Here is a 40,691-nt window from a genome sequence, read left to right on the forward strand (position 1 = left end):
ACCCACAGGAAACGCGGCCGATGCGCCGCATCCGGCACACGAATCAGCGCGCCATGCGGACCTTCCACCTTGACATGCACGCCGTCGGGCAACGCATCGAAGATGCCGGAGAGCGCCGCGCGCACATCGCCCGCAAAGCCGACTGCCGCGAGTTCCGGCGTCGCGTCACTCAACCTCGCTTTTGCGCGCAGCACGAACATGGACAGACGCTTTTGCACGGGCGCCTGGACATCGTGCGAGATCAAGAGACGCACGGTATCGGCTGAACGCCACATGAGAAACGAACCCAGCAGGCGTCCCTTCGGCGAGCAATAGCCCGCGAGGCGCGCCGTGGATGCGTCGAGATGCTGGACGTCGTTGGTGACCTGGTTGTGCAGGAACGAAGCGGCATCCTCGCCCTTGATGTCGATCACGCCGAACTGCGTGAGCGGCACGAAAACGCCCGCTGTCTTCACGGCTTCGAAGTCGTCGGCGGGAATGGCGCTTGGAGCGGAACCGGGGGAAAGCTGGGTTTGGGAATTCATGGCGTCAAGTGCGGTCAATCCTGTCAGTCGGTCCGGCCGGTCAAACTGACCGGGGCGCAGGCGGGCAAGTTATTATATTGGTCTTATTCCTAGTGTGTCTGGCATGTCCCTTTTCAAGAAATGCGTCGTGGCGGTGGTGATCGTCGCGGTGCTCGCGGCGGCGCTCGCAGGTGGCGTTTATTACTGGGCCAATCGGCCAATGAACCTCACGCCCGCCGAACTCGACGTCACCATCAAGCCTCACAGCAGCTTGCGCAGCGTCAGCGCCCAGTTGATTCGCGGCGGCGTGCCGGTCGAATCGGAGCTTTTCGTGTTGATGACGCGCGTGCTCGGGCTTTCGTCGCAGCTCAAATCCGGCAATTACGCGTTCAAAAGCGGCGTGACACCGTATGAAGTGCTGCAAAAGATCGCGCGCGGCGACGTCAACGAGTACGTGGCCACCGTCATCGAGGGCTGGACGTTGCAAAAAATGCGCGCCGAACTCGACGCCAACCCCGCGCTCGCGCACGACACCGCCGGCATGTCCGACACGGACCTCTTGCGTGCAATCGGCGCGCCCGAGGTGGACAAGGCATCGGCGGAAGGACTGTTTTTCCCGGATACCTATCTTTTCGACAAAGGCACGAGCGACCTCACGGTCTACAAGCGCGCGTACCGGATCATGCAGCAGCGGCTCACCGAAGCCTGGAACACGCGCTCGCCGAATTTGCCTTACAAGACGCCTTACGAGGCGCTCGTCATGGCGTCGATCGTCGAGAAGGAGACGGGGCGCGCAACCGACCGGCCGCTCGTGGCGGCGGTGTTCGCCAACCGGCTGCGGATCGGCATGCCGCTACAGACCGACCCGACCGTCATCTACGGCCTCGGTCCGGCTTACGGCGGGCATCTGAAGAAAAAGGATCTGCAGACCGACACTCCGTACAATACCTACACGCGCATGGGTCTGCCGCCCACGCCGATCGCGCTGCCCGGCGTGGCCGCGCTCACCGCGACGCTCAATCCCGCCGCGAGCAATGCGCTCTATTTCGTGTCGCGCGGCGACGGCAGCAGCATCTTTTCCGACAACCTGGGCGACCACAACAAGGCCGTCGACAAATACATCCGGGGTCAGTGAATGGCGCGGGGCAAGTTCATTACATTCGAGGGTATCGACGGAGCGGGCAAGACCACGCATCTGGAGTGGTTTCGCGAGCGGCTCGCCGAAAAACTCGCCGCGCACGCGCGCTCGGTCGTGATGACGCGCGAGCCGGGCGGCACACCGCTCGGCGAAACGTTGCGCGGCATTCTGCTGAATCAGCCAATGGACCTCGAAACCGAGGCGCTCCTCATGTTCGCCGCGCGCCGCGAGCATCTCGCGCAGGTCATCGAACCGGCGCTCGCGCATGGCGACTGGGTGCTGTCGGACCGTTTTTCGGATGCCACCTTTGCTTATCAGGGCGGTGGACGCGGTCTGCCGCGCGACAAGCTGGAAGCCCTGGAACGCTGGGTGCAGGGCGGTTTTCAGCCGGACCTTACCGTTCTGTTCGACATTCCGACGGAGACCGCGAGCGAACGCCGTTCGGCCGCGCGCGCGCCGGACAAGTTCGAGAGCGAATCGGAGGCATTTTTTAAGCGCACGCGCGCCGAATATCTGCGGCGCGCGGCCGAATCGCCGCAGCGGTTTTTCATCGTCGATTCGAGCCGGCCCATCGACGATATCCGCACGCAGCTCGAAGATGTCATCGCGAGCCTTTGATCCACGCTCAAGCAACGCCTAACCCACTGAACCGCCGATGATTTATCCCTGGCAAGCCAACGACTGGCAGCGTCTCCAGCAGCTACGCGCGAACTGGCCGCATGCGCTTTTGCTGCATGGCGAAGCGGGCATCGGCAAGCTGCAATTCGCGCAGCATCTGGCGAAGGGGCTGCTGTGCGAAACGCATCTGCCGAGCGGCGAGCCGTGCGGCACGTGTTCCGCTTGCCTGTGGTTCTCGCAGGGCAATCATCCCGACTACCGCGCGGTGTTGCCCGAGGCGCTTGCGGGGCTTGCGGCGGCAGGCGCGGATTCTTCCGTGGATACATCCGCCGAGAAAGCCGAGAAAGCCGATGGCGACGAAGGCAAGAAGAGCCGCGCGCCGAGCAAGGAAATCAAGATCGAACAGGTACGCGCGCTGCTCGACTTCTGCAGTCTCGGATCGCATCGCGGCGGCTTGCGTGTCGCGCTGCTGTATCCCGCCGAAGCGCTCAATGTCGCGGCGGCCAACGCGCTCTTGAAAACGCTGGAAGAACCGCCTTCGGGCGTCGTGTTTCTGCTGGTGTCGGCGCGTATCGACCGCTTGTTGCCAACCATCATCAGCCGCTGCCGACAGTGGCCGATGAGCGTGCCGCCCTTCGACGAAGCGCGCGCGTGGCTTGCGTCACGAGGTATCGACGATGCCGCCGGGCTTCTCGCGCAAGCGGGCGGCGCGCCGCTCAACGCGCTTGCGCTCGCGAGCGACGAGAACCGCGCGCTGCGCGATTTCACGTTGGCGCAACTTGCGGCCGGCCCGAACTGCGACGCCTTCGCGTGCGGCGAAAACCTGCAGAAACTGCCGGTGCCGCTGGTGCTCGGCTGGCTGCAACGCTGGCTTTACGACGTGCTCGCCGAGCGCACGGCAGGCCGTCCGCGCTATTTTCCGGGCGCGGCCAAGGCGCTCGCGCGATGCGCCGCCAGCGCCGACCCGGCTGCGCTTTCGCGCTACATGAAAACCGTCACGCGGCAACGCGCCGTGGAGAATCATCCGTTGAACGCGCGTCTCGTGTTCGAGGAACTCTTCATGGGCTATCGCGGCATCTTCGCCTGAACCTGAACGCAATCACGCCATGAGTCTTCAATATCGAGACGCCACGCTGGACGATCTGCCCGCCATCGTCGCCATCTACAATTCGACGGTCGCCTCGCGCCTCGTCACGGCCGACCTCGATCCGGTTCCGGTCGAAAGCCGCCTTGCCTGGTTTCACGCGCACGGACCGGACAAGCGTCCGCTGTGGGTCGTGGAAGAGGGCGGCGAAGTCATCGCGTGGCTGAGTTTCTCCGATTTCTACGGCCGTCCGGCCTACGCGCGCACGGTCGAAGTGAGCATTTATCTCGACGAACGCGCGCGCGGCAAGGGGCTCGGCAAGCAGTTGTTGCACGAGGCGCTGGAGCGCGCGCCGACGCTTGATGTGGATACCGTGCTCGGCTTCGTCTTCGGACATAACGAGCCGAGCATGAAGCTCTTCGGCAGCTTCGGTTTCGAGTCGTGGGGCACGCTGCCGCGCGTCGCGGTTCTGGACGGCGTCGAGCGCGATCTCGTCATTCTCGGCTTGCGGCTTGGCGCGAGAGCAAAGGAGTAGCGGATGTTCGTCGATTCCCACTGTCACATCAATTTCGAAGGCCTCGCCGACCGGCTGCCCGAAGTGCTCGACAAGATGCGCGAGCAGAAGGTCACGCACGCGCTTTGCGTGTCGGTGGATCTGGAGACGCTGCCATCGGTGCTTGATATCGCCGAGCGGCACGAGCACATCTTCGCATCGGTTGGCGTGCATCCGGACCACGAAGACGCAACGGAACCGAGCGTCGCGCAACTAGTGGAACTGGCGCGGCATCCCAAAGTCTGCGCAATCGGCGAGACCGGGCTCGACTATTACCGGCTGGAAGGCCGCAGCATCGCCGACATGGAATGGCAGCGCGAGCGCTTTCGCAACCACATTCGCGCGGCGCACGAGACCGGCAAGCCGCTCATCATCCATACGCGTTCGTCGGCGGAAGACACGCTGCGTATCATGGAAGAAGAACGCGCGAGCGTGCCGGGCGGCGTGATGCATTGCTTCACCGAGACGTGGGAAGTGGCGCAAGCCGCGCTCGCGCAGAACTTTCATATTTCGCTTTCGGGCATCGTCACGTTCAAGAAGGCCGAGGACGTGCACGACGTGGCGCGGCGCGTGCCGCTCGAACGTCTGCTGATCGAAACCGACTCGCCATATCTCGCGCCGGTGCCGTATCGCGGCAAGCCGAATGAACCAGCTTACGTGAGCTATGTCGGACGTCACATCGCGCAGTTGCGCGAAGAGACGGACGAAGCAGTCGCGAAAGCCACCACCGACAACTTCTTCCGGCTGTTCAAGATCCCGCCGCGCGCGCAGGCCGTCTGACCGGCACGCTCGGCGAGAACCACTGTTTCAAGGGTAATCCAAAGGTTCACTATGAATAAATCCCCGATGTTTTCCTCGCGTGAAGCGGGACAAAGCAAGCGCACGAGCACACGTTCGAGCACGCGGCAAATGTTGGTCGGCGTGCTGCTCGCCGCGTGCGCGTTCGCGCAACCCGCGTTGGCCGAGTCCGTGGACGCGCTCATCAAGGACGTCAAGTTCGACGACATCTCCTCGGTCAAGAAGGCGCTTTCGCAGGGCGCGGACCCGAATACCGTCGACAACACGGGCGCACCGCTCATCGTGATCGCCGCGCGCGAGAAGTCGGACAAGGTAGGCCAGGCGCTTGCCGACAATCCCAAGATCGATCTGGAGAAGCAGGACCCGGCCGGTGAAAACGCGATGATGCTCGCCGCGCTCAACGGCGACGCGACTTTCGTGAATCTCCTGATCGCCAAGGATGCCGAAGTGAACAAGAAGGGCTGGTCGCCGCTGCACTACGCGGCAACCAACGGTCATGACGATATCGTGAAGATTCTGCTCGACCATGCGGCCTATATCGATGCCGGCGCGCCGAACGGCACGACGCCGCTCATGATGGCCGCGCGCGGCGGGCATCTGTCCACCTGCAAGCTTTTGCTCGACGAAGGCGCGGACTTGCGCGTGAAGAACCAGCTTGGCATGACGGCTGTGGACTTCGCGAAGAAGTACAACGAGAAGGACGTCGCGGAAGGCCTGCAGGCACGCCTCGACGCCATGCCGGCGGCCTCGACCGGCGCCGCAAGCAGCACAAACAGTGCAAAATAACGTAACCACGGGGAGCGGGCGGCCAGGCGCGGCCGCCGCGCCCCTTCGAGCCGCCGCTCCACATAAAAGGAAGACCATGCTGCGGAAATTCGTCTTCGCCTGTGTTCTCGCCACGCCCGTCAGCGCGTTCGCATTCACTGGCAGCGATTTGAATCAACTTTGCACCAAGACCGACCCGAACTCCCGTACTGCCTGCGCGGCCTATATCGAAGGCGCCGCGGACGGCGTGTATAACACCATCGAGGCAATTGGCGGAACCTCCGGCCCGCAAGTCGGCCAATACTTTTGCCTGCCCGCCGAAGTCAAGCCGCAACAACTGACCGATGCAGTACGCAAGTACATCGCGGACAATCCCGACAAGTCCGGCTTCAATGCGACGACCATGGTGTCGCTCGGACTTGGCAAGGCGTTTCCCTGCAAGGCGGAACGTTGATCGCAAGGCTGCGAGGCGGGCAGCGAATTTGCTTGATGCTCGACGCCGCCCGCCGCTGCATTTGAAGACGTAGAAGCCGACCTGGACGCCGACTAAAGACGCACCCCGGCAGCACGAACCGCGCACGATGCGTCCGACATGGCGCATAGTGGCGAGGCTCGTGCACGCGGCCGCCGTATCCACCTTCCTGCGAGGCTGATCCCGCGACGCTCATGCTTTCTTTCGACCGCTTTCTCGATCTGGCCGAGCGCCCGCTCGGCACCTGGCCCGGCGCGCTGTGCGCCGCCGCCATCGCACTGATCGTCGCCATCGGGGTGCATCGGATCGGTGCGCGCGTCTTGACGCGCGTCGCGCGGCCGTATCCGCTGATGAGCACGGTGTTGCGCTACATCGACGCGCCCGCGCTCGTCCTCGTCATCATGCTCGCGTTCGGCTTCGTGATCTTCGAGGCGCCGGACACGCTGCCGCTCATCGGCGTTTTGCGCGATATCGAAACCGTCGCGTTGATCGGTGCGCTCACGTTCCTCGCCGCGCGTTCGGCGAGCGCGGTGGGCGAGGCGATCGTGCAGGCGCATCCGCTCGATACCGACGACAATCTCAACGCGCGCCGCATCCACACGCAGGCGCGCGTGCTGGCGCGCTCGGTCATGGTGGTGATCGTGATCATCGGTTTTGGCGGGGCGCTCATGGCGTTTCCGAGCGTGCGGCAGATCGGCGCGAGCTTGCTGGCTTCCGCCGGCGTGGCGGGTTTGGTCGCGGGTATCGCCGCACGGCCCGTGCTCGGCAATCTGATCGCCGGCTTGCAGATCGCGCTGTCCCAACCCATTCGTCTCGATGACGTCGTCGTGATTCAGGGCGAGTGGGGCCGCGTCGAAGAGATCACGGGTACCTATGTGTCGATCCGCATCTGGGACCAGCGGCGGCTGATCGTGCCGTTGCAATGGTTCATCGAGAATCCGTTCACCAACTGGACGCGCAATAGCTCGCAGATCATCGGCACGGTGTTTCTTTTCGTCGATTACCGCATGCCGATCGCGCCGCTGCGCGCGGAACTCGAACGCATTCTGGCGAGCGCGCCGGAGTGGGACGGCCGCGTGCAAGTGCTGCAAGTCACCGATGCCACCGAGCACGCCATGCAATTGCGCGCGCTCGTCAGTTCCTTCGACTCCGCGCTCAATTGGGATTTGCGCTGCCGGGTGCGCGAAGGCTTGCTGAATTTCGTGCAGGCGGCGTATCCGCAGTATCTGCCACGCGCACGGGCCGATCTCTCCACCGACAGCAAGCACGTAGACTTCGCGCCGCCGCTGGAACGCGCCAACACGGCATCGCCCACCACCGCGAATACCGCGGCGGACCCGGTCGCGAGCCGGGGCGAGCGCACGGGTCCCGATCCGCGCGCGAACTCGGCGGCATCGACCGCGCCGGTGGATGCGCTGAAGCGATAGAAGCGACAGAAATCTCAAGCGAAGCACCGCAACCGAATCATCGTAGTCAGCAAACGAAAAAGGAATACTCATGAGCCGTCTCGTCGTCGTATCCAACCGGGTCGCTACCCCGACCGAAACCAAGGGCTCTGCGGGCGGCCTCGCCGTCGGCGTGTTCGGCGCGCTGAAAGACAGCGGCGGCGTGTGGTTCGGCTGGAGCGGGGACGTGGTGAGCGAGACCGTCGCGAACCAGGGGCCGACGCTACAGCAGGACGGCGCGGTGACGTTCGCCACCGTCGGCCTGCCGAAGAAGGACTACGACCAGTACTACCGCGGCTTTTCCAACGCCATGCTGTGGCCGGTTTTCCACTATCGCAACGATCTCGCCGTCTACGATCGTGACGAATACGCGGGGTATCGGCGCGTGAATTCGTGGCTCGCGCACAAACTCATCAAGCTGCTCGAACCGGAAGACGTGATCTGGGTGCACGACTATCACCTGATTCCGTTCGCCGAGGCGTTGCGCAGCGCGGGCGTGACGAATCGCATCGGCTTCTTTTTGCATATCCCGTTTCCGTCGCCGCAAATTCTCTTGAACATTCCGCCTCACGAGGAGCTCGTCAAGTCGCTGTGCTGCTATGACGTCGTGGGCTTTCAGACCGAGGGCGATCAGACCGCGTTCCACGATTACATCGTGCGGCACGCGCACGGCACGGCGACGCCCGACGGACATGTCGAAGCGTTCGGTCGCAAGCTCACGACGGGCGTCTACCGCATCGGCGTGTTTCCGGACGAGATCGCCGAACAGGCCGAGCGCGGCGAAGCGCGTCAGGATGTCATGGACCTCAAGCAGAGTCTGGAAGGGCGCAAGCTCATCATGAGCGTCGATCGGCTCGATTATTCGAAAGGGCTCGTCGAGCGCTTTCGCGCGTTTGAGCATTTTCTGGAGAAGTCGCCGGAATGGCGCGGCAACGTCACGCTCGTGCAGATTGCGCCGCCTACGCGTTCGGACGTGGAGACGTATCAACAGATCCGCCAGAATCTGGAATACGAAGCAGGGCGCATCAACGGGCGCTATTCCGGCCTCGATTACACGCCTATCCGGTATCTGAATCAGCGTTACGACCGGTGGAAGCTGATGTCGCTGTTTCGCGAATCGCAAGTCGGGCTCGTCACGCCCTTGCGCGACGGTATGAATCTCGTCGCCAAGGAATATATCGCCGCGCAGAATCCCGACGATCCGGGCGTGCTCGTGCTATCGCAATTCGCCGGCGCGGCCGCGGAAATGACAGGCGCGGTGATGGTGAATCCGCATGACATCGTCGGCACCAGCGACGCCATCTCGCGCGCGCTCGCCATGCCGCTCGCGGAGCGCCGCCAGCGCTATGAAACCAACATGACTTCGCTGCGCAAATACGATCTGGGCGTCTGGCGGGACAATTTCCTTGCCGATCTTCGTGGCAAACCGCGCAAGAAGCCCGCACCGGCCGTGAAAAAGAACCCGTAACCGCCATCGGAAACGATTGTTTCGGACCTGTAACAGAGCGATGAAAGTGAAATAGGCGGCGGTGCTAACGCATGAGCCATCGATAATGACATCACGTGCCAAACCAGCGCGCAAAACGAGCGCGCCGTCGCCTAGGGCAAACCTCGTTATCCAGACCTTACGGCCTACTGTCATACTCGACACACGTTCAGGCGACTTGCCCGAACGTTTAGGGAACTTGGCGCGACCTTTTCGCATGACGCGAGAACGAGCACTGCAGCGCTGACGCCGGCCGGCACGAAGTTCACGGCCGACAGGGAGACGAGAACGATGAGAATTGCCCAGATTGCCCCGTTGACGGAATCGGTGCCGCCCAAGTTGTACGGCGGAACGGAGCGCGTCGTCTCGTATCTGACCGAGGCGCTCGTCGAGCTCGGTCACGAAGTCACGCTTTTCGCCACCGGCGACTCGCAAACGAAGGCGAATCTCGAAGCCGTCTGGCCGCGCGCGTTGCGTCTGGACCCGGCCATTCGCGACCGCATCGCGCCGCACATGCTGCTGCTGGAAATGGTGCGCCGCCGCGCGGAAGATTTCGATGTCCTGCATTTCCACATGGACTACTACTCGTTCTCGCTGTTCAAGCGCCAGGACACGCCGTTTCTCACGACCATGCATGGCCGGCTCGATCTGCCCGAGCAGCAGCCGGTTTTCGATACTTTCAACACCGCGCCGGTGGTGTCCATCTCCGATGCGCAGCGTCATCCGCTGCCGCAGGCGAAGTGGGTGACGACGGTTTATCACGCGTTGCCGGAAAAGCTCTACGAACCGCAACCGGTCAAGCAAGAATATCTCGCATTTCTCGGGCGCATTTCGCCGGAGAAACGCGTGGATACGGCCATTCGCATTGCCGGGCGTTGTGGCTTGAAGATCAAGATCGCCGCCAAGGTGGACGCGGCGGACCACGAATACTTCGAACGTGAGATCGCGCCGCTTTTCAAGTTGCCGTACGTGGAATATATCGGCGAGATCAACGACAATCAGAAGGCCGAGTTCTTATCGGGCGCACATGCCTTGCTTTTTCCGATCGACTGGCCGGAGCCATTCGGTCTGGCGATGATCGAGTCGATGGCGTGCGGCACGCCTGTCATCGCGTTCAATCGCGGCGCCGTGCCAGAAGTGGTGGACGAGGGCGTCTCGGGGTTCATCGTCGAAGACGAGATCGGTGCGGTCGCCGCCGTGAATCGGCTGCATACGCTGTCGCGCGAAGGCGTGCGCAAGCGTTTCGAGGAGCGCTTCACCGCGCACCGGATGGCGCGACAGTATATCGATGCGTATCAGTCCGTCGTGCGCGCGCAGAAGCGCTCGCGCTTCAAGCTGATCGATCGCGCGACGACTTAAGTCCGCAACTCGAAAGCACAAAAAAACCGCTGTGGGCCGCGACCATCAGGTCGCGACACACAGCGGTCATGCTTTGTCGACGCCAAAAGCAGCAAAACGCGCGGCCAGGCCGCGCGAGCACGCTTTTACATCTTCAGGCGCGTCACCTTCGTGCCTGCCAGCGATACGTCGGCCATCAAGCCGGCGTTGGTCAGCACGAACGCCTCGACCGGGCTGGTGGCTGTGTTCGTATCCACCGCGCCGTTTGCGCCCATCTTCACGAGTGCCACGGATGCATCCGCGCCGGCAGACCAGCCGTCCGAATTGCGGAATTTGTCGAGCGCGTCTTGCGTCATGAACAGGAAGATCAGCGACTTCGACTGCGCGCCTGCCTGCAAGCCGAACGAGCCGGAGGTCGTGCTGTAGTAGCCGACAGTGCCGCCGCCCACGCGCAGTGACCCCTTGCCGTATTGCGCGCCGACGATGAAGCCAGCCTGAATGACGGACGGGAACACCAGAATGCCGCGCGACTTGGCGACCAGTTCGCGCGAACCGGCGACGGTCGAATAGAGGCGCTGGATTGCGCTGTCGACGTCCGCGTCGATGGAGCGGCGGTCGTCAGCGGTGCCTGCGGCCTTTTCCTGACCCGTGTTGGAATTGGTCGTACATCCCGCCAGCGTGAGGCCGCCAAGTGCCAGCACAGCCGTCGACTTGAGCATGAAGTTTCGTCTTTGCATCGTTGTTCTCCATCGTGGAATTTGGGAAACCCCATTAGATCGGGAGGGTGAGGTTCGCCAAGTTATAGCACAGCACTGTGCAACCACCAGACCCCGCCGGATGACCCGAAAAATTGCTTCGAACCAACCCGCGCGCAGTGCCGCCGCTCCCTTCGGTAACTTTGACTTGGCAAGCTTACTCCCAATCTGTCACTGATATCGTTGTTGCGTAGCTACACGACTAAAACCTTCGTCATGCGATACAGCGCAACGCTCACCCGGAAACCGCTCGATTGGAAAGACCTGACAGCGCGTTTTCGCCCGAACCGTTTCCGTATGGCTTGCATTTATTTCACCGCACGGCCGTCGATGTTACGCCGCGGCCGCTGTCACCAGTAGCAACGACCGTTCCCGACCCGGCTTCAAGGGTGACTTGTCGTTTTTACTTTGGACGCGGGCGCGGCTGCCGAAGCGTTTTGCTCGCCTGGCGTGCGCCGTAGCAGTCGTCGAATGATGCCGATTACCATGCCGAGCACGAACAAAAATGCAGCAGGAACGACCCAGTAGCCGACGAACGCGTGCCAGAGATAACCCGCGAGCGTGGATTTGCGATGATCGTATTCGTCGAGCGCTTCCTGATGCTTGCCCGCATTAGCGCTGAGGATGTCGGCGGGACAGCCGGCGGCCCGCGCTTCGTCGGGCGCGCCATGACAGCGGGCCGCGGCGCCCGATGCGCGTTGGGCATCGGTCAGTTCCCACGTGGATAGCGACTTTTGCAGATCGACCGTGTTGTAGGCCATTTCGTCGCGTACTTCGTTGACCGCGACGATCATCACCGGCACGAGCCAGAAGGTGATCGTGACGAGCCACCGCCTGAACCAGCGGTTCTTGTGTCTCCATGCCATCTATTGCCTCCGTGCGAGGCATGACGCCCCGCTAGACGAGCGGCGGCCGATGGCGTGTTTCTTCGAATATTGGGGGGCCGCCTTCGCGCCATCTTAGGAGAAAAAGACGACGGTGCGAATCATTTGCTTGGGTGCAGTGCAATATCCCCAGGCAGCAAGTGGCGAAGGATGGGCGCCGCGCGATGGCGCGCGGCGCATTACGCAATGCCGGCAATCAGCCTTTGTTGCTGAGGCAGCTCTTCATGAACGCCTTGCGGTCGTCGCCCTTCTTGCCGGATGCCTGACCATTGCACGCGGTCATCTTCTCTTGCTGGGTCATGGGCGCGGCGGCGGGCGCCGACGACGACAGACAACTCTTCATGAACGCCTTGCGCTCATCGCCTTTCTTGTCGGCTGCCTGCTTGTTGCAGTCGGTCATCTTCGATTGCTGGCTGTTGGCGGCGAACGCCGGGCTCGCGCTGATCGTGAGGCTGGAAACAGCGATGACTGCTGCAAGGGCGGTGGCTCGAATGATCATGTGACGCTCCCTGATTTGAATGAAGTTTGTTCTTTGGACGACGAATGCCGGATGCGCTCCTGACAAGCACGCGCCATCCGCCCGTGCATTATGGCAAACCGAATATCACTGATGTGTGGCATCGGGTGAAATCGGGAGACGAGAGGGAATACGCCTTGCAAACGGCTTTCGCGATAAGGCAAAAGAGCGCGCGTATGCAGCTCGCTGTAAGACCGGCATGTTCATGGACGCCTCGAGAGTTTTTAGTGCAGCATTCAGAAAAGGCGGCTGTCCTACCCACGGCCGCCACCAACGACAAGGAGCACGCGCATGTCCACTCCGCTATCCGATCACTACAAGGGTTTCGAAATCAAGGTGCAGGCTTTGCGGCGCGCGAAGGAGCGTGACGAACCCGACGACGGTCCGCGCCATTTCGATATCGTCACGACGATATCCCGCAGCGCGCACGGCGACAGCGGCCGCACCGCGATGTTCGGCGTGCCCGATCAGGAACCTTTCGAAAGCCCGATCGACGCGGTGCGCGCGGGCATCGACTACGCGCGCAAGATCATCGACAACGAGATCGAAGGCGAGTCGGTGGAAGACCTTTGAAACCCTTGACCGCAAGCACATTGCATCCGCCAACGGCCGCGGCTGGCGGCTTTCTTCTTGCGAATGCGGTCGAGCCATCATTTCGGCGCATGTTCAAAGCGCCCACTACACGTTAGCCCGATTGACCCGACGCCGCTTCGCAACGAGAATCGACGGCGGGCAAACGTTGAACAGCGTTCAAAGCAGCGACTGGACATTCGCGTTTGCCAACGCTCGTCAGGCTATGAGATTGACCAGAATCAGTTTCGCCCAGACAACTCAAAACGAAAGTACTGGAGGAGATCCATGAATCGAAACATCCGCCGCCGCGTGCTGTCGGCCGCCGTCGCGCTGATCGCGTGCTCCGCGCTGCCGTTCGCATCGTCGTCCGTCTTTGCGCAGACGCCGGCCAAGCCGAAGGTCGCGCTCGTCATGAAGTCGCTCGCCAACGAGTTCTTCCTGACCATGGAAAACGGCGCGAAGGATTATCAGCAACACAACTCCGGCCAGTTCGATCTCATCACCAACGGCATCAAGGACGAAACCGATACCGCCGCGCAGATTCGCATCGTCGAGCAGATGATCGTCTCCAAGGTCGACGCGCTCATCATCGCGCCGGCGGATTCGAAGGCGCTCGTGCCGGTGATCAAGAAGGCGGCGGATGCGGGCATCATCGTCGTCAATATCGACAACCGGCTGGACCCGGACGTGTTGAAGTCGAAGAATCTGAACGTGCCGTTCGTCGGCCCGGACAACCGCAAGGGCGCGAAGAAGGTCGGCGACTATCTGGCCAAGCATCTGAAGAAGGGCGATGAAGTGGCGATCGTCGAAGGCGTGACCACGACGACCAACTCGCAGGCGCGCAGCGCCGGCTTCAAGGACGCGATGGAAGGTGGCGGCATGAAGGTCGTCGCGCTGCAGTCGGGCGACTGGGAAATCGACAAGGGCAACGCGGTCGCCTCGCAGATCCTGAACGCGAACCCGAACGTGAAGGCGCTCCTGTGCGATAACGACAACATGGCGATCGGCGCGGTGTCGGCGGTGCGCGCAGCGGGCAAGGCGGGCAAGGTGCAGGTGGTCGGCTTCGACAACATCACGGCCATCAAGCCGATGTTGAAGGACGGCCGTGTGCTCGCCACCGCCGATCAATACGCCGCAAAACAGGCGGTGTTCGGGATCGACGTGGCGCTGAAGGCGATTTCCGGCAAGAAAAAGCAGTCGGAGCTGTCGACGGTCGTGGAAACGCCGGTCGAACTGATCACGAAGTAGGCATGACATGACGAGCTGCTGCCTGTCGTCGCACGCGGCGATGCAGCACTCAGCTCCGCCCGCCGGAACACGGAGCGGGCGCAAACCTTCACTTCGGCATGAATGCGCGAGCTTCGGTCCATTCAAGTTTCGCGGCTTTCATGCCGATAAAGCACGAACGAGCGCGTTTGAACGTCGACGTAGGCTCTTGCCTGCGCGACGCTTTGCGCCAAGCCGTCGGGCCCCAAGCGGAACACACAGCGAGGATGCGTAGCCAATTTCATGGCGCCCCTTTCGAGGAGCGAACGACGTGAACGATGCCAGCGTGCTGACAGTCAGCGGCGTCGGCAAGACCTATGTCGAGCCGGTGCTCGCGGACGTCACGCTCGACCTCGTGCCGGGCGAAGCGCTCGCGCTGACGGGCGAGAACGGCGCGGGCAAGAGCACCTTGTCGAAGATCATCGGCGGCCTGGTGAACCCCACGGCCGGCACGATGACGCTCGCCGGCAAGCCGTACACGCCGCAAAGCCGCACCGAGGCCGAAGCGCTCGGCGTGCGCATGGTCATGCAGGAGCTGAATCTGCTTTCGACTTTGTCGATTGCGGAAAACCTGTTCCTCAACCGCCTGCCGAAAAAAGGCGGCTTCGGCTGGATCGACCGCAAGAAGCTCGCTGAAGATGCGCGCCACGCAATGGCGCAAGTCGGGCTCGACGCCATCGACCCGGACACGCTCGTGGGTGCGCTCGGCATCGGGCATCAGCAAATGGTGGAGATCGCGCGCAACCTGATCGGCGATTGCCGCGTGCTGATCCTCGATGAACCGACCGCCATGCTCACCGCGCGCGAAGTCGATTTGCTGTTCGAGCAGATCGACCGCCTGAAAGCGCGCGGCGTCGCGCTCGTGTACATCTCGCACCGGCTAGAGGAATTGCGCCGCGTTGCCGAGCGCGCGGCCGTGCTGCGCGACGGGCGTCTCGTGCATCTCGGACCAATGGCCGAACTGTCGAGCGATCGGCTCGTCACGCTGATGGTCGGACGTGAACTCGGCGAGCGTATCGACCTGGGCGAGAGAAGAATCGGCGGCGTGGCGCTGAAGGTCGCCGGCATGACGCGCGGCAGCGTGGTGCGCGACGTCTCCTTCGAAGTGAAGGCGGGCGAGATTTTTGGGGTGAGCGGGCTGATCGGCGCGGGCCGCACCGAGCTCATGCGCCTGATTTACGGCGCGGATCGCGCGGATTCCGGCACGGTCTCGATTGCGCACGGCGGGCAGGCGTTGCGGCCCGTTGCCGTGAATTCGCCGTCGGATGCGGTGAAGCACGGCATCGCGCTCATCACGGAGGACCGCAAGGGCGAGGGCCTGCTGCTTGGCTTGCCTATCGCCGCGAACGTTTCACTGGGTAATCTCGACGCGGTGTCGCGTCACGGCGTGATCGACACGAAGCGCGAAGCCGCGCTCGCGCAGACGCAGATCGACGCCATGCGTATCCGCACATCCGGGCCGGCGCAGGCCGTCTCGGAACTGTCGGGCGGCAATCAGCAGAAAGTGGTGATCGGCCGCTGGCTCGCCCGCGACTGCACCGTGCTCCTGTTCGACGAACCGACGCGCGGCATCGACGTGGGCGCGAAGTTCGATATCTACGGGCTCATGGGCGCACTGGCGCGCGAAGGACGCGCGCTCGTGGTCGTGTCGAGCGATCTGCGCGAACTCATGCTGATTTGCGACCGTATCGGCGTGATGTCGGCGGGACGGATGACGGGCGTGTTCGAGCGCGCCAACTGGACGCAGGATGCGCTGCTTGCCGCAGCCTTCGCGGGCTATGCGAAACGCGAAGCCATGCTGCACGAGCCGCTCGCGCCGGACGCGAAGCCGCCCGAACAAGACCAAAAAGTGGAGCACTGAATGACCGGTCAGACTCAAGCCAATCTGCCAGCCGATGCGCCGAAGAGTCCGAAGGGCATCGGCACGCGGCTTGGGTTTTCGAATTACCTCGGTCTCGTCGGCGCGCTCGCCGCGATGATCGCGCTGTTTTCGGTGTTGAGTTCGCACTTCCTCACCTACGAGACGTTCAGCACCATCGCCAACCAGATTCCGGATTTGGTCGTGATGTCGGTCGGCATGACCTTCGTGCTGATCATCGCGGGAATCGACTTGTCGGTGGGGTCGGTCCTGGCGCTCGGCGCATCGGTCGTGAGCGTCGCCGCGTTGAAGTGGCATTGGCCCGCGTTGCCGTCCGCGCTGATGGGCATGGCCGCCGCCGCGCTGACGGGCACGCTGACCGGGCTCGTGACGGTGGCGTGGCGCATTCCGTCGTTCATCGTGTCGCTCGGCGTGCTGGAAGCGGCGCGCGGCGTCGCCTACCAGATGACCAATTCGCGAACCGCGTATATCGGCGACGCCTTCGATTTTCTGTCGAATCCGATCGCTTTCGGCATCTCGCCGTCGTTCGTGATCGCGGTTGCCGTGATGATAATTGCGCACCTGGTCTTGACTCGGACGGTTTTTGGCCGATATCTCGTAGGAATAGGCACGAACGAGGAAGCCGTGCGGCTTGCGGGCGTAAATCCGCGTCCTTACAAGGTAATCGTTTTCGCGTTGATGGGCGCGCTCTCCGGGCTCGCCGCGCTATTTCAGATTTCGCGCCTCGAAGCCGCCGACCCTAACGGCGGCGCGGGGCTGGAGTTGCAGGTGATCGCGGCGGTGGTGATCGGCGGAACGAGTCTGATGGGCGGGCGCGGCTCGGTCATCAGCACGTTCTTCGGGGTCTTGATCATTTCCGTGCTGGCGGCGGGGCTCGCGCAGATCGGCGCGAACGAACCGACCAAGCGCATCATCACCGGGGCGGTGATCGTGGTGGCGGTCGTGCTCGACACGTATCGCAGCCGGCGTAAGCGGGCTTGACGGGGAGCGCCAGGCGAATTCGACCAAGGAGCAAAGGGTAAGGCAGTACGGCGCGCACGGGGCGCGCCGGGATGACAGGCAGCATGCAGCAAAGACCAGGGCGATCGGGGAAGCGGCAGCATTACGCCGTAGCTGACGGGAACAGCGAAACCAAAAAGCGCACGCGAGGCCAGTGCGCACCGAACGCCTATTTCAAATAAGAGAGCAGCAGCACAAAGATAGCGAAGGACGATGTATGGCGACGATAAAAGACGTGGCAGCCATTGCCGGGGTGTCGTTTACGACGGTGTCCCATGTGGTCAACAATTCGAGGCCGGTATCGGCCGATGTCAGGGCGAAGGTAGAACGGGCAATTCGTGAACTCGATTACGTGCCCTCGGCCGTCGCGCGTTCGCTGAAGGCGAAGTCCACCGCGACCATCGGCCTCTTGGTGCCGAACGCGACGAACCCTTATTTCGCGGAACTCGCGCGCGGCGTCGAGGACGGCTGCGCGAAGAACGGCTATTGCGTATTCTTCTGCAATTCGGACGACGATCCCGCGAAGCAGCGCCACTACCTGCGCGTGCTGCAGGAAAAGCGCATCGACGGGCTGGTCATTGCATCGGCGGGTGAGGATTCGGTGCTCGCGCACAGCCTTTCTGGATCGCGCGAACCGCTCGTGATCGTTGACCGGAATATCGAAGGCGTCACGGCCGATCTCGTGCAGATCGACCACGAGAAGGGCGCGTATCTCGCCACGCGGCATCTGCTGCAACTCGGGCATTCGGAGATCGGCTGCATTACCGGGCCGGTCGCGACGGCGGTGAGCGCTATGCGTCTGCATGGCTTCATTCGCGCGATGGCCGAACGCGGTATCGAGATCGAGCCGAACGCGATCGTGCAGAGCGATTTCTCGGCGACGGGCGGTTACGCGGCAGCATCGCAACTGTTCGACTCGATGAAGCCGACGGCCATTTTCGCGTGCAACGACATGATGGGCATCGGTGCATTGCGGGCGGCCGCGGAACGCCATATCAACGTGCCGACGGATTGCTCGATCATCGGTTTCGACGATGTCGAACTCTCGCGGTACACGTATCCCGCGCTTTCTACCGTCGGACAGTCGGTGCGCGCGCTCGGCGAAATGGCCGCGCAAACGCTGATCGAGCGGATCACCGGCAAGCTCGCGGGCAATACGCGGCGGCGCGTCGTGGCGCCGCGTCTCGTGCGGCGCGAATCGACGGCGGTCGTGCACGAGGCGCGACGCGCCGGATAGACGTTGGAAGCAACACAAGGAGCGTAATGAGCGACAAGTCAATAGCCAAGCAAGGCCGCGTCACCGTGGTCGGCAGTCTGAACATGGATCTGGTCGCACGCGCGCCGCGTTTGCCGAAACCCGGCGAGACGCTCGCAGGCCACGCGTTCGCGCAAGTGCCGGGCGGCAAGGGCGGTAATCAGGCGGTGGCGGCGGCGCGCCTGGGCGCGGAGGTCGCGATGATCGGCTGCGTCGGCGACGACAGCAACGGTGCGACGCTCAAGACGAGTCTCGAGGCGGAAGGCATCGACTGCGCCACGGTGGCTCTCAGCACCGACGCGCCGACGGGTGTCGCGCTCATCATCGTCGACGATGCGAGCCAGAACGCCATCGTGATCGTGGCGGGCAGCAACGCGCAGGTGACGCCCGAGAGCATCGCGTCTCAAGAGGCGCTTCTTGCGCGCGCCGACGTAATCGTTTGCCAGCTGGAAACGCCGCCGGACACGGTGCGCGCGGCGCTTGCCGCCGGCCGGCGTCTGCAGCGCACGACCATCCTCAACCCCGCGCCCGCCGCGAACGAGTTGCCGGCCGATTGGTTCGGCCTCGTCGATTATCTGATTCCGAACGAACTCGAAGCCGCGACGCTGTCGGGCATTGCCATTTCCACACCCGACGATGCGCGCCGCGCCGCGCACGCGCTCCGGCAAAAAGGCGCGCGCAACGTGATCGTGACGCTCGGTGGGCAGGGCGTCTTCGCGCTGCTCGAATCAGACGGTAATGGCGACGACGGCGGCCAGCACTTGCCTTCGCCGAAAGTGCAGGCTGTCGATACCACCGCGGCGGGCGATACCTTCATCGGCGGATTTGCCGCGGAACTCGCGCGCGGCTCGGCGGTGCTCGACGCCATTGGTTTCGGCCAGCGCGCCGCCGCGCTTGCGGTCACGCGTGAGGGCGCGCAGCCTTCGATTCCGCATCGCAGCGAAATTTCCGCATAAGTGTTCAGTTTCCGCTGAAAACCGGCGCGTAGCTTGCGCCGTTATTTTCGTCTGATGAAATAAATATCCTCAAGCCAGTCCCTTTCGCGCCGTTTACATAGTAAGCGAGCGCAGAAGCGCCGCTATGCGAATCGGTTGCGGCGACTCTCCGCGCGCGCCGGCCCTCACCTGGCTACGACCGCATTGACGAGCGGCATGGGACGACACATGAACAAGGCTTTGACCATCAAGGCGCGCATCGGCATCTCGATGGCGTTTCTCGGCGCGCTGCTGATCGCCATCGGGGCGCTCGGCCTCAGCGGCATGAATCACTCGAACACCGCGTTTCTCGATACCTACTCGAATCAGATGCCGAGCGCCATCGCCGTCGGCAACACCGAGATGTACGCCATGCGCGAACGGCTCGTGTTCGATCGCGGCGCGCTGCTCGCGGGCACGGCGGAAGTCGCGGCGACCATCGAGCGTTCACGCCTCATGCGCGAGCGCGCCGATGGCTTCTGGAAGCAATACACGGCGCTGCCGCAAGAGTCCGGCGAAGCGCGCCTCGCGGAAGCGGCGCAGGCCAAACGTCTCGAACTGCAGCGTGAGCTCGACAAGGGCCTCAAGGCCGTTGCCGCCAACGACCACGACGCGATCATCGCTTCCGCCAAGTCGATGCAGGCGATCTACAACGATTACGCCAACGCCAACGAAACGCTGCGCAAGTTTCTGTCCGAGTCCTCGCACAAGAGCTACGAAGACGCGCAGAGCCAGTTTCTGTGGTTCCGCGCGGTCGCGATGTCTGCCATCGCGCTCGGGCTGGCCGCGGCGGCGTTCGCGTGGGTTTCGCTCCGACGCGCCATCGCGCGCCCGCTCGAAGCCGCGCTCGGCCATTTCGAGGCGATTGCCGCGGGCGACCTGCGCCGTGAAGTCGTGGTCACTTCGCGCGACGAAATGGGGCAATTGCTCGAAGGACTCGCCAAGATGCGCGCAAGCCTTCTGACGACGGTTCGCACCGTGCGCTCGGGCAGCGAATCGATCGCGTCGGCCACGCAGCAGATCGCCGCCGGCAATACCGATTTGTCGTCGCGTACCGAGGAACAAGCATCCGCGTTGCAGGAAACCGCGTCGAGCATGGAAGAGCTGACCGGCACGGTCCGTCAGAACGCCGACAATGCGCGTCAGGCAAGCGCGCTCGCGGCCAACGCGTCGGAGATCGCGGGCAAGGGCAACACGGTCGTCAGGCAGGTCGTCGATACCATGGGCGAGATCAACCGCAGTTCGTCGAAGATCGCGGACATCATCACGATCATCGAGGGCATTGCGTTCCAGACCAACATTCTCGCGCTCAACGCAGCCGTGGAAGCGGCCCGCGCGGGCGAGGAAGGGCGCGGCTTCGCGGTGGTCGCGGGAGAAGTGCGCTCGCTTGCACAGCGTTCGTCGGCGGCGGCGAAGGAAATCAAGGAGTTGATCGATACCTCGGTGGCGCGCGTGCAGTCGGGCACCACGCTTGTGGATGAAGCGGGCCGCACGATGAACGAGATCATCGGCGCGGTGCAGCGCGTGACCGACATCATGGGCGAGATCGCGGCGGCGTCGGAGGAGCAGTCGAGTGGTATCGACCAAGTGTCGCTCGCGGTCACGCAGATGGACGAAGTGACGCAGCAGAATGCCGCGCTCGTCGAGGAAGCGGCGGCAGCGGCGCAATCGCTGGAAGATCAGGCGGGACGTTTGCGTCAGGCGGTTGCGGTGTTTCAGGTGAATGAGGGTTTCAGCGCGGATGCGCCTTTGGCTTCGGTTTCGGTGAGCGCAGCCAGGCGCGTTACGCGCAAGCCAGCGGCTGTGGCGGCAAGCAAGCGCCCCGTCCCCGTCAAGCCTTCGCAGGCAGCAAAGCCGGCTGCCACGCCGGCGGCTGCAAGCGGGGATTGGGAGACGTTTTGAGCCCGCTGCGGTAACGGAACTTCGCCGTCGCGCGCATGGCGGCGCCAAGTCTAAAGCCGGAGGTGCGAACGCAAGACGCACCTGTCGCCATCATCGAGCGCGTCCCCGTACACTGATGCCACCGCATCATCTTGCATACGAGGACCATCGACATGACCGGATCGACACTCGCCGCACAGCTCGTGGAAGCGCGCCGGCAGCATCGGAGCATCGAGACGCTTGCGCCGCGCGACATTCCCGTAGACGCGCCCACGGCCTATGCCATTCAGCACGAGACGCTGCGTGCGGCAAACGCGCGCATCGGCGCATGGAAGATCGGCGCCCGCGCGCCCGATGCGCTCGCCGCAGGCGCACCCATCGATGCAGACCTCGTGCATGTATCGCCTGCGCGGCTCGCGTTCGACTCGTTTTTTCACGTACTGGTGGAACTCGAAATAGCGTTTCGCTTCGCCTACGCGCTGCCGCCGCGTAGCGACCCTTACAGCCACGCCGAAGTCCTTGACGCACTGGACGGCATGGCCGTCGCACTCGAAATCGTCGATAGCCGCCTCGCGCAATGGCCCAACGTCGACCCACTCGCGCAACTTGCCGATTCGCAGAACAACGGCGCGCTCATCGTGAGCGGCATGGAGCCTTATGAGGTCGTATCGGCGGGCTTCGACTTCTTGTCGCCGCGTATCGAATTGACGCTCGATGGCCTGCCGATTGCTCCGGCCGCGCAAGGCAATCCAGCGGGCGATCCGCGCGTCTTGCTGCCGTGGCTCGTCAATCATTGTTCGCGCATGGGACTGACGGTCGAACCGTTCTGGACCATCACCACGGGTTCTTATACGGGCGCTTATCGCGTGGAAGGTCCCGCGATGGTGCATGGCGCGATCGACCGCATCGGCGAGCTCGAACTCGTTCTTACCTGACGCTTCGTGTCACGTCGCACCACGCGTTCATAGAGTCCACACGCCACGCGCGGTTATTGTCACGACAGCCGCGTAACCCGCGTTATTGCATCTGACATGCATGCGCGCACGTATGAGTCATGAGATGGAAACAACAGCGTGCGGCGCCCAACGATGCTGGCGGATGAAGGCAGGGTGAGAGTGACAAAAGCGCGGTCATGCGTACAGGCGGCGAGAACGCCGCGCAAGACCATGTGCAAAAGAGGAGATTGGGATGAGGATTGTAGGGCACCGAAAATAATTCGTGTAGCTAGCACTTCTTCTCAGATGGATAGCTTCGCAAGTGCGTGAAAAAAAATTCGAAAGGGTTTAGGATGAATTCAAGCGATGTCGTTTCGATTACGCGCGTTGCGCACGGCATAGCTTTCTGACTTCGGCGAGGAGGTAGCATGGATATCTACAGCAGTTTCGCGACCCGCTTCGAAAAAACCCGCGAGGAGGAATTCTCGCTCGAAGAGTATCTCGCGCTCTGCAAGGAAGATCCTGCCACATATGCAACAGCGGGCGAACGTATGTTGACGGCCATCGGGGAACCCGAGTTCGTCGACACGAGACTCGACCCGCGGCTTTCGCGTGTGTTTGCGAACAAGGTCATCAAGGTGTATCCGGCATTCCGTGAGTTCTACGGAATGGAGGAAGTGATCGAGAACGTCGTGTCGTATTTCCGGCACGCGGCGCAGGGTCTGGAAGAGAAGAAGCAGATCCTGTATCTGCTGGGTCCGGTGGGCGGCGGCAAGTCGTCGATCGCCGAACGTTTGAAGCAGCTTGCCGAGCGCGTCCCGTTTTACTCGATCAAGGGCTCGCCCGTCAACGAATCACCGCTTGGCCTCTTCGATTACGACGAAGATGGTCCCGTGCTTGAGGAGCAATACGGCATTCCGCGCCGCTATCTCAAGAGCATTTTGTCTCCGTGGGCCGTGAAGCGCCTGCACGAGTACAACGGCGACATCCGCAAGTTCCGCGTGGTGCGTCGTTATCCTTCCATTCTTCGTCAGATCGGCATTGCCAAGACCGAGCCTGGCGACGAGAACAATCAGGACATCTCCTCGCTCGTCGGCAAGGTGGATATCCGCAAGCTCGAAACCTATTCGCAAGACGACGCGGACGCATACAGCTATTCGGGTGGCCTGTGCCTCGCCAATCAGGGCATGCTCGAATTCGTCGAAATGTTCAAGGCGCCGATCAAGGTGTTGCACCCGTTGTTGACCGCTACGCAGGAAGGCAACTTCAAGGGCACGGAAGGCTTCGGCGCGATCCCTTTCGACGGCGTGATTCTCGCTCACTCGAACGAGTCGGAATGGAAGGCGTTTCGCAACAACAAGAACAACGAGGCACTGCTCGATCGTATTTTCGTCGTGAAGGTGCCGTATTGCCTGCGCTACGGCGAAGAGGTCAAGATCTACGAAAAGCTTCTACGCAACTCGTCGCTGGCCGAAGCGGTATGCGCGCCCGGCACGCTCAAGATGATGGCGCAGATGGCCGTGCTCACGCGTTTGGCTGAACCTGAAAACTCCAGCCTCTTTTCGAAGATGCAGGTGTACGACGGCGAGAACCTCAAGGACACGGACCCGAAGGCGAAGTCGTATCAGGAGTACCGCGACTTCGCCGGTGTGGACGAAGGCATGACAGGCGTGTCCACGCGCTTCGCGTTCAAGATCTTGTCGCGCGTCTTCAACTTCGACTCGTCGGAAGTCGCGGCGAATCCGGTGCATCTCATGTACGTGCTTGAACAGCAGATCGAGCGCGAGCAGTTTCCGCCGGAGACGGAGCAGAAGTATCTGTCATTCATCAAGGACGTGCTGGCTTCGCGCTACGCCGAATTCATCGGCAAGGAAATTCAGACTGCTTATCTGGAATCGTATTCGGAGTATGGACAGAACATCTTCGACCGTTACGTGACGTATGCCGACTTCTGGATTCAGGACCAGGAGTTCCGCGATCACGATACCGGTGAAAGTTTCGACCGTGCCTCGCTCAATGCGGAACTGGAAAAGATCGAAAAGCCGGCAGGCATCAGCAACCCGAAGGATTTCCGCAACGAGATCGTGAACTTCGTGTTGCGTGCGCGGGCGGCCAACGGCGGCAAGAACCCGGCGTGGATCAGTTATGAGAAGCTGCGGGTGGTGATCGAGAAGAAAATGTTCTCGAACACCGAAGAACTTCTGCCGGTCATATCGTTTAATGCGAAAGGTTCGGCCGAAGAGCAACGCAAGCATGAAGACTTCGTCAATCGCATGGTCGCGAAGGGCTATACGCCGAAGCAGGTCCGGCTGCTCTGCGACTGGTATCTGCGCGTGCGCAAGTCGTCGTAAGCAGGACGCATGCTGTAATGTAGGTCCGCGCCGCTCGGGACCGAAGTTTGCGCCGCAAGGTGTGACTTCCTGAGCGGCAAAGCGGGCACTTTGCGAGAGAGAGACGCTGGCATGCCCTTCGCGGCACGCCCAAGGCTCGCGCAGCGCCTCGCATCCTCGCCATCAACGCGGGAGACTGAATGTGCTGCACCAGATCATCGACCGCAGGTTAGCTGGTAAGAACAAGAGCATCGCCAATCGCGAGCGCTTTCTGCGACGCGTCAAGAACTACATTCGCCGCGCGGTTTCGGACGCGGTGCGCGATCGCAGCATCAAGGATATTCAGAGCACTCAGAGCATCACCATCCCCAAGAAGGATATCGCCGAGCCCTCGTTCCGTCATGGACCGGGCGGCAAGCGCGAGTATGTTCATCCGGGCAACGCCGACTATATTCGCGGCGACAAGATTCCGCGTCCGCAAGGCGGTTCGGGCGGCGGCGGCAAAAGCGCGAGCAACGAAGGCGAGGGCCAGGACGACTTCGTGTTCGAACTGTCGCGCGAAGAATTCATGCAGTACTTCTTCGACGATCTCGAACTGCCGCGTCTCGTGAAGACGCAACTGCTCGCGGTGCCCACGTGGAAGAACGTGCGTGCGGGCTGGGCGGCGGAAGGTACGCCGAACAACATCGACGTGGTGCGTTCGCTGAGAAGCGCGCTCGGGCGGCGTATCGCGCTCGGCATGCCGCTCACCGCGCAACTGCGCGAGATGGAACGTCAGCTCGAAGCACTCAAGAGCGATAACGCCGATCCCGAAGACATCGCGCGGTTGGAAGCGGACATTGTGATCCTGCAGGGCCGGATCACGCGTATCCCGTTCATCGACCCATTCGATCTGCGATATGTGAATCGCGTCAAGCAGCCCACGCCGTCGAGCAAGGCGGTCATGTTCTGTCTGATGGACGTTTCCGGCTCCATGGACGAGCAGCGCAAGGACTTGTCCAAGCGCTTCTTCATTCTCCTTTACCTGTTCCTGCAGCGGAACTACGAGAAAATCGAAGTGGTGTTCATCCGCCATCACACGCGAGCCGAGGAAGTGGACGAAGACACTTTCTTTCATTCGACCGAAAGCGGCGGCACCGTGGTGTCGAGCGCGCTCGAACTCATGAAGAAAATCATGGACGAGCGTTATTCGCCGACAGAATGGAACATTTACGGCGCGCAAGCATCGGACGGCGACAACTGGACCGACGATTCCCCCAAGTGCCGCAAGCTCCTTTCGGACGACATCCTGCCGAAGGTACGTTATTTCGCCTATATTCAAGTTGCGCCAGAAGAGCAAAATCTGTGGGTGGAATACGCGCAACTTGCGCTCGGCGCGCCTGAACTGGCCATGAAGAAGGTGGACTCCGCCGCGGACATCTACCCCGTATTCCGCGAACTCTTCGAAAAGCAACAGGCGGCTGCATGACGAAACGGAATGTGCAGAAGGAAGCGCAGAAGGCTCAACCGGATGGCACGGACGATCGTGCGGTTGCATCGACGTTGGAACTGGAAGAAGGGAAGGAAGCAGACAAGGAAGTAGTCGAAGACAAGGCGTCCGAGGAGACGCACAAGGAAGGCAGGATGAATGTTGCAGAAAAGCGGCCGCTGCCGTGCCCGTCCGACTGGACCGTCGAGATGATCGAGGAATACGACGCCGAGATATCGCGCGTCGCCAACCGATACGGGCTCGACGTCTATCCCATTCAGCTCGAAATCATCAGCGCCGAACAGATGATGGATGCTTATGCCTCCGTCGGCATGCCGGTGAATTATCGGCACTGGTCCTTCGGCAAGCACTTCTTGTCGACCGAGAAGAGCTATCGGCGCGGGCAGATGGGTCTCGCGTATGAGATCGTCATCAATTCGAACCCATGCATTGCGTACCTCATGGAAGAGAACACGATGACGATGCAGGCGCTCGTCATCGCGCACGCGGCGTACGGGCACAATTCCTTCTTCAAGGGCAATTACCTCTTTCGGCTTTGGACCGACGCGCACGCGATCATCGACTATCTCGTGTATGCGAAGAATTACATCGCCGAATGCGAGGAGCGCTTCGGGCTGGATCGCGTCGAGGAACTGCTCGATTCCTGCCATGCGCTGATGAATTACGGCGTCGATCGCTACAAGCGCCCGCAGAAACTTTCGCTTGCGAAGGAAGCCGCGATGCGGCGTGAACGCGAGCAATATCTGCAGTCGCAAGTCAACGAACTCTGGCGCACTTTGCCGAATCGCAAGGCACAGTCCGCCGAGGAAATCGAAAGCCGTTATCCGCCGGAGCCGCAAGAAAACTTGCTGTACTTCGCGGAAAAGAACGCGCCGCTGCTCGAACCGTGGGAGCGCGAAGTCATTCGTATCGTGCGCAAGGTCGGGCAGTATTTTTATCCGCAGCGGCAGACGCAGGTGATGAACGAAGGCTGGGCCACGTTCTGGCACTACACGCTGCTCAACACGCTCTATAACGAAGGCCGGCTCGAAGACGGCTTCATGATGGAGTTCCTGCATTCACACAGCAACGTGGTGTATCAGCCGCCTGTGACGAAGCCGTATTACAGCGGCATCAATCCGTACGCGCTCGGCTTTTCGATGATGAGCGACATTCGCCGCATTTGCGAAAACCCGACGGATGAAGATCGCGAGTGGTTCCCCGAACTCGCGGGCAGCGACTGGCTCGAATCGCTGCACTACGCCATGCGCAACTTCAAGGACGAAAGCTTCATCGCGCAGTATTTGTCGCCGCATCTGATCCGGGAAATGCGCCTCTTCTCGATTCTCGACGACGACATGCGCGATTCGCTCGAAGTCTCGGCCATTCACGACGGCAGCGGTTATCGCTATGTGCGGCAGGCGTTGTCGCGCCAATACGACATACATCATCGCGAGCCGAACATTCAGGTCTATTCGGTAAACACGCGCGGCGACCGCAGTCTCACGCTGCGCCACTTCATGACGGACAACCGGCATCTGTCGAACGACAGCGACGAAGTGCTCAAGCACATGGCGCGCTTGTGGCAGTTCGACGTTTATCTGGAGAGCGTCGATGAAAACGGCACGGTGAGAAAGCGCTTCGACTGTCGGTACACGCCGCCGAATCACGCGCGCTGATCGGTAGCTTTAAAGAAAAACGGCTCCTCGCGGAGCCGTTTTTTTCTTGTCCGAAGCAGGCTTCAGATTTCCTTGCCTTCCTCGTCTTGCGTGAAGATGTCCCAGCTTGCCATGAAGAGCGCCGCAACCAGCGGCCCGATCACGAAGCCGTTGATGCCGAAAAGCGCCATGCCGCCGAGCGTCGAAATGAGCACGACCCAGTCAGGCATCTTCGTGTCCTTGCCGACGAGAATCGGGCGCAGGACGTTATCCACGAGACCGATCACGACCACGCAGAATCCAACCAGCACGAGCCCTTGCCAGATCTGGCCGGTCGCGAAGAAGTAGATCGCCGCGGGCGCCCAGACCAGCGCCGCGCCGACCGCGGGCAGGAGCGAGAGAAACGCCATCAGCACGCCCCACAAGAGCGAGCCGTTGATGCCGAGAATCCAGAAGATGAGCCCGCCCAGCAAACCCTGCGCGGCGGCGACCGCGATATTGCCCTTGACCGTCGCACGCACGACGGTCGTGAACTTCGCGATCAGATGCTGCTTCGGCGCCGGATCGAGCGGCAAGGCGCGACGGATGCGCCGGCCGATCTCGCCGCCATCGCGCAGCAGGAAAAACACCAGATACAGCATGACGCCGAAGCTCACGACGAACTGGAACGTGTTCTGGCCAATGGACAACGCCTGCGCCGCCGCGAACTGGCTGATCTGCGCCGCGCCTTCCATGAGTCGACGCTGGATGCCAGGGATATCGTCGAGACCGTAGCGCCCGAGCATCTGCTGCACCGAAGTCGGCAGCGCATGCAGCACGTGCTGAAAGTACACTCCGAAATTCAGGTCGCCGCTCTTGATGCGCGCGTAGACAAGCGCGATTTCCTGCACGAGCGTCACGGCCACCACGGCCAATGGGATGATGACGATGAGAATCGCCGCGGCCAACGTCGTCAGCGCGGCGAGGTTGCGCCGCTTGCCGAAGCGCACGGTGAGCCAGCGCTGCATTGGCTGAAACAGGATAGCGAGAATCGCGCCCCAGAAGATCGCGCCGAAGAAAGGCAGGAGCACCCACGCAAGCGCGAGCGTGACGACGAACAACAGGATATGAAAGAAGCTTTGATGGACGGACTGATTATTCATTGGGACCGGTTAAGCGGAAGGGGAGCGGGCAGCGCCGCTCGAGTTCGCGCATGCTAGCACGCGGCTGCCGACGTCATTCATGCACTGCATTGGAGCGCTGTTTCGACCGGCGGTTCGGTCAGCGTTCAACCATTGACACCGCTCTCGACTAAAATCCGGCTTTCATTCCTTGCGGACCGCTTCCGGTTTCAATCGAGCCGGATGCAAGAGCAATGCGCGTTCCACGTGCGTGCCACGGTGCGCTTTATGTGTCGAACAATGAATCCTGGTGTCGTCTACGCATTCGCGGCCTTCGCGCTTTGGGGCCTGTTTCCGATCTACTTCAAGGCGTTGCATTCAATTAGCGCGCTAGAGATGCTTGCGCACCGCATGGCCTGGTCGCTGATCTTCCTCTTCATCGTCCTGACGGTGCGGCGTCAGTGGCGCTGGCTCGGCCCGGTGCTGCGCGACAAACGTCTGCTTGCGCGCTTCGCGGCGAGCGCCGTGTTGCTATCGACGAACTGGGGCATTTACATCTGGGCGGTAAACGACGGGCGAATCGTCGAGGCAAGTCTTGGCTACTTCATCAATCCGCTCGTCAACGTGCTGTTCGGAATGGCCTTCCTGCACGAGCGGTTGCGGCCGATGCAGTGGTTCTCCGTTGTCATCGCCGCGCTCGGCGTGCTGTGGCTCACCTGGGTGAACGGCGCGCCGCCCTGGATCAGTCTCGCGCTCGCGTTGACTTTCGGCGGCTACGGGTTGTTGCGCAAGACGGCGAAGCTCGGCACGCTCGAAGGGCTCACGCTCGAAACCATGTTGCTGTGTCCTGTCGCGCTGCTTTATTTATTCGTGCTCGGCGCGAACGGACATAGCGGTTTCCTGGATGCGTCCGTGGGCATCGAGGTGCTTCTCGCGGCGGCCGGGCCGATCACCGCCGTGCCGTTGCTGTTGTTCGCGGCCGGCGCGCGGCGCATTCCCTTGTCGATGCTCGGCCTGATTCAGTACATCACGCCGACGCTGCAGTTGCTCATCGGCGTGGTGATTTATCAGGAGGCGTTCGGGCATGACCGTCTGATCGGCTATGGCGCGATCTGGGCGGCGTTGGCGATTTATTCGCTCGAAGGCTTGTATCGGGCGCGGCCGGGGCGAGGGTGATCAACGCAACGCGTCACCCCATCGGTACTCCACCGTCAGATCGTCGAGCTTCGCCTTGAGTTCGGTATCGATCGGCTGATCCACTGTCGCGAGCGTCTCGTCGAGCTGTTCGACGCGGCTTGCACCGATGATCGCCGAGGTCACCGCCGGATTCGCCAGCACCCATGCAAGCGATGTGCTCGCAAGCGACCGGCCGTTTTCCTTCGCCACATCTTTCAGCTTTTCGATGGTCTGGAACTCGCGCTCATGCCAGTAGCGCTGCTGATACATTTCTCCCGCCTTGCCGACCGTCGCGGTAAAGCGTCCGTCCGAAGGCGCGGCGTCGTGCTTGTGCTTGCCCGTCAGCAAGCCACCCGCGAGCGGGTTATACGGAATCACGGCGAGCCCTTCTTCCACCGTCAGCGGCAGCAGTTCACGCTCGATCTGGCGAAACAGCAGGTTATAACGCGGCTGAACGGAAACGAAGCGGGCGGTGCGCAGTACATCGGCGCGACCTAGCGCACGTGCGAGCCTGTACGCCAGAAAATTCGATACCCCGACATAGCGTGCCTTGCCGCTTTTCACGATGATATCGAGCGCTTCGAGCATCTCGTCGAGCGGCGTGTCGCGATCGTCGTTATGCAGTTGATAGAGATCGACGTAGTCGGTGCCAAGACGCTTCAACGACGCGTCGATTGCATCGAGCAGATGCTTGCGCGATGCGCCCTGATCCCATGTAAGCGGCCCCATCGCGTGCACGGCCTTGGTGGCGAGAATGTATTGATGCCGCCGGCCCTTCAACCAGCGTCCGACGATTTCCTCGGTGCGGCCCGCGAGGTCGTTCGTCGCGCCGAGCGGATAAACGTTGGCGGTGTCGATGAAATTGACGCCCGCCTCGGCCGCGCGATCCATGATGGCGAACGACGCGTCTTCCTCCGTCTGCAAACCGAAGGTCATCGTGCCGAGGGTGAGACGCGAGACGGTGAGACCGGTGCTGCCGAATTTGCGATATTGCACGATTGCGCTCCCGAGGTTGAATAGCGATCGACAGGATAGTCTTTATGCGTGCCGCGCGCTCGGGGCTACCCGGACGCACGCCGCTATCAGCGCGCGGCAGGCGCGGGCGCGGCGGCGCGCGGCGCGTTGTCGAGCCGTCTGAACACGAGACCCGATAGCAACGTCACCACGCCCATGCACAGGAAGCTCAGTCTGAAACCGATCGCGCCCGAGCCGAACTGATGCTCGAACACCTGCACGAGCGACCCGCCGATCGACACGCCAAGCCCGATCGCAAGCATCTGCACCATCGAGAAGAGGCTGTTGCCGCTGCCCGCATCCTTGATGGAAAGGCCCTTGAGCGTGACGCTGTTCATCGCCGCGAACTGCATCGAATTGCAGGCGCCGAAGAGCGCGAGAATGGCGATCTCCACGACGAGCGGCAGCGACGGCGAAAACAACGCAAAGCCGATGATCGACGCGCCCACCAGCGCCGTATTCACCAGCAGAAAATTGTCGTAGCCATAGCGCTTGACGAGGCCCGCGATCCAGCGCTTCGACAAGGTGCCCGCGAACGCGATAGGCAGCATCATCAAGCCGGAATGCAGCGGGCTGTAACCGAGTTCGAGCTGCATGAGAAGCGGCAACAAGAACGGCACCGCGCTCGACCCGATCCGGCACACCAGATTGCCGATCAGCCCGACGCTGAAGTTCGGCTCGCGAAAGAGCGCGAGATGAAAGAGCGGATTGCGCTTTCTGCGCGCATACGGGATATACGCGAAGGCCGAGACGGCGGCCACGACGAACAGCGCCGCCGACACGAGCCCGCGGTGCGTTTGCACCGGACTATCCAGCGCCAACGAAAACGCCACCATGCACAGGGACAAGAGCCCGCAACCGACGAAATCGAAAGGCGGCGCGTTCCTGATGGCGTCGTCGGGAAGAAAGCGCCACACGGCATAAAGGCCGACCGCGCCGATCGGCACGTTGATCAGAAAGATCCAGTGCCACGTGAACGACTGAACGAACCAGCTGCCGAGCGTCGGACCGAGAATAGGGCCGACTTGTCCGGCAACCGAAATCATCGCGAGCGCGGACACGTAGGCTTCGCCCGTCATCGTGCGAAGAATGGCAAGGCGGCCGATTGGCAGCAACATCGACCCGCCGATGCCTTGCAGCACGCGCGCCATGACGAGTTGATCGAGCGTGTGGGCGCTCGCGCAGGCAAGCGAGCCGATCACGAACAACGTGATCGCGACGAAGTACACGCGCCGCGTGCCGAAGCGGTCGGCGAGCCAGCCCGAAGCAGGCGTGAAAAGCGCCATCGTGAGCGTGTAGGCAACAACGATGGACTGCATCGCGAGCGGCGCCGCGTGCAGATCGCGGGCGATGGACGGCAGCGCCGTATTGACGATGGTCGTGTCCAGCGCCTGCATGAAGAAGCCCACGGCGACGATCCAGAGTAGAGCCGTGTGCGATGACAGTTTGTTCATTTGAGGGGCGAAGTGGCAGGAAGCGGCGCGCCGCGAAAGCCTGACGAAAGGCCAGTGAAAAGCCCGCCAGCGCGCATTGTGAAATGTTAATGACTCCGCGCGCTATCGGGAAGACCGCTAACCGCATTGACTGTGATCGTGATTTCCGATCACAATGCCGCATGCTGAATCCCGTCTGGCTGACAACCTTCGCGACCGTGGCCACGTCGCACAGCTTTACCGACGCCGGCCGTCAGCTCGGTCTGCGCCAGTCGAGCGTCTCCGAGCACATTCGACGCCTCGAAGAAAGCGTCGGACGAAGGCTCCTCGTGCGCGATACCCATTCTCTCGCGCTCACGGCCGACGGAGAAGCCATGCTCGTTCACGCCCGCGTGATTCTCGAAGCGATGGCGCATGCGCAATCGCAGTTCAGTTCGCCGCGGCTGCGCGGACGCGTGCGGCTCGGTTCATCGGACGATCTGGCGCTCGGGCCGCTGCCGAGCGTGCTTGCCGCCTTTCGCGACACGCATCCGGATGTCGAACTGGAGATCACGATTGGCATGACGGGACGGCTGTATCAACTCGTCGACGCTGGCGAACTCGATCTTGCCGTCGGCAAGCGCCGTATCGGCGATGCGCGCGGCACGCGGCTGTTCAGCGGCCGACTGGAGTGGCTTGCAAAGCCAGGCACCATCGTCGATACGACTCAGCCCTTGCCGCTCATCTTGGTCGCCGAGCCGAGCGTGACGCGCGCTGTGGTACTCGATGCGCTCGCCATGGCCGGCGCGAGCTGGCAAACCGTCTGCACGAGCAGCAGCCATGCGGGCTGCATCGCGGCGGCGCGCGGCGGACTCGGGCTCACGGTGCGTTCGCATTTTCTGGCGGGACGCGGACTCGCGCCGCCTGTGAATCGCGAAGCGTTGCCGGGATTGCCGGAGGTGGAGTTCATCGCGTTCGGCGCGAAACATCTGAGCCGGCCCGCCGAGACCCTGCTTCAGTTGCTCGAAAGCAGCGACCTGCGCGGCGAATGGGACGGCGAATGAACGCTTCGACCAGAAGCGAAAGAGGGCAGGCGCGAGATGTGCGGCGGTTGTGCCGCAACAACGTGCAGCCGGTGCGATTGGCCTTCGCCGATCGCTTCTTATATATTGAGCGGCGTTCGAAGCGGCCAACCCATCTCGTGTCACGTCTTTGCTGTCTTTCATCTAGCTGTCTCGCGGGCCTGTCCATGAGGACATGGCGGCAGTTGCTCGTCTTCTTGGCGCTCGCCTTGTCGTTTGCGGGCGCGCATGCCGCCACGTATCTCACGAAGCATTGCGAAGACCTCGGTGGCAAGACGGTGCCCGCATCAATCATCGGTCTGCCGACGCGCGGCGCGCTGATCGAGAGCGCGTCGGTGACGAAGGCCGCCGCGCCGGGCAATCGCAACGGCGAGTATTGCCGCGTCACGGGCATCATCCGGGCAATCCAGGACAACACGCCCGACATCCGCTTCGAAGTGAATCTGCCGAGCCGATGGAACGGCCGCGCGTTGCAGATGGGCGGCGGCGGCTATAACGGCACGCTCGTCTCCGGCACCGAACCCATGCCTTTCGCGCCCGACTCGACGCCGCTCGCGCGCGGCTATGCGACCTTCGGTTCCGACTCGGGGCACTCGGGCAACGCGGGGCGCGCGGACTTCGCAGTGAACGACGAAGCCATCGTCAACTTCGGCTTCGCGCATCTCAAGAAGACCCGCGATGTCGCGCTCGCGCTCATCCAGATGGGCTACGGACGTTCGCCCGAGAAGACGTACTTCGCGGGCGGCTCGACCGGCGGACGCGAAGGCTTCACGGTCATCGAACGCTTTCCGAACGATTACGACGGCGTGATCGCCAATGCGCCGGCTATCAACTTCTCGGGCGTGCGGCTGATGGGCGTGAAAGTCGGGCAGGCGTCCTATGCCAAGCCGGGCGGATTCGTCGGCCTCGCGCAGCAGCGGCGGTTGTTCGAAACGGTCGTGCATGAGTGCGACAAGCTCGACGGCGCGGCCGATGGCATTGTCGGCAATGTGGAAGCTTGCCGGAAGCTCGAGCCGCAGATCATCGCGTCGTTGCGCTGCGCGAACGGGCAGCGGCCTTCACTGCGCGACAGTTGTCTTTCCGACGCGCAGATCGAGACGCTCGAACTCCTGCGCGATGGCCTGAAGCTGCCGTATCCGCTCGCGTATAACGTCGATACTTATCCGGGCTACAACGTGTTTCAGGGCGTCGATTTCTCCGGCACGCTCGGTCTCGGCGATTCACCCACGCTGCTTTCGCCGCCAACCTTCGGCGCCAATGGCTATCTCTTCGCGCAAGGCGACGCGTATATCCGCCACTTCGTCACGCGCGATCTCTCGTTCAACTCGCTCAATTTCGACCTGAACGATCCCGCGCGCTACAAGCAACGGCTCATCACGCTCGCCTACACGGTCGGCGCGATGAACCCGGACTTCGCGGCATTCATCGCGCACGGCGGCAAGCTGATTGCAATGCACGGACTCTCCGACGAAGTCATCAGCCCGAACCAGACCATCGCGTTCTTCAACGAGCTCATCGACAAGTACGGCCAAGACAGCGTCGATTCCTTCATGCGGCTTTACATGGTGCCGGGTTTTCAGCATGGCAACGGCGTATTCATTCCCGCATGGGACGAACTGGGCGCGCTCGACGAGTGGGTCACGAATGGCACGGCGCCCGAGACGCTCATTGGCAGCGACATTGCGCCGGCCACCAACGGACGCACGCGGCCGATCTGCCGTTACCCCGGCTATCCGCGTTACCTGGGTAAGGGCAGCATCAATGTCGCGGCGAACTTTCGCTGTGTCTTGCCTTGAATGCTTGCCTTGAGCGCCCGTCTTGAGCGCACGCTCAGAAGCTGGTCGCGTTCGCGGCGCGCGGCATGAAGCGCGCGAGAATCCGCGCCCAAGTGCGCGCCTTATTCTTGCGATACGACGTCAGCGATACCTCGACCGCGTGCTCGCTCTCCGACGACAACCACACGCGTTCGCCGCGCTTCAGGCGCACGATATCGCCGGGCTTCATCCAGTAATCGTAGGAATCCTGATGACGCGTGAGCCACACGGATGCATCGGCGATACGCAAGTCGGCATCGCGTGCAAGACGCCACGACACCGTCTGATGCGGCGCGACTTCGACATACACCACCACGCGTGCGCCGCTCGCATCCAGCTTGCCCGCTGCCACGCCGTGCAACACGCCGCGTTGTAGCACTTCCGAACCTTCTTCCATCTCGCTCTCCATGTTGTAAGCCGAAGACGGAAGGCCAGCACGCATCAAACAAAAGGCCCCGTCTTTCGGCGGGGCCTTCGGAACCAACTTGTCTGCTTGAGCCTTGGCTGCTAGCGCACACGTTCTCCCGATGACCCGCCATGCTTAATGGCGTTCATTGGGTTTTTAATCGCGGCGATGGCGAGGACGAGGTCTGCGTGCATGGAATGGAGTATCAGTTGGAACCAGGCGCGCTGTCAATATCGAGACAGGATTTTCAAAGCGATAAAAAACCCGGACCGCGTTGCCACGGTACGGGTTCTCTTCGTTCGAGTATCTCGATCGCGCTTAGTTGCCGCTATAACCCAGCGGCTTCGTCGTATTGTTCTTCGCGATGTCCGCCAGCGTCGACACGATATAACGCGGCGACTCGGTCAGCGTGAGCGTGATGCCGCCGTTGTTGTACGGCGCGCTCGACACGTTGCCCATCGGATCGATCAACGCCACCGTGCCCGCCGTGCCCGGCACACCTACCTGCAGCTTGTACGAGGTGTTGTAGCTCGAACTGAAGGTGCCGTCGGCCGCGGGCCACACTGCATTGTTATGCGTCCACAACGCGGTGATGATCTTGCCGCTGCCAAGCTGCTGGAATTGATAGGCGTACACGCCGGCCGGCAGGTTCTTGACCGGACCGAGCGTCACCGTGCCGTCGAGCACGCGGGTCATCGTGGCGACTTGCATCGCGGCCGGCTTCGGGCTGATGTTGGTCGTGCCGAATGCCGCTTGCGGATTGTCGAGGTCGAAGAACGTGCCGTAGCCAGGTTCGCCCGGGAAGTCCGGGCCGAAGAAGACATAGGTTTGATCCGCGCCTTCGCCGAGCATGATGATATGCGTACGCGCCACCACCGCGCCCTGTGCGTACAGAATGTTCGGCGACGGATAGTTCGGGCCATAGCTCGAACCGATGTCATAGCTGATACCCGTTTCCGTCACGAACAGCTTCATGTTCGGCTTGTATTCCTTCGCCATCTCCGCGCGCAGGTTGCGCATCTCGTTGAGCAGCGAATTCGCGGCATCGGCGGGGTCCGGGTCCGTGTGATGACGCTCCGGCGGATGCGAGGGCGACGTGCCCGCATCGTAATAACCGTGCGTCGCGATGCCGTCGATATATTGCGCGTAGCCCAAGGGCGCGAGGCGCTTGAGGCGATCCGTCGTCAGCGACGGGAACGGCTCGGCCGGGCCCATCACGACGGCGTGCGGATCTTTCGCATGCAGGCCCTGATACGCGGCCTTGTAGAGCGCGACGAAGTTGGCATCCGTGTCTTTCCACAGGATGTACGGCTCCCACGTCACCTGATAGTAGTTCGACGACATCGTCGGATAGTACTTCTGGCGAATCGCCTCGGTTTCCTGACCGACGCGCGACAGGTAGTTCGAGAAGTAGCCGAGATCGGCCGGCGCATAGCCGTAGTCCGGGCTCAGGCCGTGACCGCTTGCCCAGCCGGGAATGCCGTCGAGCCGCACGAGACGCATGACCTTGCCCGACGTGTAGAACGGATCGAGGTTGTTCGCGCTTGGGTTGAAGGTGTTGCGGCCGTTCGGTTCCATCACCGACATCTGACGATCGTCGATAGTCGAGGAAATGCCGAGCGCCGACAGCATGACGCCGTTGTCGTTGAAGCCTTGCATGCCGAAGCGATGTTGTTCCTGCTTCGTGTAGGTCACGGCCGGAATCGTGCCGCTCAGATCCGGCGTCACGCCGAAGCTCGCGAAGCCATTCGGACGCGTGCCCGAGGTTTGCACCTGACCGCCGCCATTGGCGAGCGTCGCGGACACGGCAAAGTAGCCGGCGAGCGTGGACGAGCAGGTGAGGGTGGTGGTCGTTGCAACGGAAGGCACCGCGAAACTGCCGCTCGCGACCGTCTTGCCGAGCGCATCGGCGATAGTCCACTTGAGCGTATCGGCGCTGCCGGCGCGCGTGGTGACGGCGACCTTGAACTTGGCGTTGATCGCGAACATGCGCGAACCGTCGCCCCCGGGGGTATCGACGGTAATCTTGCCGTTGCCGGCCGATGCCGACGACACCGCCGGCGAAGCACACGTCAGACGCAGATTCGAGGCAGCCTTGGCAACCGCTTGTTCGGTGGCATCGGCTTCGGAGCCGGAGGCGGCGGAGGCGTTTGCCACGCCGGCGGGGCCGGCGCTAGCCGCGCTCGTGGAGGCGGGAGAACCGCCGTCGCTGCCGCCGCAACCGGCAAGAGCGAGGACGAGCGTCGAAAGCAGGAAAGGACTTTTAGTCATCGATTCAAAACGCATAAGCGCAGATAAAACCAGGCGTTCATTTCGATTACGCCCAGCGATGCAAAAAGCATCTGGTTTTCGATAGGCGGGCTGGGTTCTGATAACGCCATCCAACCGGCTTCGACATGCACGCATCCCGCTTTTGCTACCCGAACGGTTGAACGCGCAAACGTTTGCTATATCGCTCGATATCGCGAGATAGAAGGGTGACGAAAAGCGGGTGGTCTGCTGGAACTAATGATGAGAAGAAATCGATGCAAGGTAACTATTGCTCGTTTCTAAGACATTTCCGACTCGTCTGAAGCAAATACTACTCGATGGATTGAATGGCGTTGAGTAATACTGAGTAACAAAATGTTACGTATGAGGATAGATTTTTGCTTGATTTCGCATGGCAAACCCACGCCAGCCTTGCCGATAGCGCCACGACGGTTTAACTTGAGCGACGCTAAAAAACTTTTCGTGGAGGTGGATGTGGCTTATCTGCTACTTGTGATCGAGCCCGTGGAGCAACGCAGCCAACGCACGCCAGAAGAGGGGCGCGAGGCGTATCGGCAGATGGGAGAGTTCGCCGACGGCCTGAAAGCGCGTGGCGTTTTGCGCGCATGCGAGTCGCTGACTTCGCTCAAGGATGCGTCGCGGGTTTCGCGGGCATCGGCGGATGACGCGAGAATCATCGACGGACCGTTCGCCGAGGCAAAAGAAATGATCGGCGGATTTTTCCTGCTCGATTGCGAAACGCACGCCGAAGCAGTTGAAATTGCCGCAACGTGCCCGGCGGCCGCGTGGTGCACGATCGAGGTCCGCAAAGTCGGGCCGTGCTATCTCTGAGGCGAGTTTCGCTGCTCCCGGGTGATTTCCTGTCGATCGACGGGCGCGTCGAACGTCGTCCCAATGAAGCCGGCAATTTCGCTCGTCTTTCCATTCGCGTCGGAGCCTTACGCCATGCATCAACAGATTTTCGTCAACTTGCCCGTGCGCGATCTGAAGCGCTCGATGACCTTCTTCAAGGAACTCGGCCTCTCGTTCAACCCGGCTTTTACCAATGACGATGCCGCGTGCCTCGTTATCGGCGAAAACATCTTCGCGATGCTGCTCGTCGAGAAGTTCTTCCAGACCTTCACCGCAAAAGCGATCGTCGATGCGCACGAGGCCACCGAAACGCTCGTGTGTTTGTCGTGCGAGAGCAGGGCGGAAGTGGACGACCTCGTCGCGAAGGCGTTGAAAGCGGGCGGGCGGGCGCCGCGCGAACCGCAGGATCACGGCTTCATGTATGGCCACGGCTTCGAGGATCTGGACGGTCACATCTGGGAACTCGTGCATATGAATCCGGAAGCGGCGTGAGCGAGCGTTCGGACGCCGGGCGGGCGGCGCAGTCGATCGCGACGCGCAAGACTATCGACGCGGTGTGGCGAATGGAATCGGCGAAAGTGATTGCGAGCGTGGCCCGCGTGGTGCGCGACGTCGCGCTTGCCGAGGAACTCGCGCAGGACGCGTTCGTCGCGGCGCTCGAGCATTGGACCGATGCGGGCGTGCCGGACAAGCCGGGAGCGTGGCTCATGACGACAGCGAAGAACAGGGCGCTCGACCGGCTGCGGCAGCACACGCTGCACGCGCGCAAGCACGAGGAACTGGGCCGCGATCTCGACGCCCAGGAGATGCACATCACGCCCGATTTCGTTGATGCCCTCGACGCGGCCCGCGAAGACGACATCGGCGATGATCTTCTACGGCTGATTTTCACGGCGTGTCACCCCGTTCTTTCCGTCGATGCCCGCGCCGCGCTGACCTTGCGCCTGCTCGGCGGCTTGACGACGGATGAAATCGCGCGCGCGTTTCTGGTGCCGGAGCCGACCATCGCGCAGCGGATCGTGCGCGCGAAGCGCACGCTGACGGCGGCGCGCGTGCCGTTCGAGGTGCCGCAGGCGGACGCGCGGGCGGCGCGGCTTGCGTCGGTGCTCGAAGTCATCTATTTGATTTTCAACGAAGGTTATTCAGCGACCGCCGGCGACGACTGGATGCGCCCCGCGCTCTGTGAAGACGCACTGCGTCTCGGACGCATTCTCGCCGAGCTGATGCCCACGGAGAGCGAAGTTCACGGCCTCGTCGCGTTGATGGAGATTCAGGCGTCTCGCACGAAGGCGCGTGTCGATTCCCAGGGACGGCCGATTTTGCTGCCCGATCAGGACCGCAGCCGCTGGGACCCGCTTTTGATTCGTCGCGGGCTGACGGCCTTGCAGCGCTCGGAGACCTTGGGCGGCGCGCGCGGCGTGTATGCGCTACAGGCGGCGCTTGCCGCGTGTCACGCGCGCGCACCGAGCGCCGACGCGACTGACTGGCTGATGATCGTCGCGTTATACGACGCGCTCATGCAAACGGCGTCCACGCCGGTGGTCGAGCTGAATCGCGCGGTCGCGGTGAGCATGGCTTATGGGCCGCAGGCTGCGCTCGATATCGTTGATGATTTGCGTAACGAGCCAGCGCTCAGGACTTATCCCTGGTTGCCGAGTGTGCGTGCGGATTTACTGGCGAAGTTGGGACGCAAAGATGAAGCGCGCGAGGAGTTCGCGCGTGCGGCTGCGTTGACCAGGAATGCTCGGGAGCAGGCGTTTCTTTTGGGGCGGGCGGAGGAAATGGGGTGATGTTGGGGTCGTGGTTGCTGTGTCTAATCTTTGAGTTTACATAAGATAAATTAGCGCAGATTTGCGTTGTAGCGGCTAGATTGTAATGTCCGCTTTTAGCCAGATTCAAATGTCCGCTTCGAGCCGCCTAAGCTTACCCCGCGCCGATGCTTCGGCGCAGGAGACCGCGATGGCTGCAACGGACACGATTACCATGTCGA

Annotated in this window: 36 protein-coding genes (1 of these 36 cut by a window edge); 27 read left to right on the plus strand and 9 right to left on the minus strand. The window is 62.1% G+C overall.

Annotated features, from left to right (window positions below):
- Positions 1-524, minus strand: the 5' portion of a protein-coding gene (gene ygfZ / locus NCR98_RS07145) for a CAF17-like 4Fe-4S cluster assembly/insertion protein YgfZ (protein WP_250525855.1). The gene continues 487 nt to the left of window position 1, outside the view; the window shows 524 of its 1,011 coding nt (coding positions 1-524); it begins with the start codon at positions 522-524; its stop codon lies beyond the left edge, outside the window.
- 103 nt (positions 525-627) lie between these two features.
- On the opposite strand from ygfZ, the gene mltG reads away from it, so the two are divergent.
- From mltG to NCR98_RS07195, 10 genes are all read left to right on the plus strand, one after another.
- Positions 628-1,638: an endolytic transglycosylase MltG gene (mltG, locus tag NCR98_RS07150; protein WP_250464856.1), complete on the plus strand. Its 1,011-nt coding sequence runs from the start codon at positions 628-630 to the stop codon at positions 1,636-1,638.
- Entirely contained in the window at positions 1,639-2,259 is a 621-nt protein-coding gene (gene tmk, locus NCR98_RS07155; protein ID WP_244827898.1) for a dTMP kinase, read from the plus strand.
- Between the two features lie 37 nt (positions 2,260-2,296).
- Positions 2,297-3,346, plus strand: coding sequence for a DNA polymerase III subunit delta' (locus NCR98_RS07160; RefSeq protein ID WP_250525856.1), 1,050 nt, complete (start codon positions 2,297-2,299; stop codon positions 3,344-3,346).
- A gap of 19 nt (positions 3,347-3,365) precedes the next feature.
- Positions 3,366-3,878, plus strand: coding sequence for a GNAT family N-acetyltransferase (locus tag NCR98_RS07165; RefSeq protein WP_244827896.1), 513 nt, complete (start codon positions 3,366-3,368; stop codon positions 3,876-3,878).
- Positions 3,879-3,881: 3 nt separating this feature from the next.
- A complete protein-coding gene (locus tag NCR98_RS07170) occupies positions 3,882-4,676 on the plus strand; it encodes a TatD family hydrolase (RefSeq protein WP_250464860.1) in 795 nt (264 codons plus the stop codon).
- Between the two features lie 51 nt (positions 4,677-4,727).
- A complete protein-coding gene (locus NCR98_RS07175; protein WP_502799729.1) occupies positions 4,728-5,480 on the plus strand; it encodes an ankyrin repeat domain-containing protein in 753 nt (250 codons plus the stop codon).
- Positions 5,481-5,556: 76 nt separating this feature from the next.
- Positions 5,557-5,913: a Rap1a/Tai family immunity protein gene (locus tag NCR98_RS07180; protein ID WP_244827894.1), complete on the plus strand. Its 357-nt coding sequence runs from the start codon at positions 5,557-5,559 to the stop codon at positions 5,911-5,913.
- 212 nt (positions 5,914-6,125) lie between these two features.
- Entirely contained in the window at positions 6,126-7,358 is a 1,233-nt protein-coding gene (locus tag NCR98_RS07185; protein WP_250509015.1) for a mechanosensitive ion channel family protein, read from the plus strand.
- Positions 7,359-7,428: 70 nt separating this feature from the next.
- Positions 7,429-8,844 carry an alpha,alpha-trehalose-phosphate synthase (UDP-forming) gene (gene otsA / locus NCR98_RS07190; protein ID WP_250525857.1) on the plus strand — a complete coding sequence of 472 codons (1,416 nt, stop codon included), beginning with the start codon at positions 7,429-7,431 and terminating at the stop codon, positions 8,842-8,844.
- A 309-nt stretch (positions 8,845-9,153) separates the two neighbouring features.
- On the plus strand, positions 9,154-10,221 hold the full coding sequence (locus tag NCR98_RS07195; protein WP_250525858.1) for a glycosyltransferase family 4 protein: 1,068 nt from the start codon (positions 9,154-9,156) through the stop codon (positions 10,219-10,221).
- A 125-nt stretch (positions 10,222-10,346) separates the two neighbouring features.
- Here NCR98_RS07195 and NCR98_RS07200 read toward each other — a convergent pair whose 3' ends face one another.
- The 3 genes from NCR98_RS07200 to NCR98_RS07210 all read right to left on the minus strand — a co-directional run bounded on the left by NCR98_RS07200 (position 10,347) and on the right by NCR98_RS07210 (position 12,338).
- On the minus strand, positions 10,347-10,937 hold the full coding sequence (locus NCR98_RS07200; protein WP_244827890.1) for a BPSL1445 family SYLF domain-containing lipoprotein: 591 nt from the start codon (positions 10,935-10,937) through the stop codon (positions 10,347-10,349).
- Positions 10,938-11,338: 401 nt separating this feature from the next.
- Entirely contained in the window at positions 11,339-11,821 is a 483-nt protein-coding gene (locus NCR98_RS07205; RefSeq protein WP_250464863.1) for a hypothetical protein, read from the minus strand.
- Positions 11,822-12,035: 214 nt separating this feature from the next.
- Positions 12,036-12,338, minus strand: coding sequence for a PsiF family protein (locus tag NCR98_RS07210; RefSeq protein ID WP_244827888.1), 303 nt, complete (start codon positions 12,336-12,338; stop codon positions 12,036-12,038).
- 309 nt (positions 12,339-12,647) lie between these two features.
- Here NCR98_RS07210 and NCR98_RS07215 point away from each other — a divergent pair, with 309 nt between their 5' ends.
- The 11 genes from NCR98_RS07215 to NCR98_RS07265 all read left to right on the plus strand — a co-directional run bounded on the left by NCR98_RS07215 (position 12,648) and on the right by NCR98_RS07265 (position 27,595).
- Positions 12,648-12,929, plus strand: coding sequence for a hypothetical protein (locus NCR98_RS07215; RefSeq protein ID WP_244827887.1), 282 nt, complete (start codon positions 12,648-12,650; stop codon positions 12,927-12,929).
- 285 nt (positions 12,930-13,214) lie between these two features.
- Entirely contained in the window at positions 13,215-14,177 is a 963-nt protein-coding gene (locus tag NCR98_RS07220) for a sugar ABC transporter substrate-binding protein (protein WP_244827886.1), read from the plus strand.
- Between the two features lie 289 nt (positions 14,178-14,466).
- A complete protein-coding gene (locus NCR98_RS07225) occupies positions 14,467-16,056 on the plus strand; it encodes a sugar ABC transporter ATP-binding protein (protein ID WP_244827885.1) in 1,590 nt (529 codons plus the stop codon).
- Positions 16,057-17,055: an ABC transporter permease gene (locus NCR98_RS07230; protein ID WP_244827884.1), complete on the plus strand. Its 999-nt coding sequence runs from the start codon at positions 16,057-16,059 to the stop codon at positions 17,053-17,055.
- 235 nt (positions 17,056-17,290) lie between these two features.
- Positions 17,291-18,310, plus strand: a complete 1,020-nt coding sequence (locus NCR98_RS07235; RefSeq protein WP_244827883.1) for a LacI family DNA-binding transcriptional regulator — start codon at positions 17,291-17,293, stop codon at positions 18,308-18,310.
- A gap of 26 nt (positions 18,311-18,336) precedes the next feature.
- On the plus strand, positions 18,337-19,284 hold the full coding sequence (gene rbsK, locus NCR98_RS07240; RefSeq protein ID WP_250525859.1) for a ribokinase: 948 nt from the start codon (positions 18,337-18,339) through the stop codon (positions 19,282-19,284).
- A 207-nt stretch (positions 19,285-19,491) separates the two neighbouring features.
- Positions 19,492-21,204: a methyl-accepting chemotaxis protein gene (locus NCR98_RS07245; RefSeq protein ID WP_250525860.1), complete on the plus strand. Its 1,713-nt coding sequence runs from the start codon at positions 19,492-19,494 to the stop codon at positions 21,202-21,204.
- A gap of 152 nt (positions 21,205-21,356) precedes the next feature.
- Positions 21,357-22,118, plus strand: coding sequence for a hydratase (locus NCR98_RS07250; protein ID WP_250525861.1), 762 nt, complete (start codon positions 21,357-21,359; stop codon positions 22,116-22,118).
- Between the two features lie 428 nt (positions 22,119-22,546).
- The gene (locus NCR98_RS07255) at positions 22,547-24,469 is read left to right on the plus strand and encodes a PrkA family serine protein kinase (protein ID WP_244827879.1); all 1,923 of its coding nucleotides are present in this window, start codon (positions 22,547-22,549) and stop codon (positions 24,467-24,469) included.
- A gap of 181 nt (positions 24,470-24,650) precedes the next feature.
- Complete coding sequence (locus tag NCR98_RS07260) at positions 24,651-25,916, plus strand: YeaH/YhbH family protein (RefSeq protein ID WP_244827878.1); 1,266 nt, start codon at positions 24,651-24,653, stop codon at positions 25,914-25,916.
- A gap of 155 nt (positions 25,917-26,071) precedes the next feature.
- The gene (locus tag NCR98_RS07265) at positions 26,072-27,595 is read left to right on the plus strand and encodes a SpoVR family protein (protein ID WP_250492406.1); all 1,524 of its coding nucleotides are present in this window, start codon (positions 26,072-26,074) and stop codon (positions 27,593-27,595) included.
- 62 nt (positions 27,596-27,657) lie between these two features.
- Here the strand turns inward: NCR98_RS07265 and NCR98_RS07270 are convergent, their stop codons facing one another.
- Entirely contained in the window at positions 27,658-28,716 is a 1,059-nt protein-coding gene (locus tag NCR98_RS07270) for an AI-2E family transporter (RefSeq protein WP_244827876.1), read from the minus strand.
- 258 nt (positions 28,717-28,974) lie between these two features.
- Between NCR98_RS07270 and rarD the strand changes: the two genes are divergently transcribed.
- The gene (gene rarD / locus NCR98_RS07275; RefSeq protein ID WP_250525863.1) at positions 28,975-29,850 is read left to right on the plus strand and encodes an EamA family transporter RarD; all 876 of its coding nucleotides are present in this window, start codon (positions 28,975-28,977) and stop codon (positions 29,848-29,850) included.
- Here rarD and NCR98_RS07280 read toward each other — a convergent pair whose 3' ends face one another.
- Both NCR98_RS07280 and NCR98_RS07285 read right to left on the minus strand, forming a co-directional pair.
- Positions 29,851-30,846, minus strand: coding sequence for an aldo/keto reductase (locus NCR98_RS07280; RefSeq protein ID WP_250509010.1), 996 nt, complete (start codon positions 30,844-30,846; stop codon positions 29,851-29,853).
- An 86-nt stretch (positions 30,847-30,932) separates the two neighbouring features.
- The gene (locus NCR98_RS07285; RefSeq protein ID WP_250525864.1) at positions 30,933-32,318 is read right to left on the minus strand and encodes a DHA2 family efflux MFS transporter permease subunit; all 1,386 of its coding nucleotides are present in this window, start codon (positions 32,316-32,318) and stop codon (positions 30,933-30,935) included.
- Between the two features lie 161 nt (positions 32,319-32,479).
- Between NCR98_RS07285 and NCR98_RS07290 the strand changes: the two genes are divergently transcribed.
- Together NCR98_RS07290 and NCR98_RS07295 are read left to right on the plus strand one after the other, a co-directional pair.
- Complete coding sequence (locus NCR98_RS07290; protein WP_244827873.1) at positions 32,480-33,340, plus strand: LysR family transcriptional regulator; 861 nt, start codon at positions 32,480-32,482, stop codon at positions 33,338-33,340.
- Between the two features lie 185 nt (positions 33,341-33,525).
- The gene (locus tag NCR98_RS07295) at positions 33,526-35,154 is read left to right on the plus strand and encodes a tannase/feruloyl esterase family alpha/beta hydrolase (protein ID WP_250525865.1); all 1,629 of its coding nucleotides are present in this window, start codon (positions 33,526-33,528) and stop codon (positions 35,152-35,154) included.
- A 34-nt stretch (positions 35,155-35,188) separates the two neighbouring features.
- Here the strand turns inward: NCR98_RS07295 and NCR98_RS07300 are convergent, their stop codons facing one another.
- Positions 35,189-35,569, minus strand: a complete 381-nt coding sequence (locus NCR98_RS07300) for a DUF2917 domain-containing protein (RefSeq protein WP_250464882.1) — start codon at positions 35,567-35,569, stop codon at positions 35,189-35,191.
- Between the two features lie 327 nt (positions 35,570-35,896).
- Positions 35,897-37,849 carry a hypothetical protein gene (locus NCR98_RS07305; RefSeq protein WP_250492394.1) on the minus strand — a complete coding sequence of 651 codons (1,953 nt, stop codon included), beginning with the start codon at positions 37,847-37,849 and terminating at the stop codon, positions 35,897-35,899.
- 474 nt (positions 37,850-38,323) lie between these two features.
- On the opposite strand from NCR98_RS07305, the gene NCR98_RS07310 reads away from it, so the two are divergent.
- The 3 genes from NCR98_RS07310 (at position 38,324) to NCR98_RS07320 (ending at position 40,491) form a co-directional block, all read left to right on the plus strand.
- Entirely contained in the window at positions 38,324-38,680 is a 357-nt protein-coding gene (locus NCR98_RS07310; protein ID WP_250464900.1) for a YciI family protein, read from the plus strand.
- Between the two features lie 114 nt (positions 38,681-38,794).
- Complete coding sequence (locus NCR98_RS07315; RefSeq protein WP_244827868.1) at positions 38,795-39,193, plus strand: VOC family protein; 399 nt, start codon at positions 38,795-38,797, stop codon at positions 39,191-39,193.
- A gap of 71 nt (positions 39,194-39,264) precedes the next feature.
- Positions 39,265-40,491, plus strand: coding sequence for an RNA polymerase sigma factor (locus NCR98_RS07320; protein ID WP_250525870.1), 1,227 nt, complete (start codon positions 39,265-39,267; stop codon positions 40,489-40,491).
- The last annotated feature ends 200 nt before the right edge of the window (positions 40,492-40,691 follow it).

Source organism: Caballeronia sp. GAWG2-1 (assembly GCF_023631405.1).
In the GTDB taxonomy this organism is placed as follows: Bacteria; Pseudomonadota; Gammaproteobacteria; order Burkholderiales; family Burkholderiaceae; genus Caballeronia.

Bases quoted from the DNA above. Each gene is read 5' to 3' on its own strand.
- NCR98_RS07230 (WP_244827884.1), top strand. From the start codon at position 16,057: ATGACCGGTCAGACTCAAGCCAATCTGCCAGCCGATGCGCCGAAGAGT.
- NCR98_RS07175 (WP_502799729.1), top strand. From the start codon at position 4,728: ATGAATAAATCCCCGATGTTTTCCTCGCGTGAAGCGGGACAAAGCAAG.
- NCR98_RS07250 (WP_250525861.1), top strand. From the start codon at position 21,357: ATGACCGGATCGACACTCGCCGCACAGCTCGTGGAAGCGCGCCGGCAG.
- NCR98_RS07180 (WP_244827894.1), top strand. From the start codon at position 5,557: ATGCTGCGGAAATTCGTCTTCGCCTGTGTTCTCGCCACGCCCGTCAGC.
- rbsK (WP_250525859.1), top strand. From the start codon at position 18,337: ATGAGCGACAAGTCAATAGCCAAGCAAGGCCGCGTCACCGTGGTCGGC.
- NCR98_RS07170 (WP_250464860.1), top strand. From the start codon at position 3,882: ATGTTCGTCGATTCCCACTGTCACATCAATTTCGAAGGCCTCGCCGAC.
- NCR98_RS07300 (WP_250464882.1), bottom strand. From the start codon at position 35,569: ATGGAAGAAGGTTCGGAAGTGCTACAACGCGGCGTGTTGCACGGCGTG.
- otsA (WP_250525857.1), top strand. From the start codon at position 7,429: ATGAGCCGTCTCGTCGTCGTATCCAACCGGGTCGCTACCCCGACCGAA.
- mltG (WP_250464856.1), top strand. From the start codon at position 628: ATGTCCCTTTTCAAGAAATGCGTCGTGGCGGTGGTGATCGTCGCGGTG.
- NCR98_RS07270 (WP_244827876.1), bottom strand. From the start codon at position 28,716: ATGAATAATCAGTCCGTCCATCAAAGCTTCTTTCATATCCTGTTGTTC.
- NCR98_RS07195 (WP_250525858.1), top strand. From the start codon at position 9,154: ATGAGAATTGCCCAGATTGCCCCGTTGACGGAATCGGTGCCGCCCAAG.
- NCR98_RS07185 (WP_250509015.1), top strand. From the start codon at position 6,126: ATGCTTTCTTTCGACCGCTTTCTCGATCTGGCCGAGCGCCCGCTCGGC.
- NCR98_RS07255 (WP_244827879.1), top strand. From the start codon at position 22,547: ATGGATATCTACAGCAGTTTCGCGACCCGCTTCGAAAAAACCCGCGAG.
- NCR98_RS07205 (WP_250464863.1), bottom strand. From the start codon at position 11,821: ATGGCATGGAGACACAAGAACCGCTGGTTCAGGCGGTGGCTCGTCACG.
- NCR98_RS07160 (WP_250525856.1), top strand. From the start codon at position 2,297: ATGATTTATCCCTGGCAAGCCAACGACTGGCAGCGTCTCCAGCAGCTA.
- NCR98_RS07320 (WP_250525870.1), top strand. From the start codon at position 39,265: ATGGAATCGGCGAAAGTGATTGCGAGCGTGGCCCGCGTGGTGCGCGAC.
- rarD (WP_250525863.1), top strand. From the start codon at position 28,975: ATGAATCCTGGTGTCGTCTACGCATTCGCGGCCTTCGCGCTTTGGGGC.
- NCR98_RS07290 (WP_244827873.1), top strand. From the start codon at position 32,480: ATGCTGAATCCCGTCTGGCTGACAACCTTCGCGACCGTGGCCACGTCG.
- NCR98_RS07245 (WP_250525860.1), top strand. From the start codon at position 19,492: ATGAACAAGGCTTTGACCATCAAGGCGCGCATCGGCATCTCGATGGCG.
- NCR98_RS07285 (WP_250525864.1), bottom strand. From the start codon at position 32,318: ATGAACAAACTGTCATCGCACACGGCTCTACTCTGGATCGTCGCCGTG.
- NCR98_RS07315 (WP_244827868.1), top strand. From the start codon at position 38,795: ATGCATCAACAGATTTTCGTCAACTTGCCCGTGCGCGATCTGAAGCGC.
- NCR98_RS07210 (WP_244827888.1), bottom strand. From the start codon at position 12,338: ATGATCATTCGAGCCACCGCCCTTGCAGCAGTCATCGCTGTTTCCAGC.
- NCR98_RS07220 (WP_244827886.1), top strand. From the start codon at position 13,215: ATGAATCGAAACATCCGCCGCCGCGTGCTGTCGGCCGCCGTCGCGCTG.
- NCR98_RS07200 (WP_244827890.1), bottom strand. From the start codon at position 10,937: ATGCAAAGACGAAACTTCATGCTCAAGTCGACGGCTGTGCTGGCACTT.
- NCR98_RS07165 (WP_244827896.1), top strand. From the start codon at position 3,366: ATGAGTCTTCAATATCGAGACGCCACGCTGGACGATCTGCCCGCCATC.
- NCR98_RS07235 (WP_244827883.1), top strand. From the start codon at position 17,291: ATGGCGACGATAAAAGACGTGGCAGCCATTGCCGGGGTGTCGTTTACG.
- tmk (WP_244827898.1), top strand. From the start codon at position 1,639: ATGGCGCGGGGCAAGTTCATTACATTCGAGGGTATCGACGGAGCGGGC.
- NCR98_RS07305 (WP_250492394.1), bottom strand. From the start codon at position 37,849: ATGACTAAAAGTCCTTTCCTGCTTTCGACGCTCGTCCTCGCTCTTGCC.
- NCR98_RS07215 (WP_244827887.1), top strand. From the start codon at position 12,648: ATGTCCACTCCGCTATCCGATCACTACAAGGGTTTCGAAATCAAGGTG.
- NCR98_RS07295 (WP_250525865.1), top strand. From the start codon at position 33,526: ATGAGGACATGGCGGCAGTTGCTCGTCTTCTTGGCGCTCGCCTTGTCG.
- NCR98_RS07265 (WP_250492406.1), top strand. From the start codon at position 26,072: ATGAATGTTGCAGAAAAGCGGCCGCTGCCGTGCCCGTCCGACTGGACC.